This is a genomic window from Mesorhizobium sp. M4B.F.Ca.ET.203.01.1.1 (assembly GCF_004791025.1).
Lineage (GTDB): Bacteria > Pseudomonadota > Alphaproteobacteria > Rhizobiales > Rhizobiaceae > Mesorhizobium > Mesorhizobium abyssinicae.
Genome location: NZ_SRUO01000002.1, coordinates 400218 through 456862 on the forward strand (window position 1 = coordinate 400218; position 56645 = coordinate 456862).

Genomic DNA, 56645 nt, shown 5'->3' on the forward strand with positions numbered 1-56645 from the left:
TCGATGCCTCGCGGCGGTTCTTCGCCTTGCCGGAGGCCGACAAGCTGGCGATCGAAATGGTCAAATCCTCGCAGTTCCGCGGCTATACGCGCGCCGGCGGCGAGCTGACCAAGGGCAAGGCCGACTGGCGCGAGCAGCTCGACATCGGCGTCGAGCGGCCGACGATCGCGCAGGGGCCGGGCATTCCGGCCTGGACGCGGCTGCAGGGGCCGAACCAGTGGCCGCACGCCCTGCCGGAGCTGAAACCGGCGCTGCTTGCCTGGCAGAGCAAGGCGACCCAGGTGGCGATCCGCCTTCTCAAGGCCTTCGCGCTCTCGCTCGACCAGCCGGAAGACGCCTTCGATGCGATCTATCGCGACGAACCCAACCATCGCATGAAGATCGTGCGCTATCCCGGCCGCGACGCCACCGGCGACGACCAGGGCGTCGGCGCGCACAAGGACGGCGGCTTCCTGACGCTGCTGCTGCAGGACGAGAACAAGGGGCTGCAGGTCGAGTACAACGGCAATTGGGTGAATGTCGACCCGATCCCGCAGACGCTGGTGGTCAACATCGGCGAGCTGCTCGAACTGGCCTCGAACGGCTATCTGCGGGCAACGGTCCATCGCGTGGTGACGCCGCCGCCCGGTGTCGAGCGCATTTCGGTGCCGTTCTTCTTCAGCGCCCGGCTCGACGCGACGATCCCGCTGCTCGACCTGCCCGAGGACCTGGCGGCGGAGGCGCGCGGTCCGGCAAGCGACCCCGACAATCCGCTGTTTCGCGACGTCGGGACCAATGTGCTGAAGAGCCGCCTGCGTTCCCACCCGGATGTGGCGCGCCGGCACTATGCCGATCTGCTGGAGGCGGCAGCGGCTGGCTGAGGCCGCGGTCCTGCTTGCGCGATATTATTTCGCGGTTCGGCTGATATTTGGAATTCTGTTCGTCGCAAACTTGCCGGTCAAAGCCCACATAGGACTCATCGTTCGGCGTTCTCCTCCCATTGCGCCGAACGGTGTTCCCCTCTGAAGGTTTGACCTTCATTTCTGGCCGGGCTGCATTCGCGTCCGGCCTTTTTTCTTTCGGGATGGGCGCTGTCAGGCGAAGGCGATGCGGATGGTTCCGTACGGGCCGAAATCGGCGGCTATCTGGTCGCCGTGCCGGCATTCCACCGGCCGGATGAAGGAGCCGGACAGCACCACCTCTCCGGCGGAGATGCGCATGCCGTACTGATGCAGACGGTTGGCGAGCCAGGCGATGCCTTTCGCCGGATGGTCGAGCACGCCGGCGCCAAGCCCGGTCTCCTCGACCTCGCCATTGCGCGACACGATGGCGCCGATCCAGCGCAGGTCGGCCTCGCGCGGCCCGGCCCAGCGGCCGCCGACGACGATGCCGGCATTGGCGGCATTGTCCGAGATGGTGTCGAAGAAGGTGCGGATCCTGCCGGTCTCCTTGTTCATCCGCTCGATGCGGGTGTCGAGGATCTCCAGCGCCGGCGTGATATGGTCGGTGGCGTCGAGCACGTCGTCGACAGACACGTCCGGGCCGGCGAGCGGCGCCTTCATGACGAAGGCGATCTCGGCCTCGATCCGCGGCTGGATGAAGCGGCCGGCCGGAACCGTGGCGCCGTCCTCGAAGAACATGTCGTCGAACAGAATGCCCGAGTCTGGAATGTCGATGCTGAGCGCCGACTGCATCGCCTTCGAGGTCAGGCCGATCTTCCAGCCCTTGATCGCCAGCCCCGACGCCACCTTGCGCTTCACCAGCGCCGCTTGCACCCGGTAGGCGTCGTCCATGGTCGCTTGCGGAAAGTCGAGGCTGAGCAGCCTGATCTGCCGGCGCTCGCGCTCGGCCTCGAACAGCCTCGCCGCGGCATCCTCGACCTGCGCTTCCGTCATCATCGGCCAGCTCCTTCGTCGACCACGCCGTTGCGGAGCAGGCCGATGCCGTCGGCCTCGACCTCGATGACGTCGCCCGGCTTCAGCCAGATCGGAGGGTCGAAGCGGGCGCCGGCGCCGGTCGGCGTGCCGGTGACGATGATGTCGCCGGGCACCAACGTGGTGAAGGTCGAGATGTAGGCGATGATCTTGCGGAAGGAAAAGATCATGCGGCCAGTGCGGTCCTGCTGGCGGACCTCGCCATTGACGCGCGTGGTGAGCGAGATGTCGGCGATCTGCGCCTCGTCGGTGAACGGCACCAGCCACGGGCCGATCGAACCGGAACGGTCGAAATTCTTGCCTTGCGTGACGTTGAACTTGGCGTGGCGCACCCAGTCGCGGAGCGTGCCCTCGTTGCACAGCGACAGCGCCGCGATATGGCCGAGCGCTTCGGCCTCGGCGATCCGCCTTCCGGCCTTGCCGATGACGATGACGATCTCGCCCTCATAGTCGAGCTGCGGCGATTCCGGCGGCCGCACCAGCGGCGCGCTATGGCCGACGAAGGAACGCGGGAAGCGGATGAACAGCGACGGGTTGGAGGGCGCGGCCTGTCCGTCCTTGTACTCCTCGTTGCGGTCCGGAAAATTGACGCCGACGCAGATGATTTTTTCCGGGGAGGGGATCGGGATCTCGTAGGCGATGTCCTCAACCTTGAAGTCGGGCGCGAAGGCATCCGCCTCCTCCGCCAGCCGGCGCAACGCGCCGGCCTCGATCACCTCGCGCAGCGTCGGCCATTGGGTGTGGCGCGCCGAAAGGTCGACGACGCCCTTGTCGGTGATCGCGCCGTAGCGCGTCTTGCCGCCGACGGTGAAAGTGGCGAGGCGCGCCGCGCTCATGCTGAAACTCCGCACACAGTTAGGGCGCCACGATTGGCGACGCCGCCAGATCGGACAGACGCGGCTTCACCCCGGCAAAGACGCTGCCTTCCTCGAACCAGCTCTTCGGCGCCGGCGCGCCCCAAAGCGTCTGGCGCTGCGGATCCTTGAGGTCCCATTTGATCGGCTCCAGATCGGGGTCGACCGTCTGGTAGTCGGAGCAATAGATCTCGATGCGATGGTTGTCCGGATCGCGGATGTACAGAAAGAACGCGTTGGAAATGCCGTGCCGGCCGGGGCCTCGCTCGATGTTCGGCAGCCAGCCGGTGGTGGCCATCAGGTCGAGCAGGTCGATGATGTTGAGCGGCGTCGGCACCCAGAAGGCGACGTGATGCAGGCGCGGGCCGAGGCCGTTGGTGAAGGCGATGTCGTGCACGCCGCCCTTGCGATGCGTCCAGGCGGCCCACAGCCTGCCGGTCTCGCCATCCTCGGTGTATTCGGTCACGCGGAAGCCGAGCTCGTTGTAGAACGCGACCGATTGATCGACGTTCGGCGAGAAGCAGTTGAAATGGTCGATGCGCAGCGGCTTCACGCCCTTGTAGAGCGCGTATTTCTGATGGATCGGCGGCAGCCGCTCCATCTTCGAATAGAACTCGAGCGGGATGCCGTGCGGATCGCGGGTGCGGAAGGTGCGCGACTGGTAAGGGCGCTCCACCCACTCCACCGGTAGGCCCTTGCCGTCGAAGAAATGCGCGGCCTTGTCGAGGTCCTCATCGGAAAAGACCTTGAAGCCGAGGTCGCGCGCTTCCGCGACCGGGCCTTTCCTGAGCACGATGCAGTGATGGCCGCGTTCTTCCAGCGCGCGCAGATAGATCGCGTCGCTGGTCTCGTCGGTCACCTGCAGGCCGAGCGTGTCGACATAGAACGCGCGGGACTTCGCCAGATCCGTGACGGCGAGCTCGACGTGGCTGAGCCGTACGATGTTGAAAGCCGGGTAGAGGTTGGGTTGGGGCAGGGGCATCTTTGGGTCTCCGGTCAGCCGCCGAGCTTCTGGATCGAATGCGGCGCCGTGGCGAACGCGATGTTCTTGGTTTCCATGTAGAAATCGAACGACCAGTCGCCGCCGTCGCGGCCGATCCCCGAACTTTTCACGCCGCCGAACGGCGTCGGCAAATGCCGCACATTCTCGGAGTTGACCCAGATCATGCCGGCCTCGAGCGCGTCGGTGAAGCGGAAGGCGCGGGTGACCTCGGAAGTCCAGAGATAGCCGGTCAGGCCGTATTGCGTGTCGTTGGCAAGCGCCAGAGCCTCCGCCTCGTCCTTGAACGAGATCGCGGTCAGCACCGGCCCGAAGATCTCCTCCTGGGCGATGCGCATTGTGTTGGTGGCGCCGGTAAACAGCGTCGGGCTGACATAGCAGCCGCCGCCCGGGCCGTTGAACTTGCCGCCGCCGGCGGCGACGACCGCGCCTTCCGACTTGCCGATATCGATATAGGACAGGACCTTTTCCTCATGCACCGGATGGATCAGCGGACCGACCACGGTTTCGGGATCGAGCGGATGGCCGACCCTGATGCGCTTGGCCTTCTCCGCCACCAGCGCCGTGAACTTGTCGTAGATGCCTTCCTCGACCAGCAGGCGCGACGATGAGGTGCAGCGCTCGCCGTTGAGCGAATAGATCATGAAGACCGCGGCGTCGGCGGCGCGTTCGAGATCGGCGTCGGCGAAGACGATCACCGGGTTCTTGCCGCCAAGCTCGAAATGCACGCGCTTCAGCGTTTCAGCGCCCTGGCGCATGATCATCGAGCCGGTGCGGCTTTCGCCGACGAAGCCGATCGCCTTGATGTCGGGGTGCTCGGTCAGCGCGCGGCCGGCGTCCTCGCCGAAGCCGTTGACGAGGTTCCAGACGCCCTTGGGCAGGCCGGCCTCCTCGGCGATCTCGACCAGCAGGCGCGCGGTCAGCGGCGACAGTTCCGCCGGCTTGTGGACGATGGTGCAGCCGGCGGCCAGCGCCGGCGCGATCTTCCAGGTCGACAGCATGAACGGCGTGTTCCACGGGGTGATCACGCCAACCGGACCGATCGGCGCGCGCGTCGTCATGTTGACCTGGTTCGGCGCGCGGATGGTCTGGCCGTCGCGGGCTTCGGGCGCGCGGTCGCCATAGAAGCGGAAGTTCTCGGCGCCGCGCAGCGCCGCCTTGGCCATGAACTTCAGCGACTGACCGGTGTCCATGCATTCGACGAAGGCGATCTCCTCGGCGCGCGCGACGATGGCGTCGGCGATCCTGTGCAGCAGCTTCTTGCGGGTATCGCCCGATATCGCCGCCCACTCCTTGAAGGCGGCCTTCGCCGCCTTGGCGGCACGGTCGATGTCGGCGGCCTTGCCGCGCGCCACCGTGGCGATCGGCTTCAGATCGATCGGCGAGATCGTCCCATAGGTCGAGCCGTCGGCGGAAGGCACCGCCTCCCCGCCGATCTGGTTGAGCACGCCGTGCTTCCTGAAGCGTTCCAGATAAGCCTCGGCCTTGCGCAGATTGTCGTCCAGTGCCGCCATGGGTCTTTCCTGTTTTCTAGCGCTCAGTCACTTGCCGCGAAGCCGCGGGTGGATGGCGTTCTTCTTCCAGCTGAGTTCGGCGTCGATTTCGCGGATTTCCAGGGAGAGCGCGAAATGCGGCGTCGCGAACAGCGTCGCCAGATGCTCGGACACCGCCGCGAAGATCGCTTCGCCTGCGCTCTTCTTTTCCGCCGCGCTGCGGCCCTTGCCGATACGGAAGTTCATGTCGATGAAGCCGTTCTCGGGCAGGCGGTCGGCGATCGCATAGGCCTCGGCGCGGAAGGCGCGCACCCGGACGGCACCTTGTTCGAACAGGCCGGTTTCGAGGATGGTCCGCGAGACCAGCTCGCAGAGCGCGCCCATGTCGACCTTCGCGTCGAGATTCGCGGAATATTCGATCGCCATATGGGGCAAAGGTTCCTCCACCTTTTAATTAACATGTGAATTACATCTTGACGATCGAATGTCAAGCGTCGTTCTCTGTGTCCCGGCGGCGGGATTGCCGCTCCCGACAAAATCGCGGATATAGCTGCGATCGGGGTGCTAATAATACTGCGACTCGTACTGGATTGGATTTTTCGGAGACCTGATTTTGCTACCACCGAGCACTCGTCGCTCCCTGCCGATGGCTCTGCTTCGCGCTCGCGAGGTGATCATGGCGCATTTCCGGCCGATGCTTGCCCGCCACGACATCACCGAGCAGCAATGGCGCGTGCTGCGGGTGCTTGCCGAGACCGGTCCGCTGGAAGCGACCGAACTCGCCAACCGCGCCTCGATCCTGCCGCCCAGCCTCACCCGCATCATCAAGGCGATGGAAGAGCGCGAATTCATCACCCGCAACAAGGTCAAGGACGACGGCCGCCGCGCGCTGCTCGCCATCAGCCCGGCCGGCCTTGCGCTGATCGAGGACCTGGCACCGGAGCGCATCGCCATCTACGACGCGATCGAAAAGCGCTACGGCGCCGAACAGCACGAGCGCCTGCTCGACATGCTGGAAGGCCTGATCCAATCGGAGTCGACGGAGGGGTGAAGGTCGCGCGGGACTTCCCTTCTCCCACAACAAGGGGAGAAGGGAAGGCACCGCCGCTCCTCACCCTCCGAAACTGCCGACAGCGCTCGGCTGCATGTAGTTGCGGCCGACATAGAGCAGCGCCGCCTCGTCGCTGCCGTGGCGGATGTCGACGACGCGGCCGAACATCACATTGTGCGTGCCGACCTTGTTCACCGCGCCGATCTCGCAATCGAAGCTGACGATGGCGTCGAGCAGCGCCGGCATGCCGGACGGCAGTGTCTGCCAGCGCGCGGCTTGATAGCGCTCGGCCATGTCGCGGATCGCGCCGGCGAACTTTCCCGCCAGATGCATGTGCGACTGGGTGAGAACGTTGACGCAAAAGCGCTGGTTGGCGAGGAACAGGCCGGTCTGCGCCGAGCGCTCGTTCATGCACACCAGCAGCGTCGGCGGATCGTCCGAAACGCTGCACATGGCGGTGGCGGTGAATCCGCCGCGCCCCGCCGGGCCGTCCGTGGTGACGATGTTGACCGGCGCGCAGACCCGCGCCATGGCGTCACGGAATTCCAGCCTCGAGACCTGCGCCTCCATGGCCGGCCTCCTCAACTCGCCGCAGCTGAGAGCGGCGGCAGCCAGGTGTCGCCGGTCCAGCCTTTCTCGTCATAGTCGGCCATGCATTGGTCGACCAGCTCCTCCATCTGCTTCAGCCGGCCGCCGCGCTCGGCGCCCTTCAGCACCTGCAGCCGCACCTCTTCCGGCGCACCGGCATAGTTGAGCTCGTAGAGCGCGTGGCGGCCGCCGAATTCGGTGCCGGTTGCGTCCCACAACAGCTTCATGATCTTGATGCGCTCGACATGGCCCATGTCGTTGGAGCCGCGCACATATTGCGCCAGGTAGCGGTCGATCTCCGGATTGTCGAAATCCCTGGCCGAGGACGGCAGGTAGATCAGCCCCGAGGCGATCACCCGGCGCACCGTGTCGATGACGCGCGGATAGGCCTCCGACATGAAGGTGCGGTAGGAAAGCGCCGCTTCCAGATTGGGCAGCACCGCGCCGCTGGCCCACGGGATCGGATTGTGCGCCATCGCGTTGGAAAAGCTCCAGAACATGTGGCGCAGCGCGATCACCTCGCCGAGCGCCGCCTGGTTGCCGCGGAAGGCATCGCCGCCGGTGGCGCGCAGGGCCTTGGCGAGCAGGCCGCAGAGGAAGTCGAGCTTGACGGTGAAGCGCGTGCAGCCCTGGAAGCAGTAGCCGTGCATGAAGCCCGACGCCGGATGGAAGGACAGGATCTTCTGCGCGTCGCGCAGCACCAGCACGTCCTCCCAGGGGATGAAGACGTTGTCCAGCACCAGGATCGCGTCGTTCTCGTCGAAGCGCGACGACAAAGGATAGTCGAAGGGCTGGCCGACCGTATTGGCGGTCTGCTCGTAGGAGACGCGGCAGAACATCTTTATGCCCGGCGCGTTCATCGGCACGATGAACATCACCGACAGCGACGGGTCCTCGGTGACCGTCGCCGAGCTTTGCGCCAGGAAATTGTAGTGGGTCAGCGCCGACGACGTCGCCACCACCTTGGCGCCCGACACCCAGATGCCGGCATCGTTCTCCTTGGTGATGTGCACGAACACGTCCTTCACGGCCTCGGCCGGCTTGTGGCGGTCGATCGGCGGATTGACGATGGCGTGGTTCATGAACAGGACCGCTTCCTGGGCGCGTTTGTGCCAGGCCAGCGCATTGTCCTTGAACGGGCCGTACCACTCGGCATTGGCGCCGAGCGTGTTCATCAGCGCCGCCTTGTAATCGGGCGTGCGCCCCATCCAGCCATAGGACATGCGCGACCAGTCGGCGATCGCGGTCTGCTGCTGGGCGAGGTCGGCGGCGGAATGGGCGACGCGGAAATATTTATGCGTATAGCCGCCCGAGCCGGTATCGGTCGGCGCGGTCAGCGCCGCCTGCCGGTTGGGGTCGTGCAAGGCGTCGTAAAGCCGGGCCAGCGAACGCGCCGAATTGCGCATCGCCGGATGGCTGGTGACATCGGCGACCCGCTCGCCATTGATATAAACCTCGCGCCCGTCGCGCAGGCTCGCGAGATATTCGGCGCCTGTGAACGGCCGTTTCGTGTCGGCCCGGAAATCTTCCGATCGCATCATGATCCTCCCTTTGATTGGTGGAGAGTAGCCGCAAGCCGCGCGATGGTTTATGGACGAAAGCGATAAATCACTTGGACTTTTTCGGGCCGCCATGAGCCAGACCGCCATTCCCGAATTCTTCGTCTACGGCGAGCCGGCACGGGCGCTCGACGTCGGTTTCCTGCATGTCGAGACGGTGCAGGCGCGCGCTTCCGTGCATCGCGGCCAGGTTCTGGCGCACAAACATCCGCAAATGGCGCAGATCACCTTCTGGACGGGTGGCAGCGGCACCTATCGGATCGAGGACAAGACCTGGAGTTTTTCCGCTCCCACCGTGAGCTTCATGCCGAGCGGCGTGGTGCATGGCTTCGACATCGAACCAGGCACCGATGCCATCGTCGTCTCGGTCGCCGATGCCGCACTCGCGGTGCTCGGCGAGCAGTCCGCGCTGCAGCTCGACCAGCCGGTTTTCGTCACGGGGCGCGGCGAGGGCGCGCTGTGGGAGAGATTGGGTAATACGGTCAGGATGATCCAGGCGGAATATGCCGACAGGCTGCCCGGTGTCGAAAGAATCCTGCCGCCGCTGATCGCGGTGGCGCTGTCGGGCATCGCCCGCCTCGATGCGCAATCGCATGCCATCGCGGTGCCGGCGGCGGTGGCGCTCGGCGGGCGGCTCAGGCGGCTGATCGACCAGCACTTCCGCGAGGACTGGCCGGTGGAGCGCTATGTCGAGGAACTCGGCACCACCCGCCACCTGCTCGACAAGGCCGCGCGCCAGGTGCTCGGCGCGGGCGTGCGCGAGGCGATCGGCGACCGGCGCCTGGTCGAAGCCAAGCGCCTGCTGCTCTTCACCATCCGGACGGTCGAGGACATCGCCTACGAGACCGGCTTCAATGATCCGGCCTACTTTTCTCGCTTCTTTCGACAGGCGGTTGGGGTGTCGCCGGCGGCTTGGCGGAGACAAAGAGTGAGTAGTGAGTAGTAGGTAGTAAACGGAGCGAGGATTGAACAAATGTTCGAACCGAAATTCTACTCATACTCACTACTCATACTCACTACTCACTACTCACTACTCACTACTCACTACTCACTACTCACTTACTCACGCCGCAGCAGCCAACCCCGCATCCAGCGCCTCGCCGATCTTCGCCACATCGGCCGCCGAGATGACCAGCGGCGGCGACAGGATGATGGTGTTGCCGGAGACGCGCAGCATGACGCCGGCCTGGTAGGCGGCTTCGGCCACCACGGCCAATGTCTTCTTGTCGCCCGGCTTCTTGGCGGCGCGGTCCGACACCAATTCGAGCGCCGCCATCAGGCCCTGGTAGCGAACGTCGCCGACCAGCTGATGCTTCGCCTTCAGCGCCTCCAGAACCTTGCCGAGCTCGACACCGCGCACCGCCGCGTTCTCGTTGACGGCGAGCCGTTTTGTCTCGGCGAGCGCCGCCAGCCCGGCCGCGCAGCCAACCGGGTGGCCGGAATAGGTGTAGCCGTGGCCAATGGCGCCGAAGCTCGTCTTGTCGGCCTCGAACACGTCGGCGACCTTGGCGCCGATCAGCGCAGCACCGAGCGGGAAGTAGCCGGACGTGATCGCCTTGGCGATGGTCATGAAGTCGGGTTTCGTGCCGGAGAGCCGCGAGCCGGACCACGCACCGGTGCGGCCGAACCCGGTCACCACCTCGTCGGCGATCAGAAGGATGTCGTGGCGGTCGCAGATCGCGCGCACCAGCGGCATGAAGCTTTCATGCGGAACGATGACGCCGCCGGCGCCGAGCACCGGCTCCATGATGAAGGCGGCGATGGTGTCGGCGCCCTGGAAGGCGATCTCGTCCTCGATCGCCCGCGCGCAGAGCTTCGCCAGCTTCGCCGGGTCGGTCTCGTCGAACGGGTTCCGGTAGGTCCACGGCGCCGGCGTGTGGAAGACGCCGGGCAAGAGCGGCTCGTAGTTGCGGCGGAAATTGGCGTTGCCGTTGACCGAGGCGCCACCGAAATGCGTGCCGTGATAGCCCTTCTTCAGCGCCAGGAATTTCGTCCGGTCGCCTTGGCCTCTTATCTTCCAGTATTGGCGCGCGAGCCGCAGCGCCGTCTCCACCGAATCCGATCCGCCCGAGGTGAAGAAGGCGCGCACCATGCCCTCCGGCGCGAACCAGTCGGTGAGCTCGTAGGCGAGCTCGATCGACGGACCGGTCGAGGTGCCGCGAAAGCCGGAATAGTAGGGGAGCGCATCGAGCTGCGCGGCCATCGCTTGCTTGATCGGGTCGCAGCTGTAGCCGAGGTTGACGTTCCACAGGCCACCGACCGCATCGAGCACGGTGCGTCCCTCGGCATCGGTGACCGAGACGCCGTCGCCCTTCATGATGATCTTCGGCGGCGTCGCCCGCATCTCGGCCGGATGCGCCATCGGATGCCAGATCGGCTTGGCGTTGTTCTCGGTGAGGAAGTTGATGTCACGCATCGGTGGGAACTCCGGTTTCCGATTGGGAGAGGGCAAGGCCGAAATGGCCAAGCGCCTCGGCATAGCTCTGCGCCGGCCGGGCGACGTCGAAATGCACAGTCAGCATGCCGGCGGCGATGGCGCCGTCGATGTTGCGCTGCTGGTCGTCGACGAACACGCACGCGCCGAGTGGCAGCTCCAGCGCCTCGCCGACCATCGCATAGGCGCGGCGGTCTGGCTTGAGGACGTGCGTGTAGGTGGCGTCGACGATCGTCTCGAACAGCGACAGCAGCGGCAGCCGCTGGCGGAAGCTCGTGCCGTAGAAGAGGTCCAGCTCGTTGGAGAGGATGGCCAGCCTGACGCCGGCCGCATGCGCCGTCCGGATCGCCTGCTCGGCCTCCGGCCGCACCACCGCTTGCGGGTCGGCGCCGCGCGCCCGCTGCACGAAGGTCGACATGTCCCGCCAGTCCTCGCCGACCAGCTGGCCGACCTCGCGCGTGCGCGTCCTCCAGTAGTCGCGCTCGCTGATCTCGTCCGCCTGCATGGCCCGCCACAAAGGATCGGAGGCCGGGTCGAACGGGCCGCGCCAGGCAAGCGTGCCTGGCGCCAGGCCCAGCGCCCGTTCGGTCAGCGCATGCGTCTCGAACAGCGTGCGGGTGACGACGCCGCCGAAATCGAGCACCAGCGCCTTTGGCGAAGGACGGCTCATGCGGCGTGCCCACGGCCGGGCGGAACGATGCCCTCGGCGACCCAGCGGTCGAAGATCTCCAGCGCCTTGGCGCAGAAAGCGGCGTCATTGATGTGTTCGGCGATCTCGTGCAGCTCGGCATTGGCAGGGACGCTGGCACGCATCTCCTCGACAAAGGCCGACAGCGCCTCTGGCTCATGCAGCGGCTCGCCTTCCTGGTCCCATTGCTGGATGCCGCCGGCGGGCAGGATGAAGGCGGTCGGGCCGGTCGCCGCGGCGAGCTTCTCGCCGATGGCGCGCGCGATCTCCTTGCGGGTCGAGGCGTCCGAGGTCACCGAGGCGAGCAACCGGTTGTGCGCATGGTAGGGCCGCTCGATGAAACGCGACGGCACCGTTTGCCAGGTCGGGAAATCCACCATGTCGATGGCGCCGGGCGCGACGATCTGCGGGATACCTTGCCGGCCCGCATTCTCCAGCCGGTCGGTGCCGGAATTCACCACCGAGCCGGTGAGCTGGTTGGCGAGTTCCTGCAGGCTGAAATCCATCACCGCGACAAAACCCTTTTGCGCCGCGATTGCCTCCAGCGCCCGTCCGCCCATGCCGGTGGTGTGGAAGACGATCACCTCGTAGCCGCGCTTTTCCAGCTCCGGCTTCAGCCTCACCATATAGTGCAGGCAGCTTTTGCCGAGCGAACTCATGCCGATCCGCGGCTTTGCCGCGTCCGGCTTGACGACGGCCTGCGCGGCACCCACCACCGCGCCGCAGGCCTGCGACAGCACCGCCTTGCAGGCGCTGTTGAGGCCATAGAGCCCGCCGGCCCAAAGGATCATCATCAGGTCTGTGGCGATCCGCTCGGGCGGCAGGAGATGCGAATAGGCGATCGTCGAGACGACGAATTTCGGCACGCCGAGCGGCAGCGCCAGCGCCACGTCGAGCGCAAGGTCGGTGCCCATCGAGCCGCCGAGCGCGATGACGCCGTCGATCTCGCTTTTGTCGTGGAGCGCGCGCGCCAGCCGCGAGGCGCCGAGCGCCATCAGCGTCATCGCCGAGTTCTCGTCGCCGCTGGCGATGATCGCCTCGATCGTCGTGTCGGCGGCTCTGGCCACCGCTTGCCTGTCATAGGCCGGCCGGTAGGGCGGGTCGCCGAGCACGCTGACATCCATCATCACCGCGACACCGCCGACGGCCTCGATGCGCTCGCGCATGAACAGAAGCTCGTCGGCCTTGGTGTCGCCGGTGCCGATAACCAGGATACGGCGTGTCTCCTCCACAGTCAGTTCTCCCTGCAATGTCGTTGTTGTCATGCCTGCTTGCGGCCCGGCAGGCGGCCGAAGAGCCGCTCGCTGATGCCGCGCGCCGCCGCGGCGACGCTGGCGCCGTGGCGCTCGATATCGCCTTTCTGGATCCGCACCCGGGGCGCCGCGACCGCGATGGCGCCGATGGCCAGGCCGTCGGCGCCGAGGATCGGTGCCGCGACGCTGAGCACGCCTTCCTCATAGCCTTGCGAGCCGGTCGAATGGCCGCGCGCGCGGGCGGCGGCGATATGTTCGGCGAGCGTTTCGGCGTCGCCGATCGTGTGGGGCGTGAAGGCCGGCAGCGGTCCCGCGAGGACGCCGGCGCGGACATGCTCCTCGGTGAACGCCAGGAAGGCAATTCCCGACGCCGTCGCATGCAGCGGCAGCACCTCGCCAAGTTGCACGCTGACGCGGTTGGCCTTGGCCGATTCGACGACATGGACCGAGATCAGGCCGCGCTTCGAATATTCCGACAGATGCACGGTCTCGCCGGTCTCGGCCGCCAGCTGCTCGACCACCGGCACCGCCATGCGCAGGAACGGAAACTGCGCCTCGCGCAACAGCGCCAGCCGCGCGATGCCGGCCCCCAGGCGATAGAGCCGCGTGGTCTCGTCCTGCTCCACCAGCCCGTGCTCGATGAGCGAGACCAGCAGCCGGCGCGTCGTAGCCTTGTCGAAGCCGGCGCGCCTGGCGAGATCGGCAAGCGCCGCCTCGGGCGCGCCGCGACCGAGCTTTTCCAGCAGCGAAACGGCTTTGCCTACCGTGCCCATGCAGGTCTGATCCTCCATCAGATACTTAACGTGCGAATTAACTTGACAGCAAGTCGATTCCTTTGCAAGTCTATATTCGAAATGTCGTTGCAAATAGTGAAACGATCATGGCCCGGCAGAAGGCCACGGCATTTCAGGGACACTTGGTTTCCGCGAGCGCGGATCTGGAGGGAAAGATGACCACAATTGAAGCCGGCGAAGCGAACCGGCTAAGGAAGAACAGCCTTGGCGTCGGCGCCATCACCTTCATGGTGATCTCGGCCGCGGCGCCGCTCACGGCTGTGGCGGGTGGCACGCCGCTCGGCATGCTGATGGGCAACGGCGCCGGCTTTGCCGGCACCTATCTCATCGTCACGGTCCTGTTGCTCTTGTTCGCTGTCGGTTACGTCGCCATGTCGCGCCACGTCGGCAATGCGGGCGCCTTCTATGCCTATGCGGCACGCGGGCTCGGCGGGCTGGCAGGCGGCGCGACGGCGCTGATCGCCATCCTGTCCTACAACGCCATGCAGATCGGCGTCATGGGCCTGCTCGGTGCCGCGACCGCCGGCCTGTTCGCCGGCTGGGGCATCGCTCTGCCCTGGTGGGCGTGGAGCTTCATCGCCATCGCCATCGTCGCCGTGCTCGGCTACCGGCAGGTCGACCTGTCGGCCAAGATCCTGACCGTGCTGGTGCTTGCCGAATATGTCGTGGTGCTGATCCTCGACCTGACGATCCTCAAGACGGGCGGCGACAGCGGCCTGTCGGCGGCGCCGTTCAGCTGGAGCCAGATCACCAGCGGCGCGCCGGCGATCGCCATCCTGTTCTGCTTTGCCGCCTTCATCGGCTTCGAGGCGACCACCATCTATGCCGAGGAGGCGCGCGACCCCAAGGTCACCATTCCGCGTGCCACCTATTTCTCCGTCATCCTGATCGGCCTCTTCTACATGGTCACCGCCTGGCTGATGGCGGTCGGCGCCGGCGTCGACAAGCTGCTGCCGGACTTGCAGGGCCTGCAGGATCCGACCACCTTCCTGTTCGGCCTGTCCGACCGCTATTCCGGGACGGCGCTCACCCACGCCATGAGCATCCTGTTCGTGTCGAGCCTGTTCGCCGGGGTGCTGGCGTTCCACAACGCAGTCGCCCGCTACATCTATGTCGCCGGCCGCGAGAAGCTGCTGCCGCAGACCATCGGCGTGACCCATTCGGCGCACCAGAGCCCGCATGTCGCTTCGGTCATCCAGACCGTGCTTGCCGCTGTTGTCGTCGGGCTCTTTGCGGTGCTCGGGCTCGATCCGGTGCTGGCGCTGTTTTCGTGGCTGACCAATGTCGCGACGCTGGGCGTCATCGTGATGATGGCGGTGGCCTCGCTGGCCGTGGTGATGTACTTCCGCGCCAATCCGTCCACCCAGGAAAACGCGCTGAAGACAACCGTGCTGCCGGGGCTGACCTTCATCGCCTTCGTCATCATCATCTATCTGATCGTCATCAATTTCGGCAGCCTGTCGGGTGCTGGCGGCTTCCTCGGCGTGTTCCTGCCGTCGCTGGTGCTGATTGCCGCCGTGGTCGGCCTGTTGCTGGCGAGTGCATTGAAGGGCCGCGATCCGGTCGCCTTCGACAATCTCGGTGTGCCGCTGAAGGATTGAGACAGACAAGGGGCGGCGCCTGGCGCCGCCCCTTCCATCGCAAAGGGAGTGACGGCATTGAGCTTTGCCGACGAGATCACCGTCGAGGCGTTGGAAGCCGATCCTTACCCGATCTATGCCGAACTGAGGCGCAGCGCCCCGGTCGCCTATGTTCCGGCGGTCAACCTCTGGTTCGTCACCCGCTGGAAGGATGTCGAGACCGTCGCCAAGTCGCCCGACATCTTCTCGGCGGTGGTCGGCACCTCGCCGGTCGAACGCTCCTTCGGCAAGCCGACCATCCTGACCACCGACGGCGAGACGCACAGGGAATTGCGGCAGGGCGTCGATCCAAAATATCGGCCGCGCACCGTCGCCTCCTTTGCCGGCGACCTCGTGTGCTCTATCGCCGGGCCCTTTCTCGACCAGATCGCCGAACAGGGCACGGCGGAACTGATGGCAGACTATTTCGAGCCGGTGTCGACGCTCAGCCTGGCGCGCTCGCTCGGCCTCGACGACATCGACATGCCGACCCTGCGGCGCTGGTTCTATGGCCTCGCCCAAGGCGCCATCAATTTCGAGAACGACCCGAAGCGGCAGGAGATCGCCGATGCGATCAGCGCCGAGGTCGGCGCCGCCATCCTGCCGACGCTTGAGCGGCTCGCCCGCGAGCCAGACGACTCGGCGCTTTCGCACATGCTGCATGACTGCATGCCGGATGGGAAAACCCGTCCGATCGATTTCCTGATGCCGAGCATCAAGGTCATCCTGCTCGGCGGCATGCAGGAGCCCGGCCATGGCGCCGGCTCGATCCTTGCCGGCCTGCTCGCCCATCCAGAACAGCTGCGGCAAGTGCTCGACGATCTTGACACCTTCGTGCCGAAGGCCGTCGACGAGGGCCTGCGCTGGGTGGCGCCGATCGGCACCCAGACGCGCCAGACGACACGCGCGGTGGAGATCGGAGGAGCCGTGATCCCCGCGGGGGCGCCGGTCGCGGCGCTGGTTTCCTCGGCCAGCCGCGACGAAAGCCGCTTCACCGACCCCGATCGTTTCGACATCCATCGCGACGAAGGCAACCACGCCGCCTTCGGCTTCGGCCATCATTTCTGTTCCGGCCGCTTTTTCGCGCGCGAGCAAATGTGCCTGGCGCTACGGTTGTTGCTCGAGCGCTTCCCGGACCTGAAACTGGTGCCCGGGAAGGAGCCGATCTTCCGCGGCTGGGAGTTCCGCGCGCCTACCACTCTCAATGTCGCTTTCGGAGCCGCTGCCCAATGATCAGCCAGACCACCATCGACACGCTGCGCAAGGCCGAGGTCGGCGCGCGAAATCTGTTCATCGATGGCGTCCAGACGGCAGCCGCGACCGGCGCCACCTTGCCGGTGATCTCGCCGATCGACGGACGTCCCTTCGCCAGCATCGCCGACGGCAATGCCGCCGATGTCGATCGCGCGGTGCTCGCTGCCCGCAAGGCCTTCGAGAAGGGGTCCTGGTCGCGCGCGGCTCCCGCCTTTCGCAAGAAGGTGCTGACGAGGCTCGCCGAACTGGTCGAGAAGCACGCCGACGAACTCGCCGTGCTCGGCGTGCGCGACAACGGCACCGAGATCGGCATGGCCTACAAGGCCGAGCCGCTGTCGGCGGCCGGCACCATCCGCTACTACGCCGAGGCGATCGACAAGATCTATGGCGAGATCGCGCCGACTGCCGACAATGTGCTGGGCCTGATCCACACGGAACCGCTCGGCGTCGTCGGCGTCATCGTGCCGTGGAATTTCCCACTGATGATCGGCGCCTGGAAGATCGCGCCGGCGCTCGCCGCCGGCAACTCGATCGTCGTCAAGCCGCCGGAAATCGCTTCGCTGACGCTGCTGCGGCTGGCCGAGCTTGCTGCCGAGGCCGGGTTGCCGGAAGGCGTTTTCAATGTCGTCACCGGTCGCGGCGCGGTGGCCGGCGAGGCGCTCGGCCTGCACATGGATGTCGACGCGATTGCCTTCACAGGTTCCGGTCCGGTCGGCCGCCGCCTGCTCGACTATTCGGCGCGCTCCAATTTGAAGCGCGTCTTCCTCGAGCTCGGCGGCAAGTCGCCCAACATCGTCTTTGCCGACGCGCCGGACCTGAAGCAGGCAGCGACCGTGTCGGCCAACGGCATCTTCCGCAATTCCGGCCAGGTCTGCGTCGCCGGTTCGCGCCTGCTCGTCCAGGCGTCGATCTACGATCGCTTCATGGACGAGCTCCTCAAGGCAACCGCCAGGCTGAAGGTCGGCGATCCGCTCGATCTCGGCAGCGACATCGGCGCGGTGTCGAGCGCAGAGCAACTCGACAAGAACCTCGGTTTCGTCACCAAGGCGGCGGAGGAGGGCGCCCGCCTCGTCACCGGCGGCGAGCGCATCCTGACCGAGACCGGCGGCAGCTACATGGCGCCGACCATCTTCGAGAACGTGACGCGGGACATGCAAATCGCCCGCGAGGAAGTGTTCGGGCCCGTGCTCGGCGTCATGCGCTTCGATACCGAGGAGGAAGCGGTGAGCCTTGCCAACTCCACCGTCTACGGGCTGGCTTCCGCCGTGTGGACATCGAACCTGTCGACCGCGCACCGCATGGTGCGCGCCATCAATGCCGGCGTCGTCCATGTCAACACCTATGGCGGCGCCGACATCACCGTGCCGCTCGGCGGCGTCAAGCAGTCCGGCTTCGGCCGCGACAAGTCGCTGCACGCCGTCGAGAAATACACCGACCTGAAGACCGCCTGGATCGCGCTCGGCTGACGGCGGTCTAACGCTGCTGGATCAGTGTCCGCGCCGCATCCGCTCCCGCCGAAAGGATGCGATCCGACAACTCCGTGCCTTCGACCGCGCGGGCCAGTTGCAGCGCGCCGATGAGCGTCGCAAAGACGCCCAGCGCCACGCCTTCCGGATCCTTGCCCGGCGGCAAAGCGGCGGACACCTGGCTCACCAGTGACAGGAAGCGCTCGGTATAGACCTGGCGGGTTTCAGGCGGCTGGCGCGCTATCTCCGGCAGCAGCGCGGCGGACGCGCAGCCCTTGTCCGGATTGTCCCGATGCGCGGCCGACAGATATGCCCCTATGGCCATTTCGGGACCGCCCGAAGCCAACAACTCCTGCATTTGCTGCGACTGGGTATCGAGGGCCGCCGCCACGCTTTCGCGGACAAGTTCCGCCTTCGACTGAAAGTGCGGATAGAAGGCGCCGTTCGTCAGCCCGGCGTCGCTCATGATGGTCGCCAGTCCGGACGCGGCGATGCCGTCGCTTCGAAAGCGTTCGGCGGCGACTTCCATGATCCGGCCGCGTGAGGCGTCCTTCCGGCCCTTTTCATAGCGCATGGCTGCACGTCCTTTCGGCTATTGCATTATGATCATAATGTGTTATTATACTCGTAATTTAATGGGCTGGAAAGAGCCGGCCTTGGTGATCTTGGAGTATGACATGAGCGCGAATTCCGGAAAGACCGCTATCGTGACCGGAGCCTCGTCGGGCATCGGCTGGGCCAGCGCCGAGGCCTTGGCCCAGGCGGGGTTCACCGTTTTCGGGACGAGCCGCCGCGCGGCCGGCAACGGCCCGGAAGGGGTGACCATGCTGGCCTGCGACGTGACCGACGGCGATGCCGTCGCGGCGCTCATATCGACGGTGCTCTCGCGCACCGGCCGGATCGACGTGCTGGTCAACAATGCCGGCGTCGGCATGCTTGGCGGCGCCGAGGAATTCTCGATCGCGCAGGTACAGGGCTTGTTCGACGTCAATCTGTTTGGCGTCGTGCGTATGACCAACGCGGTATTGCCGTCGATGCGGCGGCATGGCGAAGGGCGCATCATCAACATCGGCTCGATATTGGGTCTCGTGCCGGCGCCGTATTCGGCCCACTATTCGGCGGCCAAGCACGCGATCGAGGGCTATTCGGAATCGCTCGATCACGAGGTTCGTGCCTTCAACATTCGCGTCTCCGTCATCGAGCCGGCATTCGTGCGCACCGTCTTCGACCAGAACGGGATCGAGCCGGATTCCCCGTTGCAGGAATATGATCGGGCGCGCGCCGGGGTCGACGCCCTGCTTCGCGATGTGATGCCGAAGGCCGACCGGCCGGAAGTGGTGGCGGATGTGATCGTCAAGGCCGCGACCGATGCCCGTCCGCGGCGGCGCTACACCGCCGGCAAGGCCGCGCGGCAGGTCAGCATGCTGCGCCGCTTTGTCCCCGCCGAGATGTTCGACAAGAGCTTGCGCAAGCAGTTCCGCTTGCCGGTCTGATCAGGCGCAGGGCAGGGGGATGCTCACCGTGCGGCACACCAAAACCACTTTCAGGAAGTTACTGCCATGAAGGCATTCGTTGTCGACAAATATAACAAGAAGGGCATCCTGCGGCTGGCCGAGATGCCGGAGCTGAAGCTCGGGGACAGCGATGTCCTGGTCGAGATCCATGCGGCGGCGGTGAACCTTCTCGATTCCAAGGTCAGGACCGGAGAGTTCAAGCTCATCCTGCCCTATAGCCGGCCCTTCATCCTCGGCCACGACGTGGCCGGCAAGGTCATCCGCGTGGGATCGAAAGTTCGCAGGTTCAAACCTGGCGACGAGGTCTATGCGCGGCCGCGCGATGGGCGGATCGGGGCATTCGCCGAGTTCATCGCCATCGATGAAGCCGACGTCGCCTTGAAGCCCAGCAATCTCAGCATGGAGGAGGCGGCCTCGATCCCCCTGGTCGGTCTGACCGCCTGGCAGGTGCTCGTTGAACGGGCAAAGCTGAGCAAAGGACAGAAGGTCTTCATCCAGGCCGGCTCCGGCGGCGTCGGCATATTCGCGATCCAGCTGGCAAAGCATCTCGGCGCGACCGTTGCGACGACGGCGAGCGCAAAAAGCGCTGCCCTGGTCAAGGGCCTCGGCGCCGATGTCGTCGTCGACTACCGGAAAGACGACTTCGAAAAAATCCTGTCGGGCTACGATATCGTTGTGAACAGCCAGGACGCCCAAACGCTCGAAAAGTCGCTCACTGTGCTCAAACCCGGCGGCAAGCTCATCTCGATCTCCGGCCCGCCGGATCCCGAATTCGCCAGGGAAAAGGGGTTGAACCTGGTGCTGAGGACGCTCCTGCGCCTTCTAAGCCGCGCCATTCGGTCCAAAGCCAGGCGCCGTGGCGTGAGCTTTTCGTTCCTGTTCATGTGGGCGCAGGGCGACCAGTTGGGCAAGATCACCGCCCTCATCGAATCCGGCGCGATCCGCCCGGTTGTCGATCGGATCTTTCCCTTCGAAGCGACCAACGAGGCTCTGGCCTACGTCGAAACGGGACGCGCCAAGGGCAAGGTCGTCATCAAGGTCAGATAGCGGCATCCTGGGCGTGCGCGGCTTTTGGAGCGCGATGCGCTCAGACGGCGATTTGAAGCGTCCCGTAGCGCTTTACTTCGGCCTCGATCTCCCTGACCAGCGTCTCCAGCGCGGGGTTTCGGGGGCTGCGCGCGCGCCTGACAATATAAGCCAGGTCTGGAGGCTTGGGGAATTTGTGGTCGACTATCTCCATATCGGGCTGCAGGTGCCGCTGACTCAAGAGTGCGACGCCGAGCCCGGCGGTCACGCCTGCAATGATCCCGGCTGCGCTGGAGCATTCGAACACGGTCTCGAACACCGTGCCCTCGTCCTGCCCGACGTCCATGCCCCAGCGCCGGAAGAAGCAGTCTTCATCGAAGGACAGGAATGGGACCGGCTTCCCGTTCGACAGAGCCAGGTCGCCCGATTTCACCCAATGCAGCGTCTCGCGAAACAGGAGGATATCGGCGGGCCGGACCTCGTGCTGGAACACCTGGATGATGGCGGCATCAAGAGCTCCTTGGCTGAGCTGCTCCTGCAGGACGAGGCTCATGCGCACATGCGTGCGGACGCTCACCTCCGGGTAGAGCCGGCGAAACCGGCCAAGAATGCGCGAAAGGTCGGTGCAGGTCGTATCCTCGGTCATTCCCAGCGCAATCTTGCCCTGCAACGTGCTTTTCGACAGGCTCAGGACCGCCTCGTCATGGATGCCCAGAATGCGCCGCGCATAACCAAGCAAATCCAGTCCGGCCGTGGTAAACATCGGCGCGTTTGCCTTCCGAGCGAGGATTTCGCAGTCGAGGCTCGCTTCCAGTCTCCTGATCTTGTGGCTGACCGCCGACTGCGACAAGCCGAGGATCTCGGCAGCGCGCGTGACGCCGCCATGCTTCTCGATCGCGACCAGTGCGCGCAAGGCGTCGACATCCAGGCGGCGGCTCATCACTCCAGCCATGACAATCCTCAATCGAAACCAATGCGATACGCCGATTTCTGATCCGGCGACGCTTTTCAGGCAAGCCAGTATGCTGATTTAGCGGCTATTTCATGATCGTATCGAAATTTGTCATATGCAAACGTGCGTGCTTGTCGCCAATAGTCAGCGCCAAAATTGGCCGTGATCCGCTTCTCGGAGCTACGGGCGCCTGACCAAAGAGATCCCATGACGCTCCTGCACAGCAAAGCCCATCGCCTCGTGTGGCCAATGATGGCGACGGCCCTGGTGGTAAGCTGGAGTTCTGGCTTCGTCGGCATCCGCTACACCAGCGAGAATGCCGATGTCATGCTGGTCCTGTTCTGGCGGACCCTGATGTCGGGATTGATTCTTTTGCCATTTGCTCTGCTGATCGGGCCGCGCATAGGCGCACGTGCCCTGGTCGAGCAGATGGTCTTCGGCGTGGCGATGATGTTCCTCTATCTGGGCGGATTCGCGCTTGCCATCGGTCAGCGCGTGCCGACCGGCCTTGTCGCGCTGATTTCCGATCTTGTCCCTCTCGCCATCGCAGCCTTGTCGCAGCCGGTTCTGGGGCAGCGATTGACCGGGCGACAATGGATCGGAACGGCTCTCGGAGTGACAGGCGTGCTCGTCGTCTCGCTGGACAGCCTGGAGCCTCGGGACGGCCCCGGCCTGGGCCTATGTGTTGACAGTCGCTTCCATGATGGTTCTGGCGCTGGCAACGGTGGTGCAGAAGCGGATGGGGACGATCAATATGCCCATCCATCAGAGCCTATGCATTCAATGCCTGACGGCGGCGATCCTTTTCGCCGCCTGCGCCGAAAGGAATGGCGGGCTGATGCCGCCCCTCGATGCCCGATTCGGGTTTGGCATCGCCTGGCTGGTGCTGTTTTCGACCTTCTTTTGCTACAGCACCTATTATGTGAGCCTGCGCCTCTACACGGCCTCGCAGGTCAGCAGTGTGATCTATCTCAGCCCACCGGTGACGATGCTCTGGGGCTGGTCGATGTTCGGCGAGCCGCTTTCGACGGCGATGTTCGTTGGCCTTGCGGTGACACTGTTCGGTGTCTGGTTCACGTCGTCGCGCAGCGCAGCGTGGAAGGACCTGGAGCTCGGTCAGCAGCATATCGGATGATCAGTCGATGACGGCTCGTGCGATCACGCCAGTGTCGATCCAATCATGGACATCAAGGAGGTGAACCTATGAAGCTCACGGATTTCAAAGCCCTGACCTTCGATTGCTACGGCACGCTTATAGACTGGGAATCCGGCATGATCGACGGCCTGAAGCCGTTGACCGAACGGGCTGGCCGCGGCTTGAGCCGGAACGAGATTCTGGAGGCGCACGCCCGGCACGAATCCAGTCAGCAGAAATGGACACCGGGGAAACGCTACCGCGACCTCCTGCCGATCGTTTACAAGCGACTTGCGGAGGAATGGGGTGTCATCGTCACCCGCGAGGAATGTGTGGCGTATGGCGAAAGCGTGAAGGATTGGCCGGCTTTTAGCGACTCCGCACAGGCCTTGCAGTATCTCAAAAGGCACTACAAGCTGGTCATCCTCTCCAACGTCGACAACAAGAGCTTTTCGTTTAGCAACAAGAAGCTCGGCGTGGATTTCGATGCGATCTATACGGCGGAGGATATCGGCTCCTACAAGCCTTCCGACCGGAACTTCGACTATATGCTCGAAAAGCTCGGGACAATCGGGCTCGAGAAGCGACAGATCCTGCACACGGCGGAAAGCATGTTCCACGATCACGCTCCCGCCAACCGGTTCGGCCTGACATCGTGCTGGATCTATCGCCGGCATGCGGATCAGGGCTTCGGTGCCACGATGAACCCCGGCGACGTACCGACGGTGGATTTCCGCTTCGACAGCATGGCCGATCTGGTGAAGGCGCATGCTGAAGAATTGCGGCGTGGCTGATAGCTGAGCCGCCGGGCCGCTATTGCGTGACACCGCGCCCGCAGAAGCGGTCGTTCGACAATGTCCAATTTTGACCAAGGCCGTCGTTCGTTATGACCCGCAAAGGCCACGCCGCCAGCCTCTTCACCCCAGCAAATTGCGCGCCGTGCGCATGAAGATCCTCGATCCGATCGGGATCAGGTCGTCCGGAAAATCATAGTCCGGATTGTGCAGCGCCGGGTAGCGCTCGCCGGCGCCGAGGAAGAACATCGCCGACTTGGCGCTGTGGCCGAACAGGCCGAAATCCTCCGAGGCGCGCATCGGCAGGGCTTCTTCGCCGTGCACGACGCTCTCTTCGTCGAGGGCGCGGCGCAGGTGCTCCACCGCGTCCGGTGCGTTGATGCTGGCGACGAAGATCTCGTGGTAGTCGGAGCTTACGGCAAGGCCATGCCGGCCGGCGATTTCCGCGGCCAGCGCTTCCGCCGCGGCGCAGAGATCCGCCATGCGCTCGTCGCGCCGGGTGCGCAGCGTCGCCCAGACTTCTGCATGAGCGGGCGCGATGCCGAACACGGCTTCGCCCATCTCGGCATGGGTGACGGTCACCATGGAAAAATCGTCGTCGGCGAAGCTGCCGCGCCCGAGCGCCGGCAGCGCCGGCATCAGCTCGCTGATCGCCAGCATCGGCGAGACGCCGGTCTCCGGCATCGAGGAATGCGCGGTCTTGCCCTCCAGCACGATGCGCATGCCGCGCGAGGCGCAGTTGACCACGCCGCTCTTCAGCCGCACCTCGCCGAACGGCACGCCGGGCAGATTGTGCAGCGAGAAGGCGAAATCCGGCGCGATCTCGCCGAAGCGCGGATCGGCGACGACGCCGGCCGCGCCATTGCCGGTCTCTTCCGCCGGCTGGAACATCAGCACGACGCGGCCGCTTGCCGGCCGCTCGCGCCCGAGCTGACGGCCGAGCGCGGCCAGGATCGCGGTGTGTCCGTCATGGCCGCACATATGCGACTTGCCCGGCACCTGCGAGGCATGCGGCACGCCGGACAGTTCCTCGATCGGCAGCGCATCGAGTTCGGAGCGGAACAGCACGGTCGGGCCGGCCCGGCCGCTGTCGTAGACCGCCGCGACGCCGTGCCCGCCCAATCCGGTCAGCACCTTGTCCGGCCGCGTATCGGCGAGGAAGGAGACGACTTCCTTTGCCGTTTTCTCCTCCTCGTTCGAAATCTCCGGCTGCCGGTGCAGCTTGCGCCGCCACGCGGTCAGCTCGACAATATCCCGATTGGTCAGGGTCATGCTTCTTGGCCTCCGATGACGACTTGCTAGCGACAAATGGCCGTGCCCGCCACGGCCATCGTCCGGGCTTGGGCGGGGCCAGGCCTGGCCACCGGCCTTACTTCACCCGGTTGGGGCACAGCGCCTTGAACTGCTCCAGCGTATAGTCGTAGCCGGAAGCGCCGGAGCCATCGACATTGTCATCAATCGATGTGATCAGATAGTCCGTCGTCACATCGGTGCCCTCATTGCGGCCCTGGAACAGCATGTTGGCGCCATAGAAGGTGGTGAACTTGCCGGTCTTGCAGTTGGCGGTGATCTCGAAGTGCAGGGGCGACTTCATTTCCGCGTCGATGCAATCCTTGGAGAAATCGTGGCCATATTCACGGCAGAAGACGCCCGCCTTCCGCCTGTTGTGTTTGGCCACGATGCTGGCGTGTGTGGAGCCGATGCCGGTCTTTTTCACGATGGTGAGTTCCATCCCCACCCTGGCGCCGTAGGCTATCGTACTCGCCTGCGCCGCTGTCGCCAAGATCAAGGCGGGCAGAACAACCACCAGATGTCGCATGGAAACTCCTCTCTTTGACCGAGAGGTTTCACGCCGGCGATCGTCGGGTCAAGCCCCTGCGGGGGCTCGCCGTTTCCCAGCAACGCCGAGCCGCTCTATCTTGTCGTCTGGCGCAAATCCGGGCGGCCGACGGCCCGTCCGGACCGGCGTAAGCCTGTTTGGGACTGCATTTTGCGCCGCCTGGCCCAATCGCCGCCAATGCGGAAGAGGATGGCCATTATGAGGAGACCCTTTATAACGGTCGCTGAGATTTGCCATATCCAAGGGGAGACGATGCGTTACATACGTCCGCTTTCAATCGAAGATGCCGTCGGCCAGTTGGCCGGATCGGCCGGCACCGCCGCCATCCTTGCCGGGGGCAGCGACCTGCTGGTGAGGATGAAGGGCGGCTTCATCGAACCCGACCTGATCGTCGACATCAAGGCCATCGAGGGCCTGAGCGAAATCAAGGAGACGGCCGAAGGCTTCAGCATCGGCGCCGCGGTGCCCTGCGCCGTGCTCGGCGAGAGCGCTTCGCTCAAGAAGGCATGGCCGGGCGTCGTCGAGGCGGCGAACCTCATCGGCTCCAAGCAGGTGCAGGGACGCTGCACCATCGTCGGCAACCTCTGCAACGCCTCGCCCGCCGCAGACAGCGTGCCGGCGCTGGTGGCTGCCGGCGCCAAGGCACTCGTCGCCGGACCTTCGGGCAAGCGCACGATTGCCGTCGAGGCGGTGCCGACCGGGCCGGGTCGGACCTCGCTCGCCAAGGGCGAGATCGTCGAGGCGATCCTGCTCGACAAGCGGGCGCCGCGCTCGGGCGATGCCTATCTGCGCTTCATTCCGCGCACCGAGATGGACATCGCCGTGGTCAGCGCCGGCGTCAACCTGACGCTCGACGAGCAAGGCGTCGTCAAATCGGCCCGCGTCGCGCTGGGCGCAGCGGCGCCGACGGTGCTTTTGGTCGACGAGGCCGCCGAGGCCCTTATCGGCAGGAAGCTCGACGAAGCAGCACTCGAGCGCCTGGCCAAGGTCTGCGCGGGCGCCTGCCGCCCCATCGACGACAAGCGCGGCACCATCGAGTTCAGACGGAAAGTTGCGGGCGTGCTGGCCAGGAGAGCCGCCACGACCGCCTATGCGCGTGCAGGAGGCAAGTGATGGCTGGCGTAGCGGTTTCAACAACAATCAACGGCGATCACGTCGAGTATCTTTGCCAGCCGGACGAGACGCTGCTCGACGTGCTGCGCGACCGGCTCGGCCTGACCGGTGCCAAGGAAGGCTGCGGCACCGGCGACTGCGGCGCCTGCTCGATCATCCTCGACGACCGGCTGGTCTGCTCCTGTCTGGTGCTCGGCGCCGAGGCCGAAGGCCGGCGCATCGAGACCGTCGAGGGCATGGCGCATGGCGAAAAACTGCATCCGCTGCAGCAGAAATTCCTCGAGCACGCCGCCCTGCAATGCGGCATCTGCACGCCGGGTTTCCTGATCGCGGCGAAAGACCTGTTGGCGAAAAACCCCGACCCGACCGAGGAGGAGATCCGCTTCGGCCTGGCCGGGAACCTGTGCCGCTGCACCGGCTACGACAAGATCGTGCGCGCCGTCCAGGACGCGGCGAACGTGATGAAGGGAGCCTGAGATGAATTTCGATCCGCGCTATTCCGGACGCAATTTCTCCTCCGTCGGCACGCGCCCGATCCGCCCCGACGGCGTCGACAAGGTGACCGGCCGCGCCCGCTACGGCGCCGACTTCAACATGGCCGGCCAGCTCGTCGGACGCGTGCTCAGAAGCCCGCATGCCCACGCGATCATCCGGAAGATCGACACCTCGAAGGCGGAGAAGCTCGCCGGCGTCAAGGCGGTGATCACCGCGAAAGACCTGCCCGACCTCACCGACGGCGATGCCGGCATGTACGACATTCTCGACAACTGCATGGCGCGCGCCAAGGCGCTCTATGACGGCCATGCGGTGGCCGCCGTCGCCGCCGTCGATGCGCGCACCGCCAGGCAGGCGCTGAAGCTGATCGCGGTCGACTACGAGGTGCTGCCGCATGTCACCGATGTCGACGAGGCGATGAAGCACACCGCGCCGCTGATCAACGACACGATCTTCACCGAAGGCCTCGAGGAAAAGCCGGTAAAGCCGTCCAACGTCACCAAGCGCAGCCAGTTTGGCCATGGCGACGTCCATCAGGGCTTTGGCCACGCCGACTTCATCGTCGAGCGCTCCTTCAAGACCGAGCAGACGCACCAGGGCTATATCGAGCCGCATGCCTGCGTGGCGAGCGTTTCGTCCGACGGCACCGCCGACCTCTGGGTCTGCACGCAAGGCCATTTCGTCTATCGTCAGCACTGCGCGCAACTGCTCGGCATGGAAGCCTCGAAGCTGCGCGTCACCTCGTCCGAGATCGGCGGCGGCTTCGGCGGCAAGACCCATGTCTGGGCCGAGCCGGTGGCGCTTGCCTTGTCCAGAAAGGCCGGACGGCCGGTGAAACTGGTGATGACCCGCGACGAGGTGTTCCGCGCCTCGGGTCCGACCAGCGCCACCTCGATCGACGTCAAGATCGGCGCCCGCAAGGACGGCACCATCACCGCCGCCGAAGCGACGCTGCGCTACACGAGCGGCCCCTATGCCGGCACGTGGGCCGAGATCGGCGCCATGACCGCCTTCGCCTGCTACAAGCTCGAGAACGTCAAGACCGTCGGCTACGAGGTGCTGGTCAACCGGCCGAAGACCGCGGCCTATCGCGCGCCTTCCGCGCCGATGGCGGCCTTCGCGGTGGAAAGCGCCGTCGACGAGCTCGCCAAGGAGGTCGGCATCGACCCGGTCGAGTTCCGCATCAGGAACGCCGCGCAGGAAGGCACGCGCTCGTCCTACGGCCCGGTCTACGGCCCGATCGGCATCGGGCCTACGCTTGAGGCAGCGAAGAACCATCCGCACATGAAGGCGCCGCTGAAGGAAAACCAGGGCAGGGGCATGGCCTGCGGCTTCTGGTTCAACTTCGGCGGCCAGACCTGCACCGACCTGAACATCGGCATGGACGGCTCGGTCTCGCTCGCCGTCGGCACCGTCGATGTCGGCGGCTCCCGCGCCTCGCTGTCGCTGGTGGCGGCGGAGGAGCTCGGCATCGACTATTCGCAGGTCAAGGCGATCGTCGCCGACACCTCCAGCCTCGGTTACAACGACATGACCGACGGCAGCCGCGGCACCTTCTCCTCCTCGATGGCGACCATCTCGGCCGCCCGCAACGCGATCAAGATCCTCAGGGAACGCGCCGCGCAGATGTGGGACATCTCGGTCGACGACGTCGCCTGGGAACAGGGCCACGCCGTCGCCAAGGGTGACAATCACGGCAATCTCGGAAAACTGTCGCTGAAGGAGATCGCGGCCAGGTCGGGTACGACCGGCGGGCCGATCGCCGGCCACAGCGAACTCGTCGCCGACGGCGCCGGCGTCTCCTTCGCCACCCATATCTGCGACATCGAGGTCGACCCCGAGACCGGCTTCACCAAAGTGATCCGCTACACGGTGGTGCAGGACGCCGGCAAGGCGGTGCACCCGACCTATGTCGAGGGCCAGTACCAGGGGGGTGCTGCGCAAGGCATCGGCTGGGCGCTCAACGAGGAGTATATCTACGGCAAGGACGGGCGGCTGCAGAACGCCGGCTTCCTCGACTACCGCATCCCGGTCTGCTCCGACCTGCCGATGATCGACACGCAGATCCTCGAGATTCCCAACCCCAACCACCCCTATGGCGTGCGCGGCGTCGGCGAGACCTCGATCGTGCCGCCGCTGGCGGCGATCGCCAACGCGGTGTCGAACGCCGCCGGCGTGCGCATGACCCACATCCCGATGTCGCCGCCGCGGATTCTCGCGGCGATCGAGGCGGAGCGGGAAGGCTGAGAACGTGATGTCGAAAAGCGCGAAGCGGTTTTCGGCTGACGCCACGGTCCAATGAGGTTCTGACTATGGTCGAAGTCACGCTCTGGGGCGCGCTCGGCCAGGTCGCTGGCGGCAAGAGCAAGGTCGAGGTCGAGGCCAAGGACATCAGGGAGCTGTTCCGCAAGCTGGCGGAACAGTATCCCGGCATCGAGCCCTGGATCGATCGCGGGATCGCGGTGGCGATCGATGGGACGATCTATCGGGATACGTGGAGTAAGGAGCTGCCGCCGGGGGCGGAGATATTTCTGCTGCCGCGGTTGGCGGGGGGGTGAGTGGACAATGGGATCACAACGTCCATATCCAGAGCCCGCTACGATGCAGGCTCGATAGTGCCGCTTTTCTGTGCCCGCGCGTGATCAGGAGCTTCCGTTCGCTAATGTCCGATTCTGACCCGAAGCCCACGTCCATCCTACGGCCGCTTGCGTTGGGCCGCATCAGAAGCTGATGGTCTCAGTATACAGCCGGTGCGAGACAGCATGTGTGCCGCCCATCACAAAGAGGTACAAGAGCGACACCAATCGGAACTCGTGCATCTGTTGCTGGTCCAAGAGACGAACCGAGGACGCACAAATCGGCCCAAGCCAACAGGATTCCGGCTTGTGGCCCGGGTATTTGTCTGACATGTTCCCCGTTTCGGAGTTTCTCATCGGTCTATGGGGCGTAAGGATGGCAAAGGACTCTTCGAGTGCCGCTTCTTCGGCAAATAAAGCGGACGCAAATCTGTTAGGCAACGTAAGCGAAAACGGGCTGAACTTCATGGCCGCCCAAAGCCGCGAGGGCGGGGCCGGCGGTGACGCTCCAGGTGTCGACAAGATACGCGATCTTTTGTTCGGCAACCAGATGCAGGACTATGACCGCCGCTTCTCCAAGCTTGAAGAGCGGTTCCTGCAGCGCTTCAAGGATGTCGAATCCGAAGCCAAGCGCAATCTTGAAACCTACGAGTCAAATGCGAAGAAGCAGGTTGACTCGCTGGCGACGCAGTTGCGGAACGAAAAAGATGCGCGAGCCGAGGCCGACAAGGAGATCGACCGCAATCTTCGCGATCAGAATCAGGCGCTTGAAAAGCAGGTGCGCGCGTTGTCTGATCAATTGAGCGAGCTCGAGCGCGAAATAGCGGATCGCATGAACAGAAGCGACCATTTGCTGCGCGAGGAAATCAAGCAAAAGAACGAAAGCGCTCAAATGCTGATGGAGAAGATCTTTTCCGATCTCAGCAACGTCAAGACCGACCGAAATCTTTTGGCCGGCCTGTTTGTCGAGGTCGCAAAATGTCTGAATCAGGATCCCGTTGGCAGCAAGAGCAACTCGGAGCGTAGCTGGAAAGCGAGTTGATCGGAACTTGACGTCGAGCGTCGACCCAATCAGCCTTCCCCAAAGACCAGCTTCGAACGATACCGGGATTGATCGCGAGGCTCTGGCCCGCCTTTTGGTGGAAATTGCCCGGAACGTCGATCCGGACAACCATGCGCTTTACGAAGGAGTTCCAGCCGCCGATCATCGGTTGGAAAGGCTTCGCCAGCTGCTCGTCGGCGGCGAAATCTCGGAACTTTCACGCGTTACGCACCTGCTCGACGAGCCTGAGCAGCTTGCAGCCGCTGTAGGGAACGTTCTCCCCGACGCAACCGCGCGCGCGTCTCATATGCAACTCGGCGAGGCCCTCGCACCGGCCGTAGAAAGGGCCGCGCAGCGGTCCATCCAGAAGAACCCGCACATACTGACGGATATATTGTATCCGGTGTTTCTGCCGGCCATTCGCAAGTCGATCGGCGAAAAGATCGACCAGACCTTCCAGTCCCTGAATGAATCTTTAAGGCATATATTTACCTGGCATGGCCTCAAGTGGAGATTTGAGGCTTGGAGAACCGGAACAAGCTTCTCCGAAGTCGTTCTCAAGCATTCTCTCGTCTATCGCGTGGAGCATGTCTTTCTGATCAGCCGCAGATCTGGGCTTTTGATCGCGCATGTAACCGCCGAAAACGCCACCAGCGAAGACCCTCAACTGATTTCCTCGATGCTCAGCGCAATTCAGGATTTCGTGAAGGACTCGTTCAACGAGAAAGAGAACAGCGGCCTGGACACCATCCGGTTCGGCGAGCTTCGTCTCTGGTCGGAAGTCGGACCGTTTGCGACGCTGGTTGCGGTGATCCGGGGAAACCCGCCGGAGGAATTGCATGACGTAATTCGCGATGCATTGCTCCGAATCCACGATGAATCCTCGCAGGCTTTAGAGGAGTTTGACGGCGACACATCGCAGTTGCCCGGCGTGGAGACGCAGTTGCAGACCTGCGTCGAGCTGCAGCATACGGATTCGAAAGAGGGATTCCCGTGGCTGGTGGTGACGGCAGCCCTGCTGATTGTGACTGCGGCAGGCGCCTGGTTCTTTCTTTCCTGGCAAGCGGGGCAGCGCTGGCAGACCTATCTGTCGCGACTGGCGACCCAGCCGGGGATCGTCGTTTCCGAGCAGAAAATTGGTGGCGGCCAGTTCTATATTGCCGGACTGAGAGACCCGCTCGCCGTTGACCCGCAGTCGCTGTTGCCGGGAACGGAGGTCGATCCCGCCCGCGTTCATTCAGACTGGCAGTTCTATCAGAGCCTTGAGCCGGAATTCGTGCTGAAGCGGCTGACGGCGTCGCTGGCGCCGCCGGGTTCGGTACGGCTTTCGGTCGTCGACGGTCGCATCGTCGCCGAGGGTGAGGCTACCACCACGTGGATCAACCGGGCGCGGACCGCCGCCCAGCAGCTTTCGGCAGGCGGCCCGGTCTTCGACATCTCGGGGGTCCGCGATGTGAGCGCCGAGGAGCGCTGGCAGGCCTATGTGTCGCGACTGGCGACCCAGCCCGGCATCATCGTCGCCGATCAGACTGTGCGCGATGGCCAATTCTATATTGCCGGTCTGAGAGACCCGCTTGCCACCGACCCGCATTCGCTGTTGGCCGAGACGCAGGTCGATCCCGCGCGCGTTCATGCAAGCTGGCAATTCTACCAGAGTCTTGAGCCGCAGTTCGTGCTGAAGCGGCTGACGGCGTCGCTGGCGCCGCCGGATTCGGTGCGGCTTTCCGTAGTCGATGATCGCATCGTTGCGGCGGGTGAGGCCACCACCGCGTGGATCAACCGGGCGCGGACCGCCGCCCAGCAGCTTTCAGCCGGCGGCCCGGTCTTCGACATCTCCGGTGTCCGTGATGTGAGCCCCGAGGAGCGCTGGCAGGCCTATGTGTCGCGACTGGAGAAGCAGCCCGGCATCATCGTCGCCCAACAGAATGTGCGCGATGGCCAATTCTATATTACCGGCCTGAGAGACCCGCTTGCCGTCGACCCGCAGTTGCTGCTGGCCGGGACGCAGGTCGATCCCGCTCGCGTTCATGCAAGCTGGCAATTCTATCAGAGCCTTGAGCCGGTGTTCGTGTTGAAGCGGCTGACGGCGTCGCTGTATCCGCCGGATACCGTGCGCCTTTCGATCGTCAATGACCGCATCGTTGCCGAGGGTGAGGCTCCCGACACCTGGATAGATCGGGCGCGCGCGGCGGCACGACAGCTTTCGGTAGGCGGACCGAAGTTCGACATTTCCAAGGTTCGTGATGTGAGCCCCGATGCACGCGCGGCGGAGCATTGGCAGTATTATGTGTCGCGACTTGAGGCTCAACCGGGAATCATCGTCGCCCAACAAACGGAGAGGGGCGGACATTTCTACATTTCCGGTCTGAGAGACCCGCTTGCCGCCGACCCGCAAGCTCTGCTGTCCGGAACGGGGGTTGATCCTGCCCGCGTTCATTCACAGTGGCAATTCTATCAGAGTCTTGATCCGAAGTTCGTGGTGAAGCGGCTGACGGCGTCGCTGTCCCCGCCGAAATCGGTTCAGCTTTCGATCATCCAGGGTCGCATCGTTGTCGTGGGCGAGGCTCCTGCCGGCTGGATCGGCCGGGCACAGGCCGCCGCCGACCAACTTTCGGCGGACGGAGTGATTCTGGATGTCTCGCAGTTGCGCGAGCTGAACCTTGCCGAACTTAATCATTTGAGAGAGGCCATCCAGACGACCGATATTTTCTTCTCTTCCGGCAAGGTTGTGCCGGGACCGGAGCAGGCGCCGGTGCTTGACAGATTGGCTGATCAGTTGAAGGAATTCGCCGAAAATGCCCGCAAGGCAGGCGTGACAGCGCGGTTCATGTTGACCGGCCATTCGGACACAACGGGCCGTGAGACGGCCAACGCGTCGATCAGCGCCGCCCGCGCCGAGACGGTTCGCGCGCTTCTCAACAAGCGCGGCGTCGCTCCGGAACTGCTGCAGGTCCGGGGCGCGGGCACCTTTGAGCCGGCGGTGCCCGAAAATGAAAATAGTCGAACTGGGAACTCCACCAATCGCCGGGTTTCGGTTACGGTCAGCCTGGAGTAGTGCGGGGCCCAGGATGCTGCAAAAAAAGATCTGCATGTTGGGCGGGTTCGCTGTCGGCAAAACGAGCCTGGTGCGCAGGTTCGTGCAAAGCATCTTCTCGGAAAACTACCTGACCACGGTGGGCGTGAAGATCGACAAGAAAAGCGTCGCGTTTCCGGACAAGACCGTGGATCTGATTTTGTGGGATTTGGCCGGCGAAGACGATATCGGCTCATTCCGCGTCAGCTATGTGCGAGGTGCGACCGGGCTCGTACTTGTCGTCGACGGAACCCGGCCCGCTACTCTTGCCGTGGCGCTTACGCTGCGCGAGCGCGTCGAGGCCGAATTCGGTGCCATGCCGTTTGTATTGCTGTTCAACAAATCCGATCTGACCGATCGCTGGGCAATACCGGATGGTGAGATTGACGAACTGAAGCAACGCGGATGGCAAATCTATCTGACAAGCGCGCTTTCGGGCGAACATGTCGACGATGCGTTTCGTCAGCTTGCCTCGATGGTCGCCAAGTAGACCATGGCTAGGTTGCCGAAAGAAGTCAGAAGCTGGATATACGATTTCTTCTCTAAGGAGCGTTCTGCGGCATATCTAAAAATCGACGCCCGGCAATGCATAGAAGCGAAGGGCGGCAACCTTGGATATTACGGGCTTTTGTCGCTTCGCACTGGCGAGCCCGTTGCCGATCAACTCGAAATCATGGAAGGGCTGCTGCCTTGCCCAGAGCTTCCATTCCATTTGCCCATGATGGAACTGCCCGGCGGGCGTGTCGCGGACCTTCATTTCTTTGACGACAGCGGCTCGGTGTGGCTGCTCTTTCTCGACGCCACGCCCGAACGCGACCATCAGCAGCGGCTTCAGCAGAAGGCTTATGAAATGACGCTCCTGCAGGAGAGGGAGCGTGAACTCAATGCGAAGCTGCAATCGACGAACGAGGCGTTAAGGGAGAGCCAGGAGGGTTTGTCGCGCGAATACCGCCGTGCCGAATCCCTGCTCCTCAACATTCTTCCGGCGTCGATCGCGGAGCGGCTGAAAGCGGACGAGCAAATTGCAGACAACCACGCGGAGGTCAGTGTGCTTTTTGCCGACATCGTCGGCTTTACCGAAAGAGCGCGGAGCGTCGGAGCCGCGACGACGATCGCTATCCTGAATTACTTCTTCAGGGCGGCCGATCTGCTCTCGGAACAATACGGCTGCGAAAAGATCAAAACCATCGGCGATTGTGTCATGGCGGTCGCTGGCCTGCCGGTCGCGCGATCCGATCATGCGCAAGCCATTGCGAATTATGCGCTTGAGCTGCGGGAGGCGGCCAGGCGAGAGCGCTTCGCAGGCGAAGCGCTACGTCTCAGAATTGGAATTCACTCCGGACCGATCGTGGCGGGCGTCATAGGCAAAAGGCGGTTTGTCTATGACCTGTGGGGCGACACCGTTAATCTCGCCGCGCGCATTCAAAAGGCCGCGGAGCCCGATGAAATCCGTATTTCTGATGCAACCCACCAATTGCTCGGACCGGATTTTGCTTGCGAGCCGCTCGGGGAAACGGAATTGCGTGGCACAGGTCTGGTGCGAATGTGGCGGCTCCCGGCCTGATTTGCCGCTTGGGACCACGACCACGGCGGATGCGGGCCTGGCGACGATGCCTGACAGCCGCCGCATGCAACCTTTGCGGGCCGGCGGAAAGGGAAACGATCCCAGGCTCTTAAGTTTCCACCAAATGGCTTGCCGAGGTGGGCTGCAACAGGCCGGGGAACGGCCCGATCCTGGCCGGGCGATGCCCGGACTGGAAGAGGTTGCTGTGGAGGTTGGCAATCCACTGTTTGCCTTCCGTCGTCAGCTCCAGATAGCGGATCGCGTCGGCGATGTAAGGCTCGACTTGCAGTGTGAAGAAATCGGTAAAGAGGGCGCCGAGATCGGCGGCGGTCCTGCAGCCGAGCTTTTCCACCATCCCGATCTCAGAGAACTCCGCAAACAGCGCCGGCAGCTTGCGGTGGTAAAAGGGATCAGCGAGCTGGCCGATCAGGTCCGCGGCCCTGACCAGCGCAGGCTCGGTGTTGGTGACCTGGTAGGCCGGATCGGTCGGCACCGGAAAGCGTGTCATCTCTATCGCCTCGACGATGCGCTCCTCGTTGATGAACTTCGAGGAAGCAAAACGTTGCCGCGCGTAGATCTTGGCGCGGTCGATATGATAGGGCGCAAGCACCGCGTCGGAGGCGCCGCGCGGTGGCGTATAGCGGTCGCCGGCCTCGTTAATGACGAAGCTGTCCTCGGTGTCGCCCTCGCACACGCCGTGCACCATGCCGATATCGTGGACAAGCAGCGCGCAGGTATAATGCAGCCAGTCATCGGGGGTCAGGGATTCCGAAAGTAGCCGGCCGCGAATGATCTGCTGGCCAGCGAGCGTAACCATCAGCGTATGCTCGATGTTGTGATAGAGCGCGTTCGAATTGCCGATGCGCTCCAGGACAAGGCGGGCCGCCCCGCCCAGGTAGCTCGCATATTCCGGATTGCGATGCGAGAAATACTGGAGGTAGAGTTCCGACAGATAGTCGCCGAGCCGGTCGGCCATGATGGAGATTGGATTGAGCATGACAATCGTTCCTGACCGCCTTGAAGCGCGGCAAGCCGCGTCCTGCGGCGGCCACCCTAGCACGGTTCCGGCACAGATTTCATAGGACCAAGGCCCCAAGGCAGCGGCGACTGCCGAATGTTGCCGGGGGGCGGAGATTTTCCTGCTGCCGAGGCTGTCAGGGAGGATAGGCAGACCGGCGATCGCCTCGCATGGTCGGTGATCAGGCTCGCGACAAGGCCCTTGCTTCCGCTTTCACAGTTTTCGCGTTGGGTTAGATCCGGTGCGGGGCGTCGCCTCCACCGAGTTTTTTCGCCCCTACAGGCCCGCAAGGGCCTGAGCTGTAAGCAGCCGGGCTACCAAGCGGTACTGCTCTACGAAGAACTCATCATTCGTGAACCATTCGGCATAGGGCGCCATGCGAACGCCCTTCGCTTCGGCATCGTTGATCTGGCTGGCGCCGGCGAAGATTAGCCGTTTGCCGTCCGATGAACGAACCATCTCAGCGCTGACGGTCATTGCAATGCCTCGCCCATCGTTAACCGGAACGCTCAATGCGTGGTTGACGTTGATCTTCAGCCTGGCGGAGGCGCCCGATGCCGCGTCTGTCACGCGGTATCCCTTGCTGACAAGGTCTTCCTTCGCCTAACTCTCGATGAACTCGCGGAGGTTGGTGCGCGTATCCACGACCTCTTGAAGACGGGAAGTGGCCTCTGCCACCGTGGCGGGCACTTTCCCCGAACTTGCATTTGCCTCACTTGAATTTGGCGCAAAGACAGTGGCTTTCGACAGCTGCACCGGCTCCACGTAGACGAAGCCCAAGGAGGCCTTGCTCTGCGGGTCAATGGAGGACGCGACGCAACCTGTAAGAGCGATCGCGACAAGGGCAATAAGACTGCGGCGAAGCAATGGAATCTCCAAATTTTCAAAGTCGATTCGCTATACTACGGAACAGGTTATTCGGAGAGGGCCACGCGCGTTCACTTCGGCCGCGCCGGGCGTCTACATGAAAGCAATCTACAAGGATGAGGCCGGCGGCGAATCCACGATCCTGATGAAACTGGATCCCGGCCTTGCACGCTCACGATGAACTCGAGGAAGTGCGCGTGCAGGGAGGCTCGGAAGGCGCAGAGGATGAAGATGGCGCAGAGCGTCAGCATCTGGGCGGCAATGCTGCCGCGCTCCGGAACTGCGGCAGGAAGGCGAGGAAGATCGCCACCTTCGGGTTAGTCACGTCCATGACGATGCCACGCATATACGGCGTGCCGGGCGAATTCTAATCGCGGTCACTGGCGAGACGCCGTCTGCGGTTGCTCACGATCGCCGGCGTCCAGCCGAGGCCGCGACAGGTGATCCAAAGCAGAACGGCCTGACCGGCGAGGCCGACGACGATCGAAGCAACGGCTATGCCCGAGACGATATCGGAATCCATGTTTGCGAGCCCCCGCCCGGCATGATTACCAGCAGGAAGTATTGGCTCGACCGGCGTGCGAGTCACTTACCGAATAATATGGACTAGGCCGAAAGGGGTATGTCGTGACGGGCGAAGCAATTCCTGCAAGCGCAGCGGTCGCCGATGGCGACAGCGGGCGCGTCAAGGAGCGCCGTGTTTGTCACCTTCGTCATCCTGGGGCGGAGCAAGGAGCGAAGCGACGCGCGCAGACCCTGGATCCATGCCGCGACCTGCGCGCCTTGCGACGGTGCAGTTTTTGATCCGCCGCATTCTACGAAAAGCGTCACGGCATGGATCCTCGGGTCAAGCCCGAGGATGACGAAGCGTTGGCGGAGCCGGAGCACCAGGCGCTGAGAGCGCCGGCGGACAGCGCACCCCTTCGGGTCAAGCCCGAGGATGACGAAGCGTGGCGCGAGTCTGCGGCAGGTCGCGATGCACGGCCCGCTCAGGCGGCCCTGGTCTTCACCAGGCTCACGGCAGCCATCAGCGCCTCCGCCGCCTCGACCGACGACCCCGGATTCTGACCGGTGACGAGCCGGCCGTCGACCACCGTGTGCACGCCCCAATCCTTGACCCTGGAGAAGACCGCGCCGAGCTGGATGAGCTCGTCCTCGACGAGGAAAGGCACGACGTTGGTGAGACCCACGGCCGCTTCCTCGGCGTTGGTGAAGCCGGTGACATAGCGGCCTTGAACGAACGGGGTGCCGTCGGGATTGGTCACGTGACGCAGGACGCCCGGCGCATGGCAAACGAGGCCGACCGGCTTGCCGGCGGCAGCGAAGGATTCGATCAGCCTGATCGAATTCGGATCTTCGGCCAGATCCCACAGCGGCCCGTGTCCGCCCGGGTAGAAGACCGTGTCGAAGTCCTTCTGGTCGATGCTGTCCAGGCGCACCGTTTCCCCAAGCTGCGCCTTGGCAAGCTCGTCGGCGCTGAAGCGCCGCGTAAGGTCGGTCTGGAACATCGGCTCGTCGCTCTTCGGGTCGAGAGGCGGCTGGCCGCCCTTCGGCGAGGCGAGCGTGATCTCGGCGCCGGCGTCCTTGAAGACATAATACGGCCCTGCCAGCTCTTCGAGCCAGAAGCCGGTCTTCTTGCCGGTGTCGCCCAGAGTGTCGTGGGAGGTGAGTACGATGAGGACTTTCATTGTCGCTTGCTTTCGTCAGAGGATGCCGCGCCGCGAGGCGTCGCCGCCGGTTGATTGGGAGCTCGATCAGCCGCATCGGCTTATCGAGGAGCCGATAATGGCACTTGCCCACATATTTCAGAAATTTACTTCTTCGATTTCAGATATTTATCTGAGATTATATCTCGATGAGATACGACCTGAACCTGCTCCCGGTTTTCCTGGCCCTGATGGAGGAGCGCAGCGTGACACGGGCGGCAGCGCGGCTGGGCATCACGCAGCCGGCGCTGTCCAATTCGTTGAACCGCCTGCGCGACACCCTGCGGGATCCGCTGTTCATCCGGGAACGCTACGGCATAAAGCCGACGCAGCTCGCCGAGGAGATCGCGCCGACGATCGAGGCGGCGCTGGCGCAACTGGACGATCTCATCCTGAACCAGCAGGAGTTCCAGCCGGCAACCACCGAACGACTGTTCACCCTTGCCCCCAACAGCTACGTGGAGATCGTGCTGATGCCGGCGCTGGTGGCGAGGGCGCGCGAACGAGCGCCGGGGATCAAGCTGCGCATGACGGCCTTCGGCAACGATCTGGCCGAGACCGGGGTCATTTCCGGCACCACGGCCATGGTGCTCGGCCGGATCGTCGATCCGCCGGACAACCTCGTCGTCCAGCATCTCATGGACGATGGGCTGGCCTGCGTGGTGCGCAAGGACCATCCCGGCGTGCGGGACCGGATTTCCCGAGAACAGTACGAAATGCTCAAGCATGTGAACGTGCTGCCGCCGGGCCGGCTGCGCGCGGGTGTCTTCCAGGCATTGGGGCAGCAAAACCTCAAGCGCGAGGTTGCGGTTTCCGTCACGCATTTCCTTGCCGTGCCGGAGATGCTTGCCGTCACCGACTATTGCGCAACGCTGCCGAAGCTTATCTGCCGCAGTCTGGAGCGCGATCCCCGGCTGAAGGGGCTGCCGACGCCGGTCGACCTCGGCACCTTTCCGGTGGAGATGGCCTGGCACGTTCGCTACCGCCACGACCCCGCCCACAGGTGGTTGCGCTCGCTGATCGGCGAGCTGGCAAAGGAAATGACGGCGCAAGTCCCCTGAGAGCGCCTTTCTGGTTCGGCGCGTGTTGCTCGAGCCTGTCCCCCACAAGGTGGGGGCCGCGTAGCGGTCGGAGAGGGGGATGGCGCTGCCCAGACCCCCCCTCACGCCCCCAGCGTCGGCTCCGTATTCACCTCCAGCGCCTCTTCCGCTTCGTCCTCCTCGCCGAGCACCTCCTCATGCACCCCCAGCGCCTGCCCGATCCACACCGGGTCGACCGTGTGGTCTCGCTTGGGGTTGGTGGTGTTGGGGTGGATGAGGATGCTCAAGCCGCCGTGGTTCAGCATCAGCCATGGCACCAGCGTGGCGAAAACCGCGTTGGCGAAGGAGACCTGGTACATGGCCTGCTGGTGCGGACCGACTGGCTCGTCGCGCCAGTTGCCCAGGCGCACGCGGAAGCGTTCCGCGATGCGCAGGCGCAGCCATTCGGCATGCTGCCGCTCAGGCTGCCCGGCGTAGTAGATATGGGCGTGATAGCTGGCGATCTCCGCAAGCTGCCTCGGACTGTTTTTCTCGTTCACCGCGATCCTCCCCTTCGATTGGTGTCGCGCCCGGCTCTCCCAGGCCCTCCAGGCAGCCTCGCGCGCTTGGCGGACTTGAGTCAATTCAAAGGCGAATGGCCGCCTTTTGCCAATCCTGCCAAAGTCGAAAGTCCGGCCCGCCGACATCTTGACGAAAACTGGTGCGCCTGATGAGACATGGTGCAATCGGTTCCAGGGGGAGATGGGCAAGCGGTGGGCAGGCTGTGAAGCGCGTTTTTCGTTTGCTTGCCGCTGTTATCATGGCGTCCGGGCTGACCGGTTGCACCAGCATCTCCTACTACGCGCAGTCGCTGCAGGGTCATGTCGAGATCATGGCCGCGCGGAAAGATGTCGGAACGCTCGTCCAGGATCCTTCGACGCCTCAGGCCTTGCGCGCCAGGCTGACGTCGGCGAGCGCCATCAGGCGGTTTGCGACGGATGAGCTGGCGCTGCCCGACAACAGCAGCTACCGCAGCTATGTCGACATCCATCGCGACGCCGTGACCTGGGCCGTTTTCGCCGCGCCGCAGTTCTCGCTTGCGCCGCGCACATGGTGCTTTCCAGTGTTCGGCTGCGTTCCATACCGGGGCTACTTTGCCCGCAAAGCCGCGACCGAAAGCGCGCTCGAACTGCACAGGCAGGGGCTGGACGTCTATGTCACCGGCATCACCGCCTATTCCACGCTGGGCTGGTCGAGCGACCCGCTGCTCAGCACCATGCTCGGTCAGGACGACACCTATCTCGCCAGCCTGATCTTTCATGAACTGGCGCATCAGCGCCTTTATGTCGACGGCGACTCCGCCTTCAACGAGGCCTTCGCGGTTGCCGTCGAAACCACCGGCGTCAGGAAATGGCTGCGCGCCGCTGGCGATCGCGCCGGATTGCGCCGCTACGAAGCCGATCGCAGGCGCAGGGCCGATTTTCTCGCACTGCTGGCGAAAACCCGCGACGAGCTGGGGCAGGTCTATGAAAGCTCCCGCAGCCCGGAGCAGATGGCGGCCGCCAAGGCTGCCGCGATCGACAGGCTGCGCATGCGCTATCGGCAGCTGCGCGACCGGCGCTGGGCGGGATATCGGGGCTACGACGCCTGGTTCTCGGCCCCGATCAACAACGCAAAGCTCGCCGCGACCGCCGTCTACGGCGAACAGGTTCCGGCCTTTCTTCGCCTGTTCGACCTGTGCGCCGGCGACTATCCGAGGTTCTACGCTTCCGTTCGACGCATCGCCGATCTGCCCCAACCTTCCCGTGCCGAAGCGCTCAAGACTGCCGCTACCTGTGATCGACCGGGCGCCGGGACCGCGGCCGCGCGGCCTAACGCTTTCTGAAGAAACCGGACAGGATGTTCGGACCCGCTTCGCCGGGCCGCAGCCTGATCCCGTCCTCGAACGAGTTCAGCGTCACGCACTCGAAGCCGTGGTGCGCGAGCAGCGCCACCAGCGAGCCGCGGTCGAAATGGTGCAGGTGCTCGTCGGGCAGGCGCATGCGCCAGGTCTGGAACCACGCATCGCCGTCGGCGCCGAGCTCGCGCCAGCGGCAATAGGGCACGGCGATGGCCAGGTGGCGGGCCTTGAGGCGGGCGAGGAAACTCAGGTCCGGTATATGCTCGAGCACGTCGAACATGGCGACGAGATCCCACGAGCTGGCGAGCGCCTCATCCCAATCGACGAAGCGGACGCCCTGCGGCAGCGGAAACCTGGCGATGTCGCAGCCGGCGCAGTCGGCGACGCCGGTTATCTTCGCCGCTTCGACGAACGTGCCGGTGCCGTAGCCGATCTCCAGCACCGACCGGGGAATCTCGCCGGTGACGCCCAGCACCCAGCCAAGCCGCTGATAGCCGAGCTTGATGGTCCGGTCGCTCAAATCCTCGTAATAGGAGATGTATTGCTTGTCGTACTTGATCGGGGTGAAGTCGATCTGGTGGATCACGCCGAACCCGTCCAGCTCGTAGTTGTCCAGCATTCGCGTGCGCCCTCCGCAGTGCGGATTCCTTACATGGCGGAGCTAAACGCAAGGTAACCGGCCGAGCCGGCCAAAGAATCGAACCAGCGGGCCTCACTCCACCTCACGCCGCGCTCCGCCCTTCGTACCGCTCCCCCACAGGGCGCGCTGGAACACGTTGCGCTTGCCCTTGCGCGGGACGAGCTCGATGTCGCTGACCAGCTTGGCGCCGCCCTTGCGCCGCTCCAGCGTGATCTTGCGGCTGTGAAAGGCTTCGAGTTCGGCGCGATGCGCCACGCTGATGATGGTCACCTTCGGCAGCTCGTGGACGATGGTCTTCATCATCTTCTCCTGGCTCTTCTCGTCCAGCGCCGAGGTCGCTTCGTCGAGCACGATGATGTCGGGGCTGTGCAGCAGGAGGCGCGCGAAGGCGAGGCGCTGCTTTTCGCCGCCCGACAGCGTCTGGTCCCATGGCGCCTCTTCCTCGAGCCTGGCCGCGAGATAGGCGAGGCCGACCTTGTCGAGGGCGGTGTTGATCTCTTCGGCCGTCCAGTTGTCGGCGGCGGCGGGATAGGCGACGGCGCGGCGCAGCGTGCCGGTGGGGATGTAGGGCCGCTGCGGCAGCATGAACAGCCGCCTGCCGGGGTGGAAATTGACGCTGCCGCCGCCCCATGGCCAGAGGCCGGCGACGGCGCGCACCAGCGTCGACTTGCCCGAGCCGGATTCGCCCGCCACCAGCACCCGTTCGCCGGGTTCGATCGCGACTCCGGTTTCCTTGACCACGGCGGTGCCGTCGTCGAGCGTCACCGAGAGATTGTCGAGGCTGAGCATGGCGCCGTCCTCGGTTTCGCCGCGGCTTATGCGTCCGAGCGCGTCACTCTGCTCGGCGCGCTCCAGCCCGTCGAGCGACATCATCAGCGACGCGATGCGCCGCGCCGAGGCGTTCCAGTCGGCAAGCCGCGGGTAGTTGTCGACCAGCCAGCCGAACGCGCCCTGCACGATGCCGAAGGCGGAAGCCGCCTGCATCACCTCGCCAAGCGACATGCCGCCTGCGAGGAATTTCGGCGCGCAGAGCAGGATCGGCACCACCGGCGCGAACAGCAACGACCCTTGCGATACCAGCGCGGTGCGCATGTGCTGGCCGGTCAGCAGCGCCCATTGCCTCAGCACATGGCCGAAATTCCTGTCGATGCCGCTGCGCTCCTCGTCCTCGCCGCCGAGCAGCGCGATGCTCTCGCCGTTCTCGCGCACGCGCGTCAGCGTGTAGCGCAGCTCGGCCTCGGCCTGGTTCTTCGTCTCGGAGATGCGCACGAAGTTGCGGCCGATGACCACCATCGAGGTCGAGGTGATGGCGGCATAGATCACCGCCGTGATCACCAGGAAGCCCGGAATGGTGACGCTTTCGCCGCCGATCGGCAGGGTCAGCGCGCCGCCGATCGTCCACAGCACGATGATGAAGGTCGAGGCCGACAGGAACGCGTTGAGGACGCCGGCGATGAAATCGACGGGCGATTCGGTGGCGATGCGCAAATCCTCGGTCATGCGCGCTTCGGGGTTCTGGTGGTCGCCGCCGACCAGGTTGAGCTGATAGTAGCGGCCGCTGGCCAGCCAGCGCGCGATGACCGCGGTGGTCAGCCAGGAACGCCAGCGGCGCTGGATCGTCATGCGCATATAGACCTGCGTGACGACAAGGCTGCCGCTGCACAGCACCAGCGGCACGAAGACGGCACTGAGGAAATAGACGCTGCGGGCGTTGCGCTGCTCGAGCGCGTCGAAGATCGAGCGGTTCCAGACATTGATGCCGTACTGGAAGCCGATATTGATGCAGATCAGCAAAAGCACGCCGATGGTGAGCGGCCAGGCGAGCCGGTCGCCGCGACGGCTCCAGTAGCCGCGCGCGCTGATCCAGAAACGCTTCAGCAGATATTTCCTGCGCGCCTGCTCGGCTTGCTCGGGCGCCAGCTGCGGATCGGGTTCGGCAGCCTCCGGCGGTGGCGCCGCCTCGCCATTGACCTCAGGCGCGGCTTCGACAACCAAATGCTTGTCTTCATTCGATTTCTCCCGGCCCGATTTCGCTTTGCCCGGCGTTCGGGCAGTACGCGATTTGGCGCCGCGGGCCGGTTTCGATTTGGATCTAGCTTCTGACATCAGGCCGACAACGGCCTAAAAATCAAAAGGTTTCACGACGTTCGCCCGGCCATGCGGCCGCCGGCGCGCCTTGGTTCCGGTGCTGGCGGCCATCCGCCGTGATTGCCGGGATAGCCGCGACAAGTGGAAACACGGAGCCGGAAGCTTGCCTATCGGACAAACCTCACGCGATTATTCCGGCCAACAATGCCTGCACCGGATCGACAGGCTCGATCCGGTGCCGGCCTGAAGGGGGTTCGATGCGGCGTGTACCGATCGTCATGCGACCGCTTGGCGGTATGGGCAACAGGATGTTTCAGTACATGTTCAGCCATGTGCTGGCCAGGCGCATTCCCGGCGGCTATGTCTGCAACGCCGACCTGCCGGAATGGTCCATCGCCACGGTGCGGCCGCCCCTCTTGTGGCGGTACCGGGCGCTTCGGCTCGAAGGCTCGCATCGCTACGATCTCGACGCGATCGCCGCCGCGTTCCGCCAGAAACGGGCGCGCAGCGTCCTGTTCAAGGGCTTCGCACAGAGACTGGGCTATTACGATCGAGCCGAGGTTTCCAGGATTTTCGACGGGCGCCCAGCCGAGGCGCCGACCTATGGCGACGACTTCCTCGTCATCCATGTGCGGGCCGGCGACATCCTCGACGGCTTCCACAAGAACTACTGCCCGATGCCGTTCGCCTTCTTCGAAACCTTGATCCGCGACAGCGGCCGCAAGCCGGTCTTCGTCGGCCAGACCCATGACGACAACGACTATTGCCGGCGCCTGCGCCAGCGCTTTCCGGATGCCGTCTTCGCGCCGCAGGCATCGCCATTGACCGATTTCGAGACGCTGCGCCGGGCAAGCCAAGTCGTCGCGTCGGTAGGCACCTTTTCCTGGCTGGCCAGCTGGCTGTCGTCGGCGCACACGATCCATCTGCCGGTGGCCGGCATCCTCGATCCGATAATCAGGCCGGACATCGACCTGCTTCCGGCGGGCGACGCGCGCTACCGCTTCCATCAACTGGACATCGGCGACTGGACGGCGTCCGCCGAGCAGCTCGCGGCCTTCTATGGCGATGCGATCGCGTTTCGGCAGGTCGAACTTGGGCAAATTGCGCGATGAAAGAATTGCGATGAGATTTCCGCTTTCCATCGACAGGCCTTTGATCTGCGCGATCATGAAGCTGGAGCAGCCCTATGTGATCGAGTGGATCGCGTGGCACAAGCTGCACGGCTTCGATCTGATGATCGCCGACAATTGTCTCGCCGGACCGCAGACGGCAGTGCTTTCGGCGTTGCGCGACGCCGGCTGGATCCAACTGGTCGACTGGCGGCACGATCGCTCGCAGCCGCAGCGGCGCGCCTATTCGCACCTTTATTGGCGGGCGCTGCTGCAGGGCTATCGCTATCTCGGCTTCCTCGACGCCGACGAATTTCTCGAGCCACTCGACGGACCGCCCTGGAGCGGCGCCGAGCTCGTCCGCTCGCTGCTCAGACGGCGCGGCGTGCGCAGCGTCGCCTTCCGCTGGGCGAATTTCGGCAGCGACGGCAAAGAGGCCTATGACGACGAGCTGGTCACCGTCCGGTTTCCGAGACGCGGCAGGCACGACGCCTCGACGGCGCGCTGGAAGAAGGCGTTTGCGCGCGTCGCCTCATGCCTGCCGAAGGCCCTGCGAAGCCCGACGCTGTTCATGGCGCATCCGCACGGTTTCCCGATCGGGCAGCGCAGGACGCTGGTCGACGGCATCACCCTCGACAGGCATCAAGCCGCCATGCCGATGGAATGGAAGCTCGGCTGGGTCCGCCACTATGCGGTGAAGTCGCGGCAGGAATTGCTGAGCAAGCACGCCCGCGGCGGAGGCTTCACGCCGGCGAGCGAGGCGCCCTCCCTGGAAGAATACATCGCGTCGCGGGATCAAAATGACATTCTCGAACCGCTCGACGACGCGGCGATCGAGGCCCTGCGGGCCAAGGTCGCGGAGATCGTCCGGTCGCTCGATCCGGCGATCCTCGAGCAGACGCGGCCGCTGTTCGAACAGCACAAGTAGGATCGGCGCCGTCGCGTGCCCCTAGGCAAGCACAAGCGGCGCGGTGCTCATCCCGTGGAACGACAGCGACGGGCGGCGCCCGGCGCCGGCGGCATCGAGCCACCAGCCAGGGGCGCGGGTGAACAGCGCCTCGATCATCGCCGCGATCTCGATGCGGGCGACATGCTGGCCGAGGCAAACATGCAGGCCGGTGCCGAAGGTCAATGACAAGGCCGGCGAGCGGGTGAGGTCCAGCCGGTCACCGTCCGCGAAGACCGCATCGTCGCGGTTGCCGCTGCCGAGCACCGCCACCACCGCCTCGCCGTTCGCGATCCTGGCTGTGCCGAGGTCGATGTCTTCGGCCGCAATGCGCGCGACCGCGTATTGCACGGAGGCGCCGTAGCGCAGGAGCTCGGCGGCGGCGCTGCTCCAGTCGACAGCCCGGCGCTCGAGCAGGTCGCGCTGTTCTGGAAAACGGTGCAGCGCGACCACCGCGTTGCCGAAAGCGTCGACGACGGTCTCCTGTCCGGCAAACAGCATGAACACGACGTTGGCCACCATGTCTTCGTGGGACCAGCGCCCTTCGGCGACTTCCCGCGCCATGCGGGCGACCATTCCGTCCGGCCGGAAGGCCTGTTGCGCCAGCCGTTCCTCGACAAAGGCCCGGCACTCGCCATAGGCCGCGGTGCTGGCAGCCGGCGGCTGGTCTGTTCGCAGGTCGAACGCACCAGCCATGCGGCTGGTCACCGATTTCAGCGCCCATGGATCCTCGATCTCGATGCCCATGATTTCCTGCAGGAGCCAGAAGGAGACCGGCACGGCGAGCCCGGCGACGGCATCGATGCGGCCGTCCGCCATCGCCCGGTCGACCAGCTCGCGGCTTAGCGCGCGCAGGCCCTGTGTCAGCGTCTCGACGGCGGATCTGGAGAGGGAGCCTGCAACCGGCCGGCGCAGCTCACCATGATGCGGCGGATCGGCGAGCATCACAGACCGGCTGAGCAGCGCCATCGGCGCCTGGTCGACAAGCTTGCGGCGGACCTCCTCATACCTGCCGGGCGGCGCCTGCAGCAGGGCCGGATGCTTGAGGACGCGGGACACCAGTTCATGGCTGAAGACGTAATGCGCGTCGGCAAGTTCCGGATAGGGCGCGGCGCCGCGCGCGATGCCGCCCGACGCGCGCATTCGGGCAAAATGCGCAAACGGATCGTCGCCGAGCGCGAACGGATCGAAGAACGGAGCCGTCATGCCGTGGCCGGCCCGCATGTCATTTCTTGAGGTCCTTGGCCGAGATGACCCGGAACCCACCGGACGCGGCGTCCTGAGGGAAGAAATCCGGCATGACGTAGAGGAATTCGCAGTCGTAGACGCGGTAGTGCAGCCGCAGCAGCGGATCGCGGATGATCTCTTCGAGCGGCGGCCTTATGCCGGTCTCGTTCCAGCGGTCTATGGTGGCGCGGAACCGCGGGTCGGACCTGACCTGGTCGTCGTCGTCCTCGTCGCCGGATGAGCCGGCATAGGCCGAGCAGCGGCCGTCGCCGATCAGCCAGCGCGCGCCGAGGCGGCGGCCGTGGTGCTCCATCTCCTTCAGCAGCCGGATTGCCGTGTTGCCGCCGCGGTGGCTGGGGCGGACGCAGAGATTGTAGGCATAAAGCGAGTGCACCGGCTCGCTGCGCGGCAGCGATGCAAAGGCATCGAAATTCGTGGGAAAATCGGCGCGCACCAGCGGGTCCTGGCTGGTTTCGGTGAAGCAGAGCGTGCCGGCCAGCGCGTCGCCGTCGATCGCGCCCAGCATGGTGTGGCCAAGCGCCAGCCGGCGGCGGATGGTCGCCTCGCTGGCTCGCAGCGGACCGGCCCAGGCGGCAGCCTCAAGCTCCATCAGCAGCGGCATGTCGTCCGCGTCCAGCTTCCGGATTGGAAGCGCATTGCTCTCGACGTTCATCTCTCGGCCACCCGACTTGCCCACGCGCTATAGGGCGTGCCGCAGCTTTTTGCTAGTCAGCAAGGCTGCCGTTTGCAATTGTGCAGGCCGGGGGACGCGATCACTTGATATTCTACGTCACGCATAGAAAGCACGCCTATACTCATGCGGTCGTGCTTCTCTATCACCGCCCAGACCTGCAAGCATCGTTCCGGCTGGTTCGCTATGAGGATGCCGGGTTGCTGCGCGGCGTTCGCGCGGGCGTGGTGGTCTGGTCGGACATGGACCGGCTGAGCGCCGAGGAGTTGCAGCGGGCAGCCGAGCTGAGCGCCGAGCTGGCGCAGCAAACGGGCTTGACGCAGCTCAACCATCCGACGGCCAGCCTGCAGCGCTTGGATCTGTTGCGCGTGCTGCGCGGCGACGACGGCAACTTTTTTCGCGCATTCAGGCCGGACGAGCTCGATGACACGATGTGCTATCCCGTCTTCATCCGCGACGAGGTGGGCGCGCTGTACGAGGAGCCGCCGCTTCTGCACGACCGGCCGGCGCTGGACGCGGCACTCGCAAGGCCGGACGGGCGCAAGCTGGTGCGGCCGATCGTGGTGGAGATGACCGGCACGCCAGGGCCTGACGGATACTACCGGAAATTCGCCGCCTACCGGGTCGGCGATACGATCTACGCCCAGCATATTGCGATGTCGAAATCGTGGTTCGTCAAGAATGCGGCCGATCGGCTCTTGCCGGCCCACATCGACGAGATCAGGGCCTACATTACCGAGAACCCGCATGCCGGGCGGGTGATGCAGGTCTTCGAAAAGGCCCGCATGCAGTACGGGCGCATCGACTACACGCTTGCCGAGGGCAAGCTCGTGGTGTTCGAGATCAACAGCAATCCGACCGTGCTGAGTGACCCGCCGACGCCGTTCGCCACCTACGACCCGCAGCCTTTCGCCGACCGCCACGCCGACGCGCTGCTCGCGCTGCCGCAGGCGGCAGCGCCGGACTCGCTGCCCGCGATCGACGCCGCCAACCGGGCGACGCTGGCCAAATTGCGGCGCCGCTACGAGTTCAAGCGGCTGAAGCTCGTGCTGCAGAAGATCTTTGGGCGAGGTGGGGCAAAATAGTCTGAAGCGCGACGCCTTGCCCAGCGACCCGCTCGAGCGAAACAACCGCAAAGCCGGGGCCGGCGGAAGTCTTGGCGGGCCGGCGCACTGCGCCGGCCCGTTCGCCTTTCGCCATCAGGCGGCCTTGACCTTCAGCTCTTCCTCGCCGCGCACCAGCTTGGTCACGCCGGCGAAGTCGAGCTTGCCGGAACCGAGCACCGGCACCTTCGGCACCACGCGCACCTCGGCCGGCACCATCAGGTCCATGGCGCCGTTGGCCTTGGCGAAGGCCAGGAATTCGGCCCGGGTGGCGTTCGCGGCCTCGGTGATGAGGATCAGCTTTTCGCCCTTGCGGGCATCCGGCACGCTGGCAACCGCCGACAGCGACCCTTTCCACAATTCGCCGGCCAGCGCCTCGACAGCGGCCAGCGAGATCATCTCGCCGCCGATCTTGGCGAAGCGCTTGGCGCGGCCGCGGATGGTGATGAAGCCGGCCTCGTCGACGGTGACGACGTCGCCGGTGTCATGCCAGCCGTCTGCCAGCGGCTCGAGCACGCCCGGCTTCTCGGCCCGCAGATAGCCCGACATGACATTGGGGCCGCGCACGTAGAGCCGCCCGCCGTCATCGACGCCGGGCACCGGATCCAGCCGATACTCCATGCCGGGCATGATTTTGCCGACGCTGCCGGACCGGTTGTACATCGGCGTGTTGATCGAGATCACCGGAGCCGCCTCGGTCACGCCGTAGCCTTCGAGGATACGCAGGCCGAACTTCTCCATATAGGTCATGCGCGTCGCCGGCTTGACCGGCTCGGCGCCGGCAAAGCAGTAGCGCACCGAGCGGAAGTCGTAAGGATGCGCCGTGCGCGCATAGCCGGAGAGGAACGTGTCGGTGCCGAAGATGATCGTCGCATTCGACGCGTAGACCAGTTCCGGCACGATGCGGTAGTGCAGCGGCGAGGGGTAGAAATAGACCGGCACGCCCGAGATCAGCGGCAGCACCGTGCCCGCCGTCATGCCGAAGGAGTGGAAGATCGGCAGGACGTTGAACACCTTGTCGCCCGAGTGGAAATCGATCCGCGAGGCAGCCTGGGCTGCGTTGGCCAGGATGTTGCGGTGGGTGAGCACCACGCCCTTCGGCGTGCCTTCCGAACCCGAGGTGAACAGGATCACCGCGGCGTCGTCGGGCTTGCGGGCGACGCGCGGCGTGGTCTTGCGCAGCAAGCCGAGCAGCTTGTCCTTGAGGCCGATGCCGGCCCGCAGCTCGTCGAGCCAGACGATCTCCACCGAGCGGCCGATTTCCTCGACCACGGCGCCGAGCTTTGCCTGTTCGACAAACGCGCGCGAGGTGAGCACAGTCTTCACCTCGGCGGCCTTGCAGGCGGAGAGGATGTTCGCCGCACCGGCGGTGAAGTTGATCATCGCCGGCACCTTGCCGGCCGACATGACGCCGAGCAGCGTCGCGCATGCGCCATTGGCGTTGGGCAGCATGATGCCGATCGTCTGCTGGCCGGCATAGAGGTGCTCGAACTTCTCGCCGAGCACGGCGGCGGCCGTCAGCAGCTTGCCATAGCTCAGCGAGCCGGTGACCGGGTCCTGCACGGCGAGCTCCTTCATGCCGCGCTCGCCCGCCGTCAGGATGATCTTCTCCAGCACGGTCCTATCGATGTCCTCGGTGCGGAAGACGAGATCCGACATCACCTGATAGAGGGCGGCGCCCGCCGCGGTGCGACGCTGGCGGCCCTTGAGCTCCTGCGGAACGTCGAGCTTCACCGGCTCCAGGATGGTCACCTTGACCTTCGGGAACAGCCGGCGGCGCACGTGCTGCGACGTTAGCCGCGAGAAGTAGCTCTTCTCCAGCCCGTCGATGCGCACAGGCACCACCATCGAGCCGGTCTTGTCGGCGACCATGGCCGCGCCGTCATAGACCTTCATCAGGCCTCCGGTGACGGTGATGCGGCCTTCCGGGAAGATGACCAGCGGGTCGCCGCCCTGCACGATCTTGATCAGCGTGCGGGTCGACATCGGCTTCGCCGGATTGAGCGGCAGGGCGCGGGCGAGTTTCAGGAACGGCTTCATCCACCAGGCCTGCGCGATGGTGTGGTCGATGGCGAAGACCGGCTCCTCGTCGGTCAGCGTCAGGGCCAGCGGACCGTCGAGGAAGCTGACATGGTTGAGCGCCAGGATCGGCGCCGGGCCGGCGGCCTTGAGGTTGTCCAGCCCCTCGACCTCCAGATGATGGAAGGCGCGGAACAGTATGGAGACGAAATCGCGGAAAGGATTCGTCGGCAGGTATTTCAGCATCAGCCAGGCGGCGACGGCATTGACCGCGGCAAGGCCGGCCAGCACGCCGGCGATCGAGACGCCGGCGCCCTGGATGACGGCGACGAGGCCGCCGCCAATGGTCATGAAACCGGCGCTGACGACATTCACCGCGGCGACGACACGGGCGCGGCGGTCCTCCGGCGCCCAGGCCTGCACGGCCGCGAAGGTCGGCACGACCAGGAAGGCGCCGGCGATCGCCAGGCCGGCGAGATCGATGGCGACGCGAATGGTGTTCTGGCCGGCGAAGAAGGCGCCGAGCGTCTCGGCCTGGACCGTGCTGTGCAGGCCCCACACGCTCCAGGCGAGGTCCAGCCCGAAAACAGCCATCAGCGCGGTGCCGACAGGAGCCGGCAACAGCACCATGCGGCCCTGCGACATCCATGCGGCGATGGCCGAGCCGACGGCGACGGCGACCGCGAAGACGGCCAGATAGGCGGTCACCGCGATCTCGGTGCCGCCGAGCGAATTCTTGACCAGGGGGGGCAGGATGGAAAGGACGATGGCCCCGACCAGCCAGAACCACGACGCCATCAGCGCCGCCCGCCAGATGCGCTGGTTGGTGCGCAACTCGCTGACCAGACGCCAGGTGGAGCGCAGGATGTTCTTGTCGATCGCGAGATCGGGTGCGGCCGAACCGGTGGCCGGGATGTAGCGGCTGACGAGCCAGCAGCCGACGGCAAGCGCCATCATGATCGGGCCGAACACCGCAACGCCGATGCCGTCGGCCGAGACGATGCCGCCGGCGATGGTGCCACCGAGGATCGCGGCGAAGGTGGCCGACTCGATCCAGGCGTTGGCGCGCGGCAGTTCCTTGCGCTCGAGGTGATCGGGCAGGATGCCGTACTTGATCGGGCCGAACAGCGCCGAAATGACGCCGAACAGGAACAGCGCCGTCAGCAGAACCGGAATGGAGGAGAGCGCGATGCCGATGACCGCGAGCAGTGCGGCGCCGATCTCGACGAACTTCAGCCTGCGCGCCACGAAAGCCTTGTCGAAGCGGTCGGCGATCTCGCCGCCAAGCGCGGACAAGAGCAGGAAAGGAGCCATGAAGATGGCGCCGGCCAAGGTCACCAGTGACGCCGCCTGGTCGGCGGCAAGGGTGAAGAGGATGAGGAACACCAGCGTGTTCTTCAGGAAATTGTCGTTGAAGGCGGACAGGAACTGCGTCCAGAAGAGAGGCGCGAAGCGCCGCGACATCATCAGATGGGTGTTCATGGCAGGTTCCAATGGGCAAGGCCATCGAGCAATCCGAGATGGATCGGTCAGCGGTTGCTTGCGCGGTTTGAGCCTCGTTTTAAGCGGGAAGCCGGTTAAACTTCGTTACTGCGGTTGATATCCATCATCAGCTTTTCGGTCTTAGCGCCTTGCAGCCTGTTGATGAACCGGCCCGTTTCCTCCGCGTCACGCAGCGTCTTGGTGATGGCGATGGACGTCTTCCAGGCACTCGAATGGTTGGAAACATAACTGTTGGTGGCCATCGATATGATCCTTTCGTTTCAGGGTTAAGCCGGGTCGGCGCTGGCTGGTTTCAGGGCCGGATACAATCAGCCGGCTTCGTCATCCTCTTCGCCGCTCATTTTCCATGAACGATGTTCATAAACGCAACATAGCACATTGTGAACGGCGTTCAAGAGAAAAGTGAACACCGTTCAAAGATTCAAATGAAGGCGGCGACCGCGACCTTGGGCGAGGCCGCGCATACGGCGAGTTCCGCCTCGCCGATGCGGGATGTCACGCCTCGCCGGTCAGCCGTGCCGCAATCAGGCGCGCCGCCTTGACCGCCGCAGCACCCTGGTTGGCCGCGACCGCATCGTCGACGCGGGATATGGGGGACGCCACCGCCAGCGCGCCGATCGGTTGGCCGTCGGCGCCGAGGATCGCGGCGCCGATGCTGTGCACGCCTTCCTCATAGCCCTGCGAGCTGCGCGAATAGCCGCTCGCGGCGGCAAAAGCGATGGCTTTGGCCAGCGTGTCCGGTCCTGTCACCGTATGCGCGGTGAAGGCCTGCAAGGGCTTCTCCAGATAGGCGCTGACCACTTGCAGCCGCGAGGCGGCGAGGAAGGCGATGCCGGAGGCCGTGCCGTGCAGTGGCAGGATCTGGCCGACATCGACATTGACGCGGTTGGCCTTCGCCGACAGTTCGACATGCACGGTGAGCAGCGCGCCGGCGCTGAACTCCGACAGATGCACGGTCTCGCCGGTTTCGAGCGACAGCTCCCGCGCCACCGGCGCCGCCACGCGCACGAAAGGGAAATGCGCGTCGCGGATGCGGGCCAGCCGCGACAGGCCGGCGCCCAGCCGGTAGCGGCGGCTTTGCGGCTCCTGCTCGATCAGCCGATGGTTGGCGAGCGCCATCAGCAGGCGCCGGGCTGTCGCCTTGTCGAGGCCGGCCTTGCGGGCGAGGTCGGACAGCCCGATCTCCGGCTCGTCGAGCGTGAACAGCTCCAGCAGCGAGACCGCCTTGCCCACCGTGCTCATGATGCATTCTCCAAGATAGTTCGCATGTGAATTAACTTGACAGCAGCCGAGGTAGCCTGCAGTTTGTCTATAACATACAAAACGATGGTTCAAATAGTGAACCGACAAGAAAATCATCTTGTGCCCAACTGACGGCACACAAGGGAGGCTTCGCCCCGTGACGGCTGCCAAAAACGCTTTCCATTCAAAGACAACCGGCGATCTGCTCGACAGCGAGCAGCAGCGCTTCCTCGAAAACCACCCGCGCTCGGCGGCAGCATGGGAAGAGGGCAAGAGGCACTTCCTCTATGGCGGTCCCTCGCACTGGATGCGACGCTGGGCCGGCGGCTTCCCGGTCTATGCGGCGTCGGCCAGCGGCGCCCATATCCGTGACATCGACGGTCACGACTATGTCGACTTCGCCCTTGGCGACACCGGAGGCATGTGCGGCCATGCGCCGGAAGCGGTCACCCGCGCCGCGCTTCGCCAGTTGCAGAACGGCACCACGATGATGCTGCCGACCGAGGACAGCCTCTGGGTCGGCGCAGAGCTTACGCGCCGCTTCGGCCTGCCTTACTGGACGCTGACCACCTCGGCCACCGACGCCAATCGCGGCGCCATCCGCATCGCCCGCATGATCACCGGCCGCGACAAGGTGCTGGTCTTCTCCGGCTGCTATCACGGCGGCGTCGAGGAAGCGCATGTCGAGATCCGCGACGGCCGCGTCGGTATGCGCAACATGATCCATCCCAACGGCGTCGACCATTCCGCCGTCTCCAGGGTGGTCGAGTTCAACGACATCGCGGCGCTGGAGGAGGCGCTCTCGGCCGGCGACGTCGCCTGCGTGCTGACCGAGCCGCTGATGACCAATTTCGGCATGATCCCTGTCGCCGACGGTTTTCACGCCGCGCTTCGCGAAATCACGCGCCGCACCGGCACGGTGCTGATCATCGACGAGACGCACACCATCTCCAGCGGGCCGGGCGGCTATACTGCGCAGCACGGTCTGGAGCCGGACATGCTGGTCGCCGGCAAGGCAATCGCCGGCGGCATCCCGGCCGGCGTCTTCGGTGTCTCGCGGGAGATCGCCGAGCGGCTGTGGGCGATCGTGCCGATGGTCAATCCGCGTGTGCGTCAGTCGGCGCATCTCGGCATCGGTGGCACGCTGGCCGGCAACGCGCTGACCGTCGCCACCATGCGCGCGGTGCTGGAGGAGGTGCTGACGCCGGCCAATTTCGAAAAGATGATCGCCAACGCTTCGCGGCTGGCCGAGGCGGCGCGGGGCATCATCAGCGCCAACAAATTGCCCTGGCATGTGACGCAGATCGGCGCCCGCGCCGAGATCATGTTCATGCCCGCGCCGCCGCGCAACGGCGCCGACGTCATTGCCGGCCGGCGCGGCGATCTCGAGACGCTGCTGCATGCCTTCTACATGAACGAGGGCATATTGGTGACGCCGTTCCACACCATGTTCCTAATGTGCCCGGCGACCTCGCCGTCCGACGTCGACCGCCACACGGATGTCTTTACCCGCTTCGTCGATCTGGTTCGCAGCGCGGGCGTCGTCTAAGCGATGGCAAATCCATTCGACCTCAAGGGCCGGGTGGCGCTGGTGACCGGCGGGGGGCGCGGTATCGGTGCCGCGATCGTCACGCGCTTCGCCGAGGCTGGCGCTTCGTTGGTCATCGCCAACCGCACGCTCGACGTTGCCGAAACCCTCGCGGCCGATCTCTCGGCGCGGGGCCTCTCCGTCCGCGCCGTTACGCTTGCCGGACTCGACCGCGCCGCCTTGCACGGGCTCGTCGGCGACGTCATCCGCGAAGCCGGCCGCCTCGACATCGTCGTCCACAATGCCGGCGGCTGCCCCTGGGCCTCGATCGAGGACCTCGACGAGGACAAGCTCGAAGAGGCATTGGCGCTCAATCTCAAACCCTGCTTCTGGCTGGCGCAGGCGGCGGCGCCGGCAATGCGCGCCAACGGTTTCGGCCGCATCCTCGTCACCTCGTCAGTGTCGGCGCGCGTGGCCATGGCCGGCGGCGCGCACTATTCGGCGGCCAAGGCCGGCGTCAACGCCTTCATCCGGGGCGCCGCCTTCGAGTTCGCGCGCGACGGCATCACCATCAACGGCGTCGAGCCGGGCTTCATCGCCAAGGGCAGGGGCACAATGAGCGCGCCGGAAGTCGCCGACAGGCTCGGCCGGTTCATCCCCGCCGGCCGTCTCGGCGAGGCAGACGACATCGCCTATGCCATGCTCTACCTCGCCTCCGAGCAGGCGAGGTACTTGACCGGCCAGACCATCGTCGTCGACGGCGGCTCGACCTTGGCGGAGACCGGCTATGCCGTCGAGCGGCATTGGGGGCTGGCATGAGCCGGCGCCTTGAAGGCCGCAAGGCGCTGATCACCGGTGCCGCCACCGGCATGGGCCGCGCCACCGCCGAGCTGTTCGGCCGGCATGGCGCCGAGGTCATCGCCTTCGGCCATGGCGACGAAGTGCTGGA

The 56645-nt window shown here is 64.8% G+C and carries 53 protein-coding genes and 1 pseudogene (2 of these 54 cut by a window edge); 26 read left to right on the forward strand and 28 right to left on the reverse strand.

Annotated features, from left to right (window positions below; translation table 11 throughout):
* Positions 1-860, forward strand: partial view of an isopenicillin N synthase family oxygenase gene (locus EN846_RS05245; RefSeq protein ID WP_128346436.1) — the 3' portion only. 157 nt of this gene lie to the left of the window's left edge; only the last 860 of its 1017 coding nucleotides appear in the window; its start codon lies off the left edge, out of view; its stop codon occupies positions 858-860.
* A gap of 213 nt (positions 861-1073) precedes the next feature.
* Here EN846_RS05245 and hpaH read toward each other — a convergent pair whose 3' ends face one another.
* The 5 genes from hpaH to EN846_RS05270 are packed head-to-tail and all read right to left on the reverse strand — an operon-like array spanning position 1074 to position 5695.
* The gene (gene hpaH, locus EN846_RS05250) at positions 1074-1877 is read right to left on the reverse strand and encodes a 2-oxo-hept-4-ene-1,7-dioate hydratase (protein WP_187331223.1); all 804 of its coding nucleotides are present in this window, start codon (positions 1875-1877) and stop codon (positions 1074-1076) included.
* The gene (locus EN846_RS05255; RefSeq protein WP_127393934.1) at positions 1874-2749 is read right to left on the reverse strand and encodes a fumarylacetoacetate hydrolase family protein; all 876 of its coding nucleotides are present in this window, start codon (positions 2747-2749) and stop codon (positions 1874-1876) included. The genes hpaH and EN846_RS05255 overlap by 4 nt, the downstream gene beginning before the upstream one ends.
* Positions 2750-2768: 19 nt before the next feature.
* Positions 2769-3749, reverse strand: a complete 981-nt coding sequence (hpaD, locus tag EN846_RS05260; protein WP_127393933.1) for a 3,4-dihydroxyphenylacetate 2,3-dioxygenase — start codon at positions 3747-3749, stop codon at positions 2769-2771.
* 14 nt (positions 3750-3763) lie between these two features.
* Positions 3764-5281, reverse strand: coding sequence for a 5-carboxymethyl-2-hydroxymuconate semialdehyde dehydrogenase (gene hpaE / locus EN846_RS05265; RefSeq protein ID WP_128346437.1), 1518 nt, complete (start codon positions 5279-5281; stop codon positions 3764-3766).
* Positions 5282-5308: 27 nt separating this feature from the next.
* Positions 5309-5695, reverse strand: coding sequence for a 5-carboxymethyl-2-hydroxymuconate Delta-isomerase (locus EN846_RS05270; RefSeq protein WP_127392545.1), 387 nt, complete (start codon positions 5693-5695; stop codon positions 5309-5311).
* A 211-nt stretch (positions 5696-5906) separates the two neighbouring features.
* On the opposite strand from EN846_RS05270, the gene hpaR reads away from it, so the two are divergent.
* Positions 5907-6311, forward strand: a complete 405-nt coding sequence (gene hpaR / locus EN846_RS05275) for a homoprotocatechuate degradation operon regulator HpaR (protein WP_245478510.1) — start codon at positions 5907-5909, stop codon at positions 6309-6311.
* A 60-nt stretch (positions 6312-6371) separates the two neighbouring features.
* Here the strand turns inward: hpaR and EN846_RS05280 are convergent, their stop codons facing one another.
* Both EN846_RS05280 and EN846_RS05285 read right to left on the reverse strand, forming a co-directional pair.
* Entirely contained in the window at positions 6372-6881 is a 510-nt protein-coding gene (locus EN846_RS05280) for a flavin reductase (RefSeq protein WP_127286813.1), read from the reverse strand.
* Between the two features lie 11 nt (positions 6882-6892).
* On the reverse strand, positions 6893-8437 hold the full coding sequence (locus EN846_RS05285) for a 4-hydroxyphenylacetate 3-hydroxylase N-terminal domain-containing protein (RefSeq protein ID WP_127286815.1): 1545 nt from the start codon (positions 8435-8437) through the stop codon (positions 6893-6895).
* A 94-nt stretch (positions 8438-8531) separates the two neighbouring features.
* Here EN846_RS05285 and EN846_RS05290 point away from each other — a divergent pair, with 94 nt between their 5' ends.
* A complete protein-coding gene (locus EN846_RS05290; protein WP_127286814.1) occupies positions 8532-9401 on the forward strand; it encodes a helix-turn-helix domain-containing protein in 870 nt (289 codons plus the stop codon).
* A 120-nt stretch (positions 9402-9521) separates the two neighbouring features.
* Here the strand turns inward: EN846_RS05290 and EN846_RS05295 are convergent, their stop codons facing one another.
* The 4 genes from EN846_RS05295 to EN846_RS05310 are packed head-to-tail and all read right to left on the reverse strand — an operon-like array spanning position 9522 to position 13606.
* Positions 9522-10874, reverse strand: coding sequence for an aminotransferase class III-fold pyridoxal phosphate-dependent enzyme (locus EN846_RS05295; RefSeq protein WP_127392546.1), 1353 nt, complete (start codon positions 10872-10874; stop codon positions 9522-9524).
* Positions 10867-11562 carry an HAD-IA family hydrolase gene (locus EN846_RS05300; protein WP_127392547.1) on the reverse strand — a complete coding sequence of 232 codons (696 nt, stop codon included), beginning with the start codon at positions 11560-11562 and terminating at the stop codon, positions 10867-10869. The genes EN846_RS05295 and EN846_RS05300 overlap by 8 nt, the downstream gene beginning before the upstream one ends.
* Positions 11559-12845: a Tm-1-like ATP-binding domain-containing protein gene (locus tag EN846_RS05305; protein ID WP_127392548.1), complete on the reverse strand. Its 1287-nt coding sequence runs from the start codon at positions 12843-12845 to the stop codon at positions 11559-11561. Before EN846_RS05305 ends, EN846_RS05300 begins: the two co-directional genes overlap by 4 nt.
* On the reverse strand, positions 12842-13606 hold the full coding sequence (locus tag EN846_RS05310) for an IclR family transcriptional regulator (protein WP_135913805.1): 765 nt from the start codon (positions 13604-13606) through the stop codon (positions 12842-12844). The genes EN846_RS05305 and EN846_RS05310 overlap by 4 nt, the downstream gene beginning before the upstream one ends.
* 176 nt (positions 13607-13782) lie before the next feature.
* Here EN846_RS05310 and EN846_RS05315 point away from each other — a divergent pair, with 176 nt between their 5' ends.
* From EN846_RS05315 to EN846_RS05325, 3 genes are read left to right on the forward strand one after another with little or no spacing between them, the layout of a single operon-like run.
* Positions 13783-15228, forward strand: a complete 1446-nt coding sequence (locus tag EN846_RS05315; protein ID WP_127392550.1) for an APC family permease — start codon at positions 13783-13785, stop codon at positions 15226-15228.
* A gap of 48 nt (positions 15229-15276) precedes the next feature.
* Complete coding sequence (locus EN846_RS05320; protein ID WP_245511287.1) at positions 15277-16479, forward strand: cytochrome P450; 1203 nt, start codon at positions 15277-15279, stop codon at positions 16477-16479.
* A complete protein-coding gene (locus tag EN846_RS05325; protein ID WP_127394023.1) occupies positions 16476-17966 on the forward strand; it encodes an aldehyde dehydrogenase in 1491 nt (496 codons plus the stop codon). Before EN846_RS05320 ends, EN846_RS05325 begins: the two co-directional genes overlap by 4 nt.
* A 7-nt stretch (positions 17967-17973) precedes the next feature.
* Here EN846_RS05325 and EN846_RS05330 read toward each other — a convergent pair whose 3' ends face one another.
* On the reverse strand, positions 17974-18540 hold the full coding sequence (locus EN846_RS05330; RefSeq protein ID WP_127394021.1) for a TetR/AcrR family transcriptional regulator: 567 nt from the start codon (positions 18538-18540) through the stop codon (positions 17974-17976).
* Between the two features lie 103 nt (positions 18541-18643).
* On the opposite strand from EN846_RS05330, the gene EN846_RS05335 reads away from it, so the two are divergent.
* Entirely contained in the window at positions 18644-19459 is an 816-nt protein-coding gene (locus EN846_RS05335; RefSeq protein ID WP_127394022.1) for an oxidoreductase, read from the forward strand.
* Between the two features lie 66 nt (positions 19460-19525).
* Entirely contained in the window at positions 19526-20527 is a 1002-nt protein-coding gene (locus EN846_RS05340) for an NADP-dependent oxidoreductase (protein ID WP_128346482.1), read from the forward strand.
* A 40-nt stretch (positions 20528-20567) separates the two neighbouring features.
* On the opposite strand, the gene EN846_RS05345 is transcribed toward EN846_RS05340, so the two are convergent.
* Positions 20568-21458 carry a LysR family transcriptional regulator gene (locus EN846_RS05345; RefSeq protein ID WP_127393503.1) on the reverse strand — a complete coding sequence of 297 codons (891 nt, stop codon included), beginning with the start codon at positions 21456-21458 and terminating at the stop codon, positions 20568-20570.
* A 207-nt stretch (positions 21459-21665) separates the two neighbouring features.
* Between EN846_RS05345 and EN846_RS05350 the strand changes: the two are divergent.
* Both EN846_RS05350 and EN846_RS05355 read left to right on the forward strand, forming a co-directional pair.
* Positions 21666-22593, forward strand: a pseudogene (locus tag EN846_RS05350) (DMT family transporter).
* Positions 22594-22661: 68 nt separating this feature from the next.
* A complete protein-coding gene (locus EN846_RS05355) occupies positions 22662-23387 on the forward strand; it encodes a haloacid dehalogenase type II (protein WP_127393504.1) in 726 nt (241 codons plus the stop codon).
* A 123-nt stretch (positions 23388-23510) separates the two neighbouring features.
* On the opposite strand, the gene EN846_RS05360 is transcribed toward EN846_RS05355, so the two are convergent.
* Both EN846_RS05360 and EN846_RS05365 read right to left on the reverse strand, forming a co-directional pair.
* Positions 23511-24659 (reverse strand): amidohydrolase, encoded by a 1149-nt coding sequence (locus EN846_RS05360; RefSeq protein WP_127393505.1) that lies wholly within the window; start codon positions 24657-24659, stop codon positions 23511-23513.
* 97 nt (positions 24660-24756) lie between these two features.
* Positions 24757-25206, reverse strand: a complete 450-nt coding sequence (locus EN846_RS05365) for a hypothetical protein (RefSeq protein WP_135913806.1) — start codon at positions 25204-25206, stop codon at positions 24757-24759.
* A 273-nt stretch (positions 25207-25479) separates the two neighbouring features.
* On the opposite strand from EN846_RS05365, the gene EN846_RS05370 reads away from it, so the two are divergent.
* The 8 genes from EN846_RS05370 (at position 25480) to EN846_RS05405 (ending at position 35090) form a co-directional block, all read left to right on the forward strand.
* Positions 25480-26340, forward strand: coding sequence for a xanthine dehydrogenase family protein subunit M (locus tag EN846_RS05370; protein WP_135858504.1), 861 nt, complete (start codon positions 25480-25482; stop codon positions 26338-26340).
* Positions 26340-26816 (forward strand): (2Fe-2S)-binding protein, encoded by a 477-nt coding sequence (locus EN846_RS05375; RefSeq protein ID WP_127394218.1) that lies wholly within the window; start codon positions 26340-26342, stop codon positions 26814-26816. The genes EN846_RS05370 and EN846_RS05375 overlap by 1 nt, the downstream gene beginning before the upstream one ends.
* A gap of 1 nt (position 26817) precedes the next feature.
* Positions 26818-29082, forward strand: coding sequence for a xanthine dehydrogenase family protein molybdopterin-binding subunit (locus tag EN846_RS05380; protein WP_128346795.1), 2265 nt, complete (start codon positions 26818-26820; stop codon positions 29080-29082).
* A gap of 65 nt (positions 29083-29147) precedes the next feature.
* Complete coding sequence (locus EN846_RS05385) at positions 29148-29393, forward strand: MoaD/ThiS family protein (protein ID WP_127394193.1); 246 nt, start codon at positions 29148-29150, stop codon at positions 29391-29393.
* Positions 29394-29787: 394 nt separating this feature from the next.
* Positions 29788-30453 carry a hypothetical protein gene (locus EN846_RS05390; RefSeq protein WP_127284993.1) on the forward strand — a complete coding sequence of 222 codons (666 nt, stop codon included), beginning with the start codon at positions 29788-29790 and terminating at the stop codon, positions 30451-30453.
* A gap of 7 nt (positions 30454-30460) precedes the next feature.
* Positions 30461-33508, forward strand: a complete 3048-nt coding sequence (locus EN846_RS05395) for an OmpA family protein (protein WP_135858506.1) — start codon at positions 30461-30463, stop codon at positions 33506-33508.
* 13 nt (positions 33509-33521) lie between these two features.
* On the forward strand, positions 33522-34016 hold the full coding sequence (locus EN846_RS05400) for a Rab family GTPase (RefSeq protein ID WP_126056366.1): 495 nt from the start codon (positions 33522-33524) through the stop codon (positions 34014-34016).
* 3 nt (positions 34017-34019) lie between these two features.
* The gene (locus EN846_RS05405; RefSeq protein ID WP_127286609.1) at positions 34020-35090 is read left to right on the forward strand and encodes an adenylate/guanylate cyclase domain-containing protein; all 1071 of its coding nucleotides are present in this window, start codon (positions 34020-34022) and stop codon (positions 35088-35090) included.
* A gap of 109 nt (positions 35091-35199) precedes the next feature.
* Here EN846_RS05405 and EN846_RS05410 read toward each other — a convergent pair whose 3' ends face one another.
* From EN846_RS05410 to EN846_RS05430, 5 genes are all read right to left on the reverse strand, one after another.
* The gene (locus tag EN846_RS05410; RefSeq protein ID WP_127286608.1) at positions 35200-36087 is read right to left on the reverse strand and encodes a metal-dependent phosphohydrolase; all 888 of its coding nucleotides are present in this window, start codon (positions 36085-36087) and stop codon (positions 35200-35202) included.
* A gap of 297 nt (positions 36088-36384) precedes the next feature.
* A complete protein-coding gene (locus EN846_RS05415) occupies positions 36385-36678 on the reverse strand; it encodes a hypothetical protein (protein ID WP_127393774.1) in 294 nt (97 codons plus the stop codon).
* Between the two features lie 33 nt (positions 36679-36711).
* Complete coding sequence (locus EN846_RS05420) at positions 36712-36975, reverse strand: hypothetical protein (RefSeq protein ID WP_127393773.1); 264 nt, start codon at positions 36973-36975, stop codon at positions 36712-36714.
* Positions 36976-37342: 367 nt separating this feature from the next.
* Positions 37343-37498, reverse strand: a complete 156-nt coding sequence (locus EN846_RS35000) for a hypothetical protein (RefSeq protein WP_187331221.1) — start codon at positions 37496-37498, stop codon at positions 37343-37345.
* Between the two features lie 466 nt (positions 37499-37964).
* Complete coding sequence (locus tag EN846_RS05430; protein WP_127393772.1) at positions 37965-38663, reverse strand: type 1 glutamine amidotransferase domain-containing protein; 699 nt, start codon at positions 38661-38663, stop codon at positions 37965-37967.
* 167 nt (positions 38664-38830) lie between these two features.
* Between EN846_RS05430 and EN846_RS05435 the strand changes: the two genes are divergently transcribed.
* Positions 38831-39742 (forward strand): LysR family transcriptional regulator, encoded by a 912-nt coding sequence (locus EN846_RS05435; RefSeq protein ID WP_128346357.1) that lies wholly within the window; start codon positions 38831-38833, stop codon positions 39740-39742.
* A 101-nt stretch (positions 39743-39843) separates the two neighbouring features.
* On the opposite strand, the gene EN846_RS05440 is transcribed toward EN846_RS05435, so the two are convergent.
* Positions 39844-40260 carry a DOPA 4,5-dioxygenase family protein gene (locus EN846_RS05440; protein WP_127393597.1) on the reverse strand — a complete coding sequence of 139 codons (417 nt, stop codon included), beginning with the start codon at positions 40258-40260 and terminating at the stop codon, positions 39844-39846.
* A gap of 260 nt (positions 40261-40520) precedes the next feature.
* Here EN846_RS05440 and EN846_RS05445 point away from each other — a divergent pair, with 260 nt between their 5' ends.
* A complete protein-coding gene (locus tag EN846_RS05445; RefSeq protein ID WP_187331258.1) occupies positions 40521-41585 on the forward strand; it encodes an aminopeptidase in 1065 nt (354 codons plus the stop codon).
* On the opposite strand, the gene EN846_RS05450 is transcribed toward EN846_RS05445, so the two are convergent.
* Together EN846_RS05450 and EN846_RS05455 are read right to left on the reverse strand one after the other, a co-directional pair.
* A complete protein-coding gene (locus tag EN846_RS05450; protein ID WP_127393599.1) occupies positions 41572-42219 on the reverse strand; it encodes a class I SAM-dependent methyltransferase in 648 nt (215 codons plus the stop codon). The genes EN846_RS05445 and EN846_RS05450 overlap by 14 nt on opposite strands.
* A 93-nt stretch (positions 42220-42312) precedes the next feature.
* A complete protein-coding gene (locus EN846_RS05455) occupies positions 42313-44346 on the reverse strand; it encodes an ABC transporter ATP-binding protein/permease (RefSeq protein WP_128346358.1) in 2034 nt (677 codons plus the stop codon).
* 239 nt (positions 44347-44585) lie between these two features.
* On the opposite strand from EN846_RS05455, the gene EN846_RS05460 reads away from it, so the two are divergent.
* Both EN846_RS05460 and EN846_RS05465 read left to right on the forward strand, forming a co-directional pair.
* Positions 44586-45440: an alpha-1,2-fucosyltransferase gene (locus tag EN846_RS05460; RefSeq protein WP_128272670.1), complete on the forward strand. Its 855-nt coding sequence runs from the start codon at positions 44586-44588 to the stop codon at positions 45438-45440.
* A gap of 10 nt (positions 45441-45450) precedes the next feature.
* Positions 45451-46365: a glycosyltransferase family 2 protein gene (locus EN846_RS05465; RefSeq protein WP_127394354.1), complete on the forward strand. Its 915-nt coding sequence runs from the start codon at positions 45451-45453 to the stop codon at positions 46363-46365.
* Positions 46366-46386: 21 nt separating this feature from the next.
* Here the strand turns inward: EN846_RS05465 and EN846_RS05470 are convergent, their stop codons facing one another.
* Both EN846_RS05470 and EN846_RS05475 read right to left on the reverse strand, forming a co-directional pair.
* Positions 46387-47607 (reverse strand): cytochrome P450, encoded by a 1221-nt coding sequence (locus EN846_RS05470; protein ID WP_128346359.1) that lies wholly within the window; start codon positions 47605-47607, stop codon positions 46387-46389.
* Between the two features lies 1 nt (position 47608).
* Positions 47609-48283, reverse strand: coding sequence for an N-acetyltransferase (locus EN846_RS05475; RefSeq protein ID WP_127285858.1), 675 nt, complete (start codon positions 48281-48283; stop codon positions 47609-47611).
* A gap of 104 nt (positions 48284-48387) precedes the next feature.
* Here EN846_RS05475 and EN846_RS05480 point away from each other — a divergent pair, with 104 nt between their 5' ends.
* The gene (locus tag EN846_RS05480) at positions 48388-49386 is read left to right on the forward strand and encodes a hypothetical protein (RefSeq protein ID WP_127392831.1); all 999 of its coding nucleotides are present in this window, start codon (positions 48388-48390) and stop codon (positions 49384-49386) included.
* A 114-nt stretch (positions 49387-49500) separates the two neighbouring features.
* On the opposite strand, the gene EN846_RS05485 is transcribed toward EN846_RS05480, so the two are convergent.
* The 3 genes from EN846_RS05485 to EN846_RS05490 all read right to left on the reverse strand — a co-directional run bounded on the left by EN846_RS05485 (position 49501) and on the right by EN846_RS05490 (position 54168).
* A complete protein-coding gene (locus EN846_RS05485; protein WP_127392832.1) occupies positions 49501-52905 on the reverse strand; it encodes an acyl-[ACP]--phospholipid O-acyltransferase in 3405 nt (1134 codons plus the stop codon).
* Positions 52906-53000: 95 nt separating this feature from the next.
* Positions 53001-53168, reverse strand: a complete 168-nt coding sequence (locus EN846_RS35005; protein WP_187331219.1) for a hypothetical protein — start codon at positions 53166-53168, stop codon at positions 53001-53003.
* Between the two features lie 253 nt (positions 53169-53421).
* Complete coding sequence (locus EN846_RS05490; protein ID WP_127311962.1) at positions 53422-54168, reverse strand: IclR family transcriptional regulator; 747 nt, start codon at positions 54166-54168, stop codon at positions 53422-53424.
* 157 nt (positions 54169-54325) lie between these two features.
* Here EN846_RS05490 and EN846_RS05495 point away from each other — a divergent pair, with 157 nt between their 5' ends.
* The 3 genes in view from EN846_RS05495 to EN846_RS05505 are tightly spaced (at most 3 nt apart) and all read left to right on the forward strand, a layout consistent with a single transcriptional unit that may run on beyond the window.
* Entirely contained in the window at positions 54326-55717 is a 1392-nt protein-coding gene (locus tag EN846_RS05495) for a transaminase (RefSeq protein WP_128346397.1), read from the forward strand.
* Between the two features lie 3 nt (positions 55718-55720).
* Complete coding sequence (locus EN846_RS05500; RefSeq protein WP_135913807.1) at positions 55721-56515, forward strand: SDR family oxidoreductase; 795 nt, start codon at positions 55721-55723, stop codon at positions 56513-56515.
* Positions 56512-56645, forward strand: the start of a protein-coding gene (locus EN846_RS05505; RefSeq protein WP_127310138.1) for an SDR family oxidoreductase. It continues 640 nt past the right edge of the window; the window shows 134 of its 774 coding nt (coding positions 1-134); its start codon is at positions 56512-56514; its stop codon lies off the right edge, out of view. Before EN846_RS05500 ends, EN846_RS05505 begins: the two co-directional genes overlap by 4 nt.

Coding starts and splice junctions, on each gene's coding strand:
- hpaH (WP_187331223.1), bottom strand. CDS start 1,877: ATGATGACGGAAGCGCAGGTCGAGGATGCCGCGGCGAGGCTGTTCGAG.
- EN846_RS05255 (WP_127393934.1), bottom strand. CDS start 2,749: ATGAGCGCGGCGCGCCTCGCCACTTTCACCGTCGGCGGCAAGACGCGC.
- hpaD (WP_127393933.1), bottom strand. CDS start 3,749: ATGCCCCTGCCCCAACCCAACCTCTACCCGGCTTTCAACATCGTACGG.
- hpaE (WP_128346437.1), bottom strand. CDS start 5,281: ATGGCGGCACTGGACGACAATCTGCGCAAGGCCGAGGCTTATCTGGAA.
- hpaR (WP_245478510.1), top strand. CDS start 5,907: ATGGCTCTGCTTCGCGCTCGCGAGGTGATCATGGCGCATTTCCGGCCG.
- EN846_RS05280 (WP_127286813.1), bottom strand. CDS start 6,881: ATGGAGGCGCAGGTCTCGAGGCTGGAATTCCGTGACGCCATGGCGCGG.
- EN846_RS05285 (WP_127286815.1), bottom strand. CDS start 8,437: ATGCGATCGGAAGATTTCCGGGCCGACACGAAACGGCCGTTCACAGGC.
- EN846_RS05290 (WP_127286814.1), top strand. CDS start 8,532: ATGAGCCAGACCGCCATTCCCGAATTCTTCGTCTACGGCGAGCCGGCA.
- EN846_RS05295 (WP_127392546.1), bottom strand. CDS start 10,874: ATGCGTGACATCAACTTCCTCACCGAGAACAACGCCAAGCCGATCTGG.
- EN846_RS05300 (WP_127392547.1), bottom strand. CDS start 11,562: ATGAGCCGTCCTTCGCCAAAGGCGCTGGTGCTCGATTTCGGCGGCGTC.
- EN846_RS05305 (WP_127392548.1), bottom strand. CDS start 12,845: ATGACAACAACGACATTGCAGGGAGAACTGACTGTGGAGGAGACACGC.
- EN846_RS05310 (WP_135913805.1), bottom strand. CDS start 13,606: ATGGGCACGGTAGGCAAAGCCGTTTCGCTGCTGGAAAAGCTCGGTCGC.
- EN846_RS05315 (WP_127392550.1), top strand. CDS start 13,783: ATGACCACAATTGAAGCCGGCGAAGCGAACCGGCTAAGGAAGAACAGC.
- EN846_RS05325 (WP_127394023.1), top strand. CDS start 16,476: ATGATCAGCCAGACCACCATCGACACGCTGCGCAAGGCCGAGGTCGGC.
- EN846_RS05330 (WP_127394021.1), bottom strand. CDS start 18,540: ATGCGCTATGAAAAGGGCCGGAAGGACGCCTCACGCGGCCGGATCATG.
- EN846_RS05335 (WP_127394022.1), top strand. CDS start 18,644: ATGAGCGCGAATTCCGGAAAGACCGCTATCGTGACCGGAGCCTCGTCG.
- EN846_RS05340 (WP_128346482.1), top strand. CDS start 19,526: ATGAAGGCATTCGTTGTCGACAAATATAACAAGAAGGGCATCCTGCGG.
- EN846_RS05345 (WP_127393503.1), bottom strand. CDS start 21,458: ATGGCTGGAGTGATGAGCCGCCGCCTGGATGTCGACGCCTTGCGCGCA.
- EN846_RS05355 (WP_127393504.1), top strand. CDS start 22,662: ATGAAGCTCACGGATTTCAAAGCCCTGACCTTCGATTGCTACGGCACG.
- EN846_RS05360 (WP_127393505.1), bottom strand. CDS start 24,659: ATGACCCTGACCAATCGGGATATTGTCGAGCTGACCGCGTGGCGGCGC.
- EN846_RS05365 (WP_135913806.1), bottom strand. CDS start 25,206: ATGCGACATCTGGTGGTTGTTCTGCCCGCCTTGATCTTGGCGACAGCG.
- EN846_RS05370 (WP_135858504.1), top strand. CDS start 25,480: ATGCGTTACATACGTCCGCTTTCAATCGAAGATGCCGTCGGCCAGTTG.
- EN846_RS05375 (WP_127394218.1), top strand. CDS start 26,340: ATGGCTGGCGTAGCGGTTTCAACAACAATCAACGGCGATCACGTCGAG.
- EN846_RS05380 (WP_128346795.1), top strand. CDS start 26,818: ATGAATTTCGATCCGCGCTATTCCGGACGCAATTTCTCCTCCGTCGGC.
- EN846_RS05385 (WP_127394193.1), top strand. CDS start 29,148: ATGGTCGAAGTCACGCTCTGGGGCGCGCTCGGCCAGGTCGCTGGCGGC.
- EN846_RS05390 (WP_127284993.1), top strand. CDS start 29,788: ATGGCAAAGGACTCTTCGAGTGCCGCTTCTTCGGCAAATAAAGCGGAC.
- EN846_RS05400 (WP_126056366.1), top strand. CDS start 33,522: ATGCTGCAAAAAAAGATCTGCATGTTGGGCGGGTTCGCTGTCGGCAAA.
- EN846_RS05405 (WP_127286609.1), top strand. CDS start 34,020: ATGGCTAGGTTGCCGAAAGAAGTCAGAAGCTGGATATACGATTTCTTC.
- EN846_RS05410 (WP_127286608.1), bottom strand. CDS start 36,087: ATGCTCAATCCAATCTCCATCATGGCCGACCGGCTCGGCGACTATCTG.
- EN846_RS35000 (WP_187331221.1), bottom strand. CDS start 37,498: ATGGATTCCGATATCGTCTCGGGCATAGCCGTTGCTTCGATCGTCGTC.
- EN846_RS05430 (WP_127393772.1), bottom strand. CDS start 38,663: ATGAAAGTCCTCATCGTACTCACCTCCCACGACACTCTGGGCGACACC.
- EN846_RS05435 (WP_128346357.1), top strand. CDS start 38,831: ATGAGATACGACCTGAACCTGCTCCCGGTTTTCCTGGCCCTGATGGAG.
- EN846_RS05445 (WP_187331258.1), top strand. CDS start 40,521: ATGGCGTCCGGGCTGACCGGTTGCACCAGCATCTCCTACTACGCGCAG.
- EN846_RS05450 (WP_127393599.1), bottom strand. CDS start 42,219: ATGCTGGACAACTACGAGCTGGACGGGTTCGGCGTGATCCACCAGATC.
- EN846_RS05455 (WP_128346358.1), bottom strand. CDS start 44,346: ATGTCAGAAGCTAGATCCAAATCGAAACCGGCCCGCGGCGCCAAATCG.
- EN846_RS05460 (WP_128272670.1), top strand. CDS start 44,586: ATGCGGCGTGTACCGATCGTCATGCGACCGCTTGGCGGTATGGGCAAC.
- EN846_RS05465 (WP_127394354.1), top strand. CDS start 45,451: ATGAGATTTCCGCTTTCCATCGACAGGCCTTTGATCTGCGCGATCATG.
- EN846_RS05470 (WP_128346359.1), bottom strand. CDS start 47,607: ATGCGGGCCGGCCACGGCATGACGGCTCCGTTCTTCGATCCGTTCGCG.
- EN846_RS05475 (WP_127285858.1), bottom strand. CDS start 48,283: ATGAACGTCGAGAGCAATGCGCTTCCAATCCGGAAGCTGGACGCGGAC.
- EN846_RS05485 (WP_127392832.1), bottom strand. CDS start 52,905: ATGAACACCCATCTGATGATGTCGCGGCGCTTCGCGCCTCTCTTCTGG.
- EN846_RS35005 (WP_187331219.1), bottom strand. CDS start 53,168: ATGGCCACCAACAGTTATGTTTCCAACCATTCGAGTGCCTGGAAGACG.
- EN846_RS05490 (WP_127311962.1), bottom strand. CDS start 54,168: ATGAGCACGGTGGGCAAGGCGGTCTCGCTGCTGGAGCTGTTCACGCTC.
- EN846_RS05500 (WP_135913807.1), top strand. CDS start 55,721: ATGGCAAATCCATTCGACCTCAAGGGCCGGGTGGCGCTGGTGACCGGC.